The 54,734-nt window shown below is 62.1% G+C and carries 58 protein-coding genes and 1 pseudogene (1 of these 59 cut by a window edge); 21 read left to right on the plus strand and 38 right to left on the minus strand.

The genetic code is table 11. The features are described 5' to 3' along the window. Together ABK249_RS21860 and ABK249_RS21865 are read right to left on the minus strand one after the other, a co-directional pair. Nucleotides 1-914, minus strand: partial view of a DNA-packaging protein gene (locus tag ABK249_RS21860; RefSeq protein WP_348864057.1) — the 5' portion only. It extends 322 nt beyond the left edge of the window; only the first 914 of its 1,236 coding nucleotides appear in the window; its start codon is at nucleotides 912-914; the stop codon falls past the left edge of the window. A gap of 367 nt (nucleotides 915-1,281) precedes the next feature. Next, nucleotides 1,282-1,941 carry a hypothetical protein gene (locus ABK249_RS21865; protein WP_348863992.1) on the minus strand — a complete coding sequence of 220 codons (660 nt, stop codon included), beginning with the start codon at nucleotides 1,939-1,941 and terminating at the stop codon, nucleotides 1,282-1,284. 288 nt (nucleotides 1,942-2,229) lie between these two features. Here ABK249_RS21865 and ABK249_RS21870 point away from each other — a divergent pair. Further along, nucleotides 2,230-2,611, plus strand: a pseudogene (locus tag ABK249_RS21870) (transposase); the annotation flags it as partial. 60 nt (nucleotides 2,612-2,671) lie between these two features. Here the strand turns inward: ABK249_RS21870 and ABK249_RS21875 are convergent. Next, the gene (locus tag ABK249_RS21875; protein WP_348863993.1) at nucleotides 2,672-3,481 is read right to left on the minus strand and encodes a DUF3800 domain-containing protein; all 810 of its coding nucleotides are present in this window, start codon (nucleotides 3,479-3,481) and stop codon (nucleotides 2,672-2,674) included. Nucleotides 3,482-3,775: 294 nt separating this feature from the next. Between ABK249_RS21875 and ABK249_RS21880 the strand changes: the two genes are divergently transcribed. After that, nucleotides 3,776-4,387, plus strand: coding sequence for a class I SAM-dependent methyltransferase (locus ABK249_RS21880; RefSeq protein ID WP_348863995.1), 612 nt, complete (start codon nucleotides 3,776-3,778; stop codon nucleotides 4,385-4,387). Nucleotides 4,388-4,393: 6 nt separating this feature from the next. On the opposite strand, the gene ABK249_RS21885 is transcribed toward ABK249_RS21880, so the two are convergent. Next, nucleotides 4,394-5,854 (minus strand): protein adenylyltransferase SelO, encoded by a 1,461-nt coding sequence (locus ABK249_RS21885; RefSeq protein ID WP_348863996.1) that lies wholly within the window; start codon nucleotides 5,852-5,854, stop codon nucleotides 4,394-4,396. Nucleotides 5,855-5,958: 104 nt separating this feature from the next. Next, nucleotides 5,959-7,344: an MFS transporter gene (locus tag ABK249_RS21890; RefSeq protein ID WP_052183121.1), complete on the minus strand. Its 1,386-nt coding sequence runs from the start codon at nucleotides 7,342-7,344 to the stop codon at nucleotides 5,959-5,961. Nucleotides 7,345-7,548: 204 nt separating this feature from the next. Between ABK249_RS21890 and ABK249_RS21895 the strand changes: the two genes are divergently transcribed. Together ABK249_RS21895 and ABK249_RS21900 are read left to right on the plus strand one after the other, a co-directional pair. Beyond that, complete coding sequence (locus tag ABK249_RS21895; RefSeq protein ID WP_348863998.1) at nucleotides 7,549-8,184, plus strand: outer membrane protein; 636 nt, start codon at nucleotides 7,549-7,551, stop codon at nucleotides 8,182-8,184. A gap of 263 nt (nucleotides 8,185-8,447) precedes the next feature. After that, on the plus strand, nucleotides 8,448-8,612 hold the full coding sequence (locus ABK249_RS21900) for a hypothetical protein (protein WP_227702249.1): 165 nt from the start codon (nucleotides 8,448-8,450) through the stop codon (nucleotides 8,610-8,612). 222 nt (nucleotides 8,613-8,834) lie between these two features. Here ABK249_RS21900 and ABK249_RS21905 read toward each other — a convergent pair whose 3' ends face one another. Next, nucleotides 8,835-9,596: an SDR family NAD(P)-dependent oxidoreductase gene (locus ABK249_RS21905; RefSeq protein ID WP_348863999.1), complete on the minus strand. Its 762-nt coding sequence runs from the start codon at nucleotides 9,594-9,596 to the stop codon at nucleotides 8,835-8,837. A gap of 158 nt (nucleotides 9,597-9,754) precedes the next feature. Between ABK249_RS21905 and ABK249_RS21910 the strand changes: the two genes are divergently transcribed. From ABK249_RS21910 to ABK249_RS21920, 3 genes are all read left to right on the plus strand, one after another. Next, nucleotides 9,755-10,366: a TetR/AcrR family transcriptional regulator gene (locus tag ABK249_RS21910; protein ID WP_227702247.1), complete on the plus strand. Its 612-nt coding sequence runs from the start codon at nucleotides 9,755-9,757 to the stop codon at nucleotides 10,364-10,366. Between the two features lie 184 nt (nucleotides 10,367-10,550). Further along, nucleotides 10,551-10,847: a hypothetical protein gene (locus tag ABK249_RS21915; protein WP_348864001.1), complete on the plus strand. Its 297-nt coding sequence runs from the start codon at nucleotides 10,551-10,553 to the stop codon at nucleotides 10,845-10,847. Nucleotides 10,848-11,342: 495 nt separating this feature from the next. After that, on the plus strand, nucleotides 11,343-11,762 hold the full coding sequence (locus ABK249_RS21920) for a GNAT family N-acetyltransferase (RefSeq protein WP_415926471.1): 420 nt from the start codon (nucleotides 11,343-11,345) through the stop codon (nucleotides 11,760-11,762). Nucleotides 11,763-11,838: 76 nt separating this feature from the next. Here ABK249_RS21920 and ABK249_RS21925 read toward each other — a convergent pair whose 3' ends face one another. The 5 genes from ABK249_RS21925 to ABK249_RS21945 form a co-directional block, all read right to left on the minus strand. Further along, nucleotides 11,839-12,039, minus strand: coding sequence for a heavy-metal-associated domain-containing protein (locus ABK249_RS21925; RefSeq protein ID WP_037157581.1), 201 nt, complete (start codon nucleotides 12,037-12,039; stop codon nucleotides 11,839-11,841). A gap of 57 nt (nucleotides 12,040-12,096) precedes the next feature. Further along, nucleotides 12,097-12,528, minus strand: coding sequence for a Cu(I)-responsive transcriptional regulator (gene cueR, locus ABK249_RS21930; RefSeq protein ID WP_037157584.1), 432 nt, complete (start codon nucleotides 12,526-12,528; stop codon nucleotides 12,097-12,099). Next, nucleotides 12,525-14,942 (minus strand): heavy metal translocating P-type ATPase, encoded by a 2,418-nt coding sequence (locus tag ABK249_RS21935; protein WP_348864003.1) that lies wholly within the window; start codon nucleotides 14,940-14,942, stop codon nucleotides 12,525-12,527. Before ABK249_RS21935 ends, cueR begins: the two co-directional genes overlap by 4 nt. A 191-nt stretch (nucleotides 14,943-15,133) precedes the next feature. After that, nucleotides 15,134-16,237, minus strand: a complete 1,104-nt coding sequence (locus ABK249_RS21940; RefSeq protein ID WP_348864004.1) for a helix-turn-helix transcriptional regulator — start codon at nucleotides 16,235-16,237, stop codon at nucleotides 15,134-15,136. A 174-nt stretch (nucleotides 16,238-16,411) separates the two neighbouring features. After that, nucleotides 16,412-16,873 carry a YcgN family cysteine cluster protein gene (locus ABK249_RS21945; protein ID WP_348864005.1) on the minus strand — a complete coding sequence of 154 codons (462 nt, stop codon included), beginning with the start codon at nucleotides 16,871-16,873 and terminating at the stop codon, nucleotides 16,412-16,414. 179 nt (nucleotides 16,874-17,052) lie between these two features. Between ABK249_RS21945 and ABK249_RS21950 the strand changes: the two genes are divergently transcribed. The 3 genes from ABK249_RS21950 (at nucleotide 17,053) to ABK249_RS21960 (ending at nucleotide 20,786) form a co-directional block, all read left to right on the plus strand. Beyond that, nucleotides 17,053-19,290, plus strand: a complete 2,238-nt coding sequence (locus ABK249_RS21950) for a transglycosylase domain-containing protein (RefSeq protein WP_415926468.1) — start codon at nucleotides 17,053-17,055, stop codon at nucleotides 19,288-19,290. Nucleotides 19,291-19,615: 325 nt separating this feature from the next. Next, nucleotides 19,616-20,203 carry a DUF1214 domain-containing protein gene (locus ABK249_RS21955; RefSeq protein ID WP_348864006.1) on the plus strand — a complete coding sequence of 196 codons (588 nt, stop codon included), beginning with the start codon at nucleotides 19,616-19,618 and terminating at the stop codon, nucleotides 20,201-20,203. Continuing rightward, entirely contained in the window at nucleotides 20,196-20,786 is a 591-nt protein-coding gene (locus ABK249_RS21960) for a DUF1254 domain-containing protein (protein ID WP_037157599.1), read from the plus strand. The genes ABK249_RS21955 and ABK249_RS21960 overlap by 8 nt, the downstream gene beginning before the upstream one ends. 210 nt (nucleotides 20,787-20,996) lie before the next feature. On the opposite strand, the gene ABK249_RS21965 is transcribed toward ABK249_RS21960, so the two are convergent. Continuing rightward, on the minus strand, nucleotides 20,997-21,173 hold the full coding sequence (locus ABK249_RS21965; RefSeq protein ID WP_200884009.1) for a hypothetical protein: 177 nt from the start codon (nucleotides 21,171-21,173) through the stop codon (nucleotides 20,997-20,999). Between the two features lie 685 nt (nucleotides 21,174-21,858). Between ABK249_RS21965 and ABK249_RS21970 the strand changes: the two genes are divergently transcribed. Further along, nucleotides 21,859-22,905 (plus strand): DUF2336 domain-containing protein, encoded by a 1,047-nt coding sequence (locus ABK249_RS21970; RefSeq protein WP_348864007.1) that lies wholly within the window; start codon nucleotides 21,859-21,861, stop codon nucleotides 22,903-22,905. A gap of 10 nt (nucleotides 22,906-22,915) precedes the next feature. Here the strand turns inward: ABK249_RS21970 and ABK249_RS21975 are convergent, their stop codons facing one another. The 5 genes from ABK249_RS21975 to ABK249_RS21995 all read right to left on the minus strand — a co-directional run bounded on the left by ABK249_RS21975 (nucleotide 22,916) and on the right by ABK249_RS21995 (nucleotide 26,574). After that, on the minus strand, nucleotides 22,916-23,260 hold the full coding sequence (locus tag ABK249_RS21975; RefSeq protein ID WP_227702238.1) for a DUF1491 family protein: 345 nt from the start codon (nucleotides 23,258-23,260) through the stop codon (nucleotides 22,916-22,918). Nucleotides 23,261-23,377: 117 nt separating this feature from the next. Continuing rightward, nucleotides 23,378-23,737 (minus strand): HepT-like ribonuclease domain-containing protein, encoded by a 360-nt coding sequence (locus ABK249_RS21980; RefSeq protein WP_348864008.1) that lies wholly within the window; start codon nucleotides 23,735-23,737, stop codon nucleotides 23,378-23,380. Then, complete coding sequence (locus tag ABK249_RS21985; protein ID WP_037157607.1) at nucleotides 23,737-24,033, minus strand: nucleotidyltransferase family protein; 297 nt, start codon at nucleotides 24,031-24,033, stop codon at nucleotides 23,737-23,739. Before ABK249_RS21985 ends, ABK249_RS21980 begins: the two co-directional genes overlap by 1 nt. Nucleotides 24,034-24,149: 116 nt before the next feature. Next, nucleotides 24,150-25,085: a peptidoglycan-binding domain-containing protein gene (locus tag ABK249_RS21990; RefSeq protein WP_037157610.1), complete on the minus strand. Its 936-nt coding sequence runs from the start codon at nucleotides 25,083-25,085 to the stop codon at nucleotides 24,150-24,152. After that, nucleotides 25,057-26,574, minus strand: a complete 1,518-nt coding sequence (locus ABK249_RS21995; protein WP_265105765.1) for a sensor histidine kinase — start codon at nucleotides 26,572-26,574, stop codon at nucleotides 25,057-25,059. The genes ABK249_RS21990 and ABK249_RS21995 overlap by 29 nt, the downstream gene beginning before the upstream one ends. Before the next feature lie 500 nt (nucleotides 26,575-27,074). Between ABK249_RS21995 and ABK249_RS22000 the strand changes: the two genes are divergently transcribed. Continuing rightward, nucleotides 27,075-27,533: a DUF5330 domain-containing protein gene (locus tag ABK249_RS22000; protein WP_415926469.1), complete on the plus strand. Its 459-nt coding sequence runs from the start codon at nucleotides 27,075-27,077 to the stop codon at nucleotides 27,531-27,533. Nucleotides 27,534-27,721: 188 nt separating this feature from the next. Next, nucleotides 27,722-28,144, plus strand: a complete 423-nt coding sequence (locus ABK249_RS22005) for a SufE family protein (RefSeq protein WP_210051435.1) — start codon at nucleotides 27,722-27,724, stop codon at nucleotides 28,142-28,144. A gap of 173 nt (nucleotides 28,145-28,317) precedes the next feature. Here the strand turns inward: ABK249_RS22005 and ABK249_RS22010 are convergent, their stop codons facing one another. From ABK249_RS22010 to ABK249_RS22055, 10 genes are all read right to left on the minus strand, one after another. After that, the gene (locus tag ABK249_RS22010) at nucleotides 28,318-29,115 is read right to left on the minus strand and encodes a DUF6456 domain-containing protein (protein ID WP_348864009.1); all 798 of its coding nucleotides are present in this window, start codon (nucleotides 29,113-29,115) and stop codon (nucleotides 28,318-28,320) included. After that, nucleotides 29,108-29,530 (minus strand): helix-turn-helix domain-containing protein, encoded by a 423-nt coding sequence (locus ABK249_RS22015; RefSeq protein WP_348864010.1) that lies wholly within the window; start codon nucleotides 29,528-29,530, stop codon nucleotides 29,108-29,110. Before ABK249_RS22015 ends, ABK249_RS22010 begins: the two co-directional genes overlap by 8 nt. Before the next feature lie 308 nt (nucleotides 29,531-29,838). Further along, complete coding sequence (locus tag ABK249_RS22020) at nucleotides 29,839-30,273, minus strand: Ros/MucR family transcriptional regulator (RefSeq protein ID WP_037157632.1); 435 nt, start codon at nucleotides 30,271-30,273, stop codon at nucleotides 29,839-29,841. A gap of 436 nt (nucleotides 30,274-30,709) precedes the next feature. Beyond that, nucleotides 30,710-31,048 (minus strand): monovalent cation/H(+) antiporter subunit G, encoded by a 339-nt coding sequence (mnhG, locus tag ABK249_RS22025; protein ID WP_037157634.1) that lies wholly within the window; start codon nucleotides 31,046-31,048, stop codon nucleotides 30,710-30,712. Then, nucleotides 31,045-31,449: a cation:proton antiporter gene (locus tag ABK249_RS22030; protein ID WP_348864011.1), complete on the minus strand. Its 405-nt coding sequence runs from the start codon at nucleotides 31,447-31,449 to the stop codon at nucleotides 31,045-31,047. The genes mnhG and ABK249_RS22030 overlap by 4 nt, the downstream gene beginning before the upstream one ends. Then, on the minus strand, nucleotides 31,446-31,919 hold the full coding sequence (locus ABK249_RS22035; protein WP_037157638.1) for a Na+/H+ antiporter subunit E: 474 nt from the start codon (nucleotides 31,917-31,919) through the stop codon (nucleotides 31,446-31,448). Before ABK249_RS22035 ends, ABK249_RS22030 begins: the two co-directional genes overlap by 4 nt. Continuing rightward, entirely contained in the window at nucleotides 31,916-33,505 is a 1,590-nt protein-coding gene (locus ABK249_RS22040) for a Na+/H+ antiporter subunit D (RefSeq protein WP_037157641.1), read from the minus strand. Before ABK249_RS22040 ends, ABK249_RS22035 begins: the two co-directional genes overlap by 4 nt. Nucleotides 33,506-33,753: 248 nt before the next feature. Next, the gene (locus ABK249_RS22045; RefSeq protein ID WP_037157644.1) at nucleotides 33,754-34,131 is read right to left on the minus strand and encodes a Na+/H+ antiporter subunit C; all 378 of its coding nucleotides are present in this window, start codon (nucleotides 34,129-34,131) and stop codon (nucleotides 33,754-33,756) included. Next, complete coding sequence (locus ABK249_RS22050) at nucleotides 34,131-34,571, minus strand: Na+/H+ antiporter subunit B (protein WP_037157647.1); 441 nt, start codon at nucleotides 34,569-34,571, stop codon at nucleotides 34,131-34,133. The genes ABK249_RS22045 and ABK249_RS22050 overlap by 1 nt, the downstream gene beginning before the upstream one ends. A gap of 58 nt (nucleotides 34,572-34,629) precedes the next feature. Further along, nucleotides 34,630-36,978 (minus strand): putative monovalent cation/H+ antiporter subunit A, encoded by a 2,349-nt coding sequence (locus ABK249_RS22055; RefSeq protein ID WP_348864012.1) that lies wholly within the window; start codon nucleotides 36,976-36,978, stop codon nucleotides 34,630-34,632. 169 nt (nucleotides 36,979-37,147) lie between these two features. Here ABK249_RS22055 and msrB point away from each other — a divergent pair, with 169 nt between their 5' ends. Together msrB and ABK249_RS22065 are read left to right on the plus strand one after the other, a co-directional pair. Beyond that, nucleotides 37,148-37,558 (plus strand): peptide-methionine (R)-S-oxide reductase MsrB, encoded by a 411-nt coding sequence (gene msrB, locus ABK249_RS22060; protein ID WP_037157654.1) that lies wholly within the window; start codon nucleotides 37,148-37,150, stop codon nucleotides 37,556-37,558. A 116-nt stretch (nucleotides 37,559-37,674) separates the two neighbouring features. Next, a complete protein-coding gene (locus ABK249_RS22065) occupies nucleotides 37,675-38,139 on the plus strand; it encodes a cupin domain-containing protein (RefSeq protein ID WP_227702227.1) in 465 nt (154 codons plus the stop codon). 10 nt (nucleotides 38,140-38,149) lie between these two features. Here the strand turns inward: ABK249_RS22065 and ABK249_RS22070 are convergent, their stop codons facing one another. From ABK249_RS22070 to ABK249_RS22085, 4 genes are all read right to left on the minus strand, one after another. Beyond that, nucleotides 38,150-38,959: a class I SAM-dependent methyltransferase gene (locus tag ABK249_RS22070; RefSeq protein ID WP_348864013.1), complete on the minus strand. Its 810-nt coding sequence runs from the start codon at nucleotides 38,957-38,959 to the stop codon at nucleotides 38,150-38,152. A 112-nt stretch (nucleotides 38,960-39,071) separates the two neighbouring features. Beyond that, on the minus strand, nucleotides 39,072-40,910 hold the full coding sequence (locus ABK249_RS22075; protein ID WP_348864014.1) for an ABC transporter ATP-binding protein: 1,839 nt from the start codon (nucleotides 40,908-40,910) through the stop codon (nucleotides 39,072-39,074). A 191-nt stretch (nucleotides 40,911-41,101) separates the two neighbouring features. Beyond that, complete coding sequence (locus tag ABK249_RS22080; RefSeq protein ID WP_348864015.1) at nucleotides 41,102-41,974, minus strand: aldose 1-epimerase family protein; 873 nt, start codon at nucleotides 41,972-41,974, stop codon at nucleotides 41,102-41,104. A gap of 91 nt (nucleotides 41,975-42,065) precedes the next feature. Beyond that, nucleotides 42,066-43,223, minus strand: coding sequence for an endonuclease/exonuclease/phosphatase family protein (locus ABK249_RS22085; protein ID WP_037157672.1), 1,158 nt, complete (start codon nucleotides 43,221-43,223; stop codon nucleotides 42,066-42,068). A gap of 241 nt (nucleotides 43,224-43,464) precedes the next feature. Here ABK249_RS22085 and ABK249_RS22090 point away from each other — a divergent pair, with 241 nt between their 5' ends. Further along, on the plus strand, nucleotides 43,465-45,081 hold the full coding sequence (locus ABK249_RS22090; protein WP_348864016.1) for a B12-binding domain-containing radical SAM protein: 1,617 nt from the start codon (nucleotides 43,465-43,467) through the stop codon (nucleotides 45,079-45,081). Between the two features lie 383 nt (nucleotides 45,082-45,464). On the opposite strand, the gene ABK249_RS22095 is transcribed toward ABK249_RS22090, so the two are convergent. Further along, the gene (locus ABK249_RS22095) at nucleotides 45,465-45,875 is read right to left on the minus strand and encodes a (R)-mandelonitrile lyase (RefSeq protein WP_348864017.1); all 411 of its coding nucleotides are present in this window, start codon (nucleotides 45,873-45,875) and stop codon (nucleotides 45,465-45,467) included. A gap of 397 nt (nucleotides 45,876-46,272) precedes the next feature. Here ABK249_RS22095 and ABK249_RS22100 point away from each other — a divergent pair, with 397 nt between their 5' ends. Then, nucleotides 46,273-46,899, plus strand: coding sequence for a DUF1062 domain-containing protein (locus ABK249_RS22100; protein WP_348864018.1), 627 nt, complete (start codon nucleotides 46,273-46,275; stop codon nucleotides 46,897-46,899). A 71-nt stretch (nucleotides 46,900-46,970) separates the two neighbouring features. Here the strand turns inward: ABK249_RS22100 and ABK249_RS22105 are convergent, their stop codons facing one another. After that, entirely contained in the window at nucleotides 46,971-47,921 is a 951-nt protein-coding gene (locus ABK249_RS22105; protein ID WP_348864019.1) for a DMT family transporter, read from the minus strand. 93 nt (nucleotides 47,922-48,014) lie between these two features. Between ABK249_RS22105 and ABK249_RS22110 the strand changes: the two genes are divergently transcribed. Further along, the gene (locus ABK249_RS22110; RefSeq protein WP_227702220.1) at nucleotides 48,015-48,554 is read left to right on the plus strand and encodes a MarR family winged helix-turn-helix transcriptional regulator; all 540 of its coding nucleotides are present in this window, start codon (nucleotides 48,015-48,017) and stop codon (nucleotides 48,552-48,554) included. Nucleotides 48,555-48,600: 46 nt separating this feature from the next. On the opposite strand, the gene bla is transcribed toward ABK249_RS22110, so the two are convergent. Together bla and ABK249_RS22120 are read right to left on the minus strand one after the other, a co-directional pair. Next, entirely contained in the window at nucleotides 48,601-49,557 is a 957-nt protein-coding gene (gene bla, locus ABK249_RS22115; RefSeq protein ID WP_037157686.1) for a subclass B3 metallo-beta-lactamase, read from the minus strand. 210 nt (nucleotides 49,558-49,767) lie between these two features. After that, nucleotides 49,768-50,277: a GNAT family N-acetyltransferase gene (locus tag ABK249_RS22120; RefSeq protein WP_052183126.1), complete on the minus strand. Its 510-nt coding sequence runs from the start codon at nucleotides 50,275-50,277 to the stop codon at nucleotides 49,768-49,770. 117 nt (nucleotides 50,278-50,394) lie between these two features. On the opposite strand from ABK249_RS22120, the gene ABK249_RS22125 reads away from it, so the two are divergent. Next, the gene (locus tag ABK249_RS22125) at nucleotides 50,395-50,871 is read left to right on the plus strand and encodes a hypothetical protein (RefSeq protein ID WP_348864020.1); all 477 of its coding nucleotides are present in this window, start codon (nucleotides 50,395-50,397) and stop codon (nucleotides 50,869-50,871) included. A gap of 20 nt (nucleotides 50,872-50,891) precedes the next feature. Here the strand turns inward: ABK249_RS22125 and trhA are convergent, their stop codons facing one another. The 3 genes from trhA to ABK249_RS22140 form a co-directional block, all read right to left on the minus strand. Further along, nucleotides 50,892-51,554 (minus strand): PAQR family membrane homeostasis protein TrhA, encoded by a 663-nt coding sequence (gene trhA, locus ABK249_RS22130; protein WP_227702217.1) that lies wholly within the window; start codon nucleotides 51,552-51,554, stop codon nucleotides 50,892-50,894. Between the two features lie 95 nt (nucleotides 51,555-51,649). Next, on the minus strand, nucleotides 51,650-51,970 hold the full coding sequence (locus ABK249_RS22135; RefSeq protein WP_348864021.1) for a TraR/DksA family transcriptional regulator: 321 nt from the start codon (nucleotides 51,968-51,970) through the stop codon (nucleotides 51,650-51,652). Between the two features lie 14 nt (nucleotides 51,971-51,984). Continuing rightward, nucleotides 51,985-52,395 (minus strand): universal stress protein, encoded by a 411-nt coding sequence (locus ABK249_RS22140; protein WP_037157700.1) that lies wholly within the window; start codon nucleotides 52,393-52,395, stop codon nucleotides 51,985-51,987. A 209-nt stretch (nucleotides 52,396-52,604) separates the two neighbouring features. Here ABK249_RS22140 and ABK249_RS22145 point away from each other — a divergent pair, with 209 nt between their 5' ends. Next, entirely contained in the window at nucleotides 52,605-53,468 is an 864-nt protein-coding gene (locus tag ABK249_RS22145) for a VOC family protein (protein ID WP_348864023.1), read from the plus strand. Between the two features lie 100 nt (nucleotides 53,469-53,568). Next, nucleotides 53,569-54,729 carry an AI-2E family transporter gene (locus ABK249_RS22150; RefSeq protein WP_227702215.1) on the plus strand — a complete coding sequence of 387 codons (1,161 nt, stop codon included), beginning with the start codon at nucleotides 53,569-53,571 and terminating at the stop codon, nucleotides 54,727-54,729. Nucleotides 54,730-54,734: the final 5 nt, after the last annotated feature.

Consider the following 54,734-nt stretch of genomic DNA (forward strand, 5'->3'; position numbering starts at 1 on the left):
TGGAAGCGCGAGAAGGCCTTCGCCACCGCATGCGCCCAGCCGGCCGGGCTTGCGCCCTCCACCGAGCAGTCGGCAAGCACCACGGCCCTTCCGCTCGTCTCCAGCCCCGCCACGACGATGCCGCAGCAGGAACCTGCGCCTGAACCGGAGGGTGGATCGACCGCCACGACGATGCGCCTGAGCGCGCCGGCGAAGCGTCCCCCCTGAAAACCGATCCGGCAGGCTTCGATGTCGGCGCGTTTCCACAGCGCGTCCTCGCGGTCCTCGATCAGCTCGCCGGCGATCTCCTGCCGCCCGAGCCGAGTGCCGCCATAGCGCGCCTCCAGCACCTCCAGAAAACCCGGCGCCAGATTTTTAGCATTCGCCTCGGTCGAGATCCTGATCAGACTGGTCCCCGGGTCGGCGATCAGCCGTTTCAGCACCGGCACCGGCCGTGGCGTGGTGGTCACGAGCTGGCGCGGATCCGCCCCGAGCCGAAGCCCGAACTGCAGCATGTCGAACGTCTCTTCGGCATGTTTCCATTTGGCGAGTTCATCGCACCAGGCGAAGTGGAATTGCGGCCCGCGCAGCGCCTCCGGGTCTTCGGAGGAGAAGATCTGCGCCACAGCACCGTTCGGCCAGACGAGCCTGCGGCGGGAAATCTCGAAATCCGGCCGCTTCGCCCTCGCGACCCGGCAGATGCCGGAAACGCCGTCGATCATCACCTCGCGGGCATCGCCCAGCGTTTCCGCCACCAGCGCGATCCTGAGATTGGACCGTTGTTCCGCGGAGGCCAGCGCATGCACCCATTCGGCGCCGGCGCGTGTCTTTCCCGACCCTCGCCCGCCCATGATCAGCCATGTCCGCCAGTCGCCGGCGGGAGGATGCTGCTCGCGGCGGCCATTCAGGAGCCACTCCCGCTCATGACCGGGCATGAAGTCATCAAAGGCATCACCAACTTGCTCCTCCGAAGTCGGAGGACGAATGTTCATGGGAGAGGAGCAGTGCGGCAGACCGATCTCTCCCCTTGTGGGGGGTGAGGCGTGATCCGGCGAAGCCGGAGCGATCGATCCAGTGAATCGATCGCAGCGCCGAACGCCCGGCAGGACAGAGGGGGGTGCCGCCTCAACCTCTTCGTCAATGATCAGCTTCTCGGCACGGTCGCCACCCCCCTCTGTCACCTCTGGTGACATCTCCCCCACAAGGGGGGAGATCGGCGGAAGTTCGCCGCGATGCCTCGCGCTGTCATCCGCGATCGCTTTGGCCAGCTTCCTGCTTTCCCCAGATGCTGCGACGTTTTCCTCACGCGCGGCCGTGATCGTCTGCATGCCTCGATTCAATTGCTTCGAAACCACCAATGCCTTGCTCGCCATCTTCTCGTCCGCCAACCGTTGTGTCCGGAGGCTCGGCGGCTTTGCGTTCAAGTAGCTCGGTGACCCACGGCGGCGGACCATCCCGTTTCCATGCTTCAAAAAGGCGGGCGGCATATTCATTGGCGCGCTCCTCGATCAGTTTCATGAAGCGGGCTTTCGCCTCCTCATACCCACCCTCATCGGCCACGCGTTCGGCTTCCAGCTCCCTGTCACGGGCAAGCTGGCGCTGCAGGCTGTCGACCTTTTCGAGGGTGCGCACGATCAGCGACATGGCGTCGGTTGCCGCCTTCACGTCGGCGCGCGCCAGTTTCTGGGCCGCCTCGTCGCCGTCTTCCAGCGCCTTTTCCGCCGACCTTCGCATGTCGCGGAATGTTTCGAACTGCGCACGCATCTCGCCGGTCATATCATTGAGCAGCCGGCGCAGTTCCTCGGTCGGCTGGATCGCGCTTTCAGCCGACTTAATTTCCAGCAGCACGCCGCGCGCCCTGTCGGCCAATATCTCGTCGTCCATGACGATCCCGTCACCATAGGCAGGCCGTTCTGCCCAGAGCCCGAAGAGCGCCGGATCGAAATTTTCGAATTCATCCATGGCCGATTCCCCGATGCGCTTTCGCGCATACCGCGTCGCCTGGCGCCCGTTCCCGGCCCCAGCGCTCCCGCTATCGATTGTCGTGATAAAAAAGACCCGGCATGAAGACCGGGCCGATGACCGAAAGCCTTGCCACCGACAACCTCAAAGGCTCCGCGCCGGCGCAATTCTTCGACTGTAACCAAACCCTATCAAACCACCGTCACGCCGTCAAGGATTATTTTCCTAGCATTTTAATTTACGTACGAAAACTCCTGCTTTATAAAACAAATTCAATTAGTTAATGCTATGTCCATTCTTTCTGACTGCCATTTTCACGATGAAGCCGCCGCTTATCGCTTTGTTGAGTAGCGCGCTTGGCCGAATGGCCCTGTATGCCCGCACTGCGGCGCCTTCGAGCGTATCAGTACCATGAAGGGGGGAAGACTCGGATCGGCACCTACAAGTGCTACCAATGCCGCAAGCCTTTCACCGTGAGGGCTGGAATCAACTTCGAATGCAGCCACGTCAAAATGCACCTTTGGCTACAGGCTATTTTCCTGATCGCCTCTTCCAAGAAGGGCATCAGCGCCAATCAGCTTCACCGCACCCTTGGTGTCACCCTCAAACCGCATGGTTCATGGCCCATCGCATTCGCGGAGCAATGCGCGAAGGTGGCCTTGGCCCTATCGTGGCGAAGGCACTCGTATGCTTCATACTGACGAGACAGGCAAAGACTTTGATGCAGCGGCTAGAGCGCCCCTGAAACCGAAAAGTTCTTGAGATCAATTACAGCGCAGTCTTGGTGCGCTTCGCGCAAAACTCCCAACAAATTATTGGTCAAATGGTCTTCATCAGCCCAAAGACGGAGTCGCGGGAATTTTGCGCCCTTAATCTTAACCCGCCCAAAATCTAAGACAGAATCTTCTGGGTTGATCCTATCGGCATGCCATTTGCGTATCCACCAAGCCCAGAAGTCTGCCGCTTGAAGCGGCAAGAAATCTTCATCGTCTTCGAATTTCGGGAGAGAACCATAAAGACGTCTTACCGCTGCTGGCCTGGTATTCATGTATTCGTCCCACCCAGCTATAACCTGCCTCTTTTCACTTTGCTCATCAAAGATGAAGTCAATTTTTTCGCCAGACGCGATTATCCCCTTAAGATCATGCTCTCGACCATTATGAAACAGATCCATAAGATGCTTGAAGGCAAGCATATATTGATTGTCCATAAAGCCCCAATTGATCGGGCGTCCATCAGAAAGTCTGATCCTTTGTTTTGCGCGGACCAAGTCTTCCTTCCTGTAAACAAAAGATATGGCGCACAAAACATGACTGGAGATGATATTGAAGAAAGCTGGAACTCGCTCCATTCTTTCATCCAAGTACGCCATTTCGGCCATCTTGAACCTCTTGGAACCGCTATTCCCAAGCACTCCCCATCCCAATGCATTTTCCCATTCTTTTGAAAATTTTGCCCACGCTTCCGCAGACGAGATAAAGCCTGCCAAAGCGAATACGTCATCGTCTCCGCTATCGTCTATATAGGCCTGCAAAACCATGAATAGGCGCTTCCCAGATCGGCGAGGAGCGATACCGCTCACCAATGACCACATTCTATCGGCTACTTTGGATGCCCCATGAATGGGAAAGTATGGGGGTAGCAACTTCAGTCATCGTCTTATCACCATATGGTTCGGTACGTAAGCATAAATCTGGGATTATTTTCCTATGTTGCAACAAATTTTATAACCTTGGCAGGCGTCCGGCCAATTTGTCAGGGACCGCATCCGCACAGAGACGCCGCTTGCCACAGGTGAGAACCTGCGGGACAATCGACGCGGGAGGAACCGACCATGGGTGTCTACAACGATGTCATCCTGCCAAAACTCTGCGATCTTGCGATGCGGAACGAGCGGCTGCGGCCGTATCGCGAGCGGGTGATCGGCGCCGCCGAGGGGCGGGTATTGGAGATCGGCAGCGGTTCCGGGCTCAACCTGCCCTTCTACGGCGCGAGGGTCCGCGAAATTCTGGCGCTTGAGCCTTCCCCAAATCTTCTGGCGCTCGCCCGCAGCGCCCCGCAGTCGGCAATGCCCGTCCGGTTCATCGAGGCCTCAGCGGAAGCAATCCCGCTGGATGACGGCAGCGTCGATACGGTCGTGACGACCTGGACGCTCTGCACGATCCCGGGGGCGGCCGCGGCACTTTCGGAAATGCGCCGCGTGCTGAAACCCGGCGGCAAACTGCTGTTCGTCGAACACGGGCGGTCGCCCGACCGCGGCGTGCGCTGGTTTCAGGATGGCCTCACCCCCGTCTGGCGGCGCATCAGCGGCGGCTGCCATCTCAATCGCCCGATCCGGTCGATGATCGAGGACGGCGGATTTCGGATCGACCGGGTCGAGACCGGCTACATGCCGGGGCCGAAACCGATGACGTTCATGTACGAAGGCAGCGCCCACCCAGCGTGATGCGCCTCACGTGCCGCAGAACGTCTGCGTCACCCGTTCCTCCGGCTTCGGCGGCGCCATCAGGTCGGCGAATTCCGGCCGCTCGTCGTAAGGGTTTTCCAGTGCCTCCAGCAGCCGTTCGAAGAAGCTGAAATCGCCGTAATTGGCGGCGGCAATCGCCTCCTCCACCCGATGGTTGCGGGGAATCACCGCCGGATTGACGGCGCGCATCGCAGCCGCCCGTTCCCCGCCCGACCGGTCTTCACCCGCCAGCCGCTCCCGCCATGCCGTCAGCCAATCCTGCGCCTTGGCGGGGTCGGCAAATGAGGCGAGAAATGCCTCGTCCCGGCCCTCGGCCGCATCGGCCAGACGCCGGAACGCAAGGGTGAAATCCGCCTCGCCTTCATGCATGGCGGCCAGCAGCGACTGGATCAGCTCGCCGTCGCCATCCGCTCCGGAAAACAGCCCGATCTTCTTCCGGAAGACCGTGAGCCACTCGCTCTGGAACCGTTCGCCGAATTCTGTCAGCACGGCATTCGCCGCATTCACCGCCTTTTCCTCGTCGCTGTCCAGAAGCGGCAGCAGGCATTCGGCCAGCCGCGCGATGTTCCACTGGCCGATGCCCGGCTGGTTGCGATAGGCGTAGCGGCCCATCTGGTCGATCGAGGAGAACACTTTCATAGGATTATATTCATCGAGAAAGGCGCAGGGGCCGAAATCGATCGTCTCGCCGGAAATCGTCATGTTGTCGGTGTTCATCACGCCGTGGATGAAGCCGACGCCCAACCAGCGGGCGATCAGGTCGGCCTGTTTCAGAGCCACGGCCCTCAAGAGCGCAAGATACCGGTTTTCTTCGTCTTTCAGCTCCGGGTAATGCCGTTCGATCACGTAGTCGGCGAGGAGCTTCACGCCGTCATTGTCACCGCGGGCGGCGAAAAACTGGAAGGTTCCCACCCTCACATGGCTTGCCGCGACCCGCACGAAGACGGCGCCCTGCTCGACCGTCTCGCGATAGACCGGCTCGCCGGTCGCAACCGCCGCCAGCGCCCTTGTCGCCGGAATGCCGAGTGCGGCAAACGCCTCGGAGACGATATATTCGCGCAGCACCGGTCCCAGCGCGGCGCGGCCGTCGCCGCGGCGGGAAAACGGCGTCGGTCCGGCACCCTTCAGCTGAATGTCGCGGCGCAGCCCGTGCCGGTCCACGACCTCGCCCAGCAGGATCGCGCGGCCGTCGCCGAGCTGCGGCACGAAATTGCCGAACTGGTGGCCGGCATAGGCCATGGCGATCGGCGCAGCGCCGGGCGGCACGACATTGCCGGCGAGGATCGCTGCCAGCCGCGCCGGATCGGAAAAATCCGCCTCGACACCCAGTTCCTCGGCAAGTTCCTGGTTGAACTTGATCAGCTTCGGCCCCTCGACCGGCTCGGGATAAACGGAGGCGAAAAACCGGTTCGGCAAGCGGGCATAGGAATTATCGAACTGGAACACGGGAAACTCCTTCGGCGCGGCAGGCTTCTTCCGCCGCGCGGGCTCTTCCCCAATATGGGGAATCTCCCCTGTCGAACAAGCGAAATGCGCTTTTGTTGCGCGCTTCAGGCACTCTTCAGCCGTATGCCGAAACCGAACAGGAAGGTGAGCGCAGCACCCGCCGCCGCCGTACCGTAGAGCCACAGCGAGGCGCTCGCATCGCCGTTTTCCAGGCCCGCGACGAGCCCGGTCGCGGTGGCGATCATGCCGGCGATCCCCGCGCCGATCGCGTAGCCCGTCGTCGAGATGGTCGGCAAAAGCGCGCTCGCCAGATCCCGCTCGGCACTCTCGGCCGCTTCCATCGCCGCCTGGTTGATGCTTGCCCAGGCAACCCCGAAGCCGGTGCCGATCGCCATCTGGCCGACAAGCAGCGGCATCACGGAGCCCATCGCGAAGGCTGTGCCGAGCGCCAGGAAGCCGAGGAGCTGAAACAGCGCGCCGCTCAGCATCCATCTCTCCCGCGAACCGACGGCCGCCACCCGGCTCACCAGCACCGCGACCGCGCTCCAGGTGAGCGCCATGATCACGACGATGGAGCCCACCACCGACGGCCGGAAATCGAAGACGGCGCCGATCATCATTGCCAGGTAGACGCTGCCGACCGAATGGCTGGCGGACATGATGAGCAGAACCCAGAACCCGTGCCCCAGCACCGAGCCGAGCCGGAAAGCGCCCGCCGGAAACAGTTTCGGGCCGATCTTCCCGTCGAGCTTCAGCGCCGGCAGGAAAAGTGCGGCACCTGCGGCGATCGTCATGGCCTGCATGCCGCCTCCACTCATCACCGATGACAGCGACAGGACGAAGGCGGCTGCAAGGCAAAGGGCAATCGTTGCGACGGAAAGCGGGACGGGCGCCGCCTCCGTCATCCGGGGCTTTGCGGCAAGCGCGAAGAAAGGCAGAAGCAGGACGAAAGGCGCAACCGCCAGAAACGACGCACGCCAGGAATAGGCTTCCGTCAGCAGCCCGCCGGCCAGCGGTCCGGCGATCGCCGCAACGGCCCAGACGATCGCCTCGACGGCAAAAACCCTGGCGATCAGCGCGGACGGGAAATTGGCCGGGATGAGGCTGTAGCAGATCGCCACGATCAGCCCGTCGGCAATGCCCTGGAACAGCCGCCCGGCCATGATCCAGGAAAAGCTCGGCGCCGACAGCGCCAGAAGGCCGCCGAATGCAAAGACCAGTGTCGAGACGACAAGGCTTGTGCGCGGGCCAAACCGGTCGCGCATGGCCGCCGCCCCCGTGCCGCCTGCTATCGAGCCCAGGAAGTAGAGCGTATAGGCCCAGCTGAAATAGGCCGTGCCGCCGATCTCCGCGGCCGCCGGCGGCAGGGCCGCCACGATCGCGAACTGGTTGAAGGCGTGCAGGCCGACGCCCGCCGAAATCAGCCCGAGCATCGCCCCGTCGCGGCCCTTCAAAAGCCTCGACCAACCCACATTCACGTCCTGCAACACGCCCTTACCCTTCCCTTTGTCACGGTCGCCGGGACGCTACAACCTCAAGCACAGTTGAGGTCAAGGGATAGGATGAAAATAAAATTCCTTCTGTTTCAGCCCCTTATGGGGGCTCTTCGGTTTTCGCATCCTGTTGTATTTTAGCTACAGCTTTTCAAGTTATCCGCCATACATCATAATCATCTTCAATCGGAGGGAATATCCATGAAGGCTCTTTTCATTCTTGCAGCATCGGCCGCCATGACCGCTTCTTCCGTTGTTTTCGCAGCAGATGCGGTCGAACAGATCCCCGCCGCGCCGGAAGTGGTGGAAACGCCATCCTTCACGTGGTCCGGCCCTTATCTTGGTCTCCATGGCGGCTATGCCTGGGGTGAAGGTGACGCGACGGCAGCCGGCGGCGGCGGTGACGACAATTTCGACGGCGGGCGGTTCGGCGGTTTCGTCGGTTACAACTGGCAGTTCTCCAACGGTTTCGTGGCCGGTGTCGAAGGCGACCTGAACTACGACTGGAACGAGAACAGCTATGCGGGCGGTTTCGACATGGACACCGGCTTCTCCGGTGGATTGCGCGGCCGCGTCGGTTATGCTTTCGACCGCGCATTGCTTTATGCGGCCGGCGGCTGGACGATGACCAATATCAGCGTCGAAGGGCCGGGCGTGGATGACGACGACACCCTGCATGGCTGGACGGTCGGCGCCGGTCTGGACTATGCCTTCACGGACAATTTCTTCGGCCGGGTGGAATATCGCTACAACGACTATGGCGACGGGGATCTCGGTGGCTTCGACACCGATTTCAACCAGCACATCATCAATGTCGGCATCGGCGTGAAGTTCTGAGGCCCTGGAGAACCAGCCCTCTGTCTGATTGTCATCACGAGAAAGCCGCCTGAAGGAAACTTCCGGCGGTTTATCCGGTCGGCTGAGTTTGCCGAAGCGGAAAGGGGCGCGGGCATCGGGACCGCGAACGCAGATCGTCCCGGAAGCGAAGGTCCGCCTCATCATGCCGCAGCCCTTCGCATGAATTGACGTTTGTCAAAATTTTGAAAGGCGACTACTCTACAAGCTCAGGTAGTTCATATCTGCCGTGGCGGGGCGACATCGTGCAGGAATTCATCGCGAAGAAAAACATCGAACGCTTTCGCTCGATGTTGGAAGCGGAAGTGGATGAGGGCCGGAGGCGCATGCTCGAGAAGCTGATCGAGGAAGAAGAACGCGTGCTCGACGCCATCAAATCGGCGACGCAATCTGACGGCGACCAGGACTGAGAGATTGCCTTCCTCTGTCCCGCAGATGTGGACGTTTGGTTAAAATGGCGGCACCCTGCGGTCTCACCCCGGCAGATCACGAAACCGCCCCGGTTGCCGATCCAGCATCAAAGCATAAATCCCCGCTCCGACGGCCGAAGATGTGATCCCGAACTTCATTTGAAGCTCAGGATCACACGGGTGCTCTGCCGGGTTATGTTTCGGAGTTCTCTTCCAAGATGCCTAGACTCCAATACCACCGGCTATGTTCACGGTCTCGCCGGTAATGTAGCCCGCATGTGGTCCGGCGAGGAAGCAGACGGTTTCCGCCACCTCTTCGAGGGTTGCAATGCGACGGATCGGATGCATATCAAGGATGGCGTCACGGTTCGGAAGCTCACCAGCCACATCAGCGGCCATGTCCGTGGGCATGATGCCCGGCTGGACAACGTTGACGGTGATATTGCGGGGGCCAAGATCGCGCGCAATGCCCTTGGCGTAGCCTGCGAGCGCCCACTTTGTTCCGGCATAGTCGGCGACACCCGAGAAAGGCACGACTGAGCCAAGGCGAGAGCCGATGAAGATGATCCGGCCGCCATCGGTCAATTTCGGCGCTGCCGCGCGCGTGTTGGCGATCGTACCCATAACATTGACCTGCCACTGGCGGTTGTATTTCTCACCGTCGAGTTCCGGATCGTCGACAGTCTGGCCCTGGATCGCAATGCCGGCATTGTTCACAAGGATATCGAGCCTGCCGAACTCGGCAAGCACCCTGTCGATCAAAGGCCTGGCGGAGGCAAGGTCAGCCTGGTCGCTCTTTACCGCAATCGCGCGAACACCTTTTCCTCTGAGCTTCTCCACGACAGCTTCCGCCTTGTCTACCGAGGCCGCGTAGCTGATCGCAACGTCTGCTCCGTGGTCGGCAAGCGCTTCCGCGGTCGTAGCGCCAAGGCCGCGGGAGCCGCCGGTTACGAGAGCGACCTTTCCCTTCAGTATGTTCGACATGGGTACCCTTTCTAGGTTTGGTCAGGGCGCCGCCCGGTTGTGGCGAGCGATGCCGTCACTTTTAGTAATGTGCGTTACGATAATGACCGGTATGAAATTTGACGGCCGCGGTCAAGGGGTTTAATAATGATCATTATGAAACAGGCCGGCTTGAACTGATGGGACGCCATCGCGAATTCGACGTGGACAAAGCGCTCGACGCCGTTTTGTGCGTCTTCTGGCGCAAGGGCTATGAGGGGGCATCCTACGCCGACCTGACCGCAGCCGCCGGTGTCGAGAGACCTGCCCTCTATTCGGCATTCGGCAACAAGGAAGCCCTCTTCCGCAAAGCCCTGGTGCGCTATTACGAGCGATACCTGCACTATATCCCGGCGGCTCTGGCGCTTCCGACGGCGCGAGAGGTCGCAGCGCACATTCTCTACAATGCAATCGACCTCAACACCCGTTATCCCGACCATACGGGATGTCTGGTCATCAACGGTGTCCTGGCAGGATCGGATGACGCGGAGCCTGTCCGGCAGGTGTTGATAGAGGCTCGCGTGGTCGCCGAGGCGCAGCTTCGCGAACGCTTCGAACAGGCAAAGGCCGAAGGCGACCTGCCGGAGACGGCCAGACCCGATGCCCTTGCCGCATTTCTCATGGCCGTGCTTCACGGCATGGCGGTGCAGGCCAAAGCCGGTTTCAGTCGTGAAGCGCTTGAGGCCGTCGCCGAGCAGGCGCTGTCCACGTGGCCTGCGGGCCGCTCTGCGCTATCCGGAAAGTCATCCTGAACGCCAGGCGAGATGCCGGTCGCCGCTTGCAAAGATCTGTGCGCCTGCCGATCCAGCAAAGCCGGGGTTGTTCATCCCGATACTGGAGCGATCGCCAGGATCTTCGTTGTGTTTGCTTTCCAGCAAAGACCCTATGGAAAAAGTCGATACCGTTTCTTCTTCCGAGTAAAACGGGTAACAGACCATGAATGGCCAAGGATCAAAGCAGGACAGCGGCGCGCTCGACGCCTCCTCCGCGGATGAGAACCTGATCGTATGTACCGACTTCGCCATCAGGAAGACGGATGGCCGGGGCTTTGAAGTGAGGGTCATGACCCAACGCGGGTATTATTGGGTTTCAGCCAATCACGCGGATCGTTACGATGGCGAGACACAAACGTTCGTCCTCAGCCTGATCGAAACCAACAATTTCCTGCAGCAGGTGCGAAAGGTCGGCCTGCGAACCCGATATCACGGGCCGACCCATATCGATCTTCTTTGACGCTCGTCGTGATGCCGGATGTGTCAACGGACGGCTTTGATATCGGACAATGTGGTCCGTCCGTTTTCAAGCAAGATGAATACCGGTTCCAAAGAAACCGAGTTGAGGAGCTGGAGCATGAAAAGCATTATCGCATTGACCGCCATTTGCATCGCTCTTGCCGGATGTACCCAGACGAGCCGCTATACCAGCGTGCCCGGATACGCCCATAGAACCGATCCCACCTGCAAAAGAACCCAACCACCCTCGAAATACGACCCGAAATGCGATTGCCCGGATGTAGGTTACGAGGGCTTTTCGCCTCCTGTCGCATGCGGATCCAGATAGGTGCCGGCTCCAGACGGAACGGCTCCGTCTCCTCCAATTTCTGTCTGACCATCGGGTCCTGCGAAAACCGCTTCACACTTTCCAGCCGATGCTTCTGAAGCCGGAACAGCTTGCCGCTAGGTTGACCCGATTGCGGCAAGCCCGGCATAAGAGGATATGGCAGCAAGGATTACCAGATCGACTAAGCATAGCGGCGTACGGTTCGAGTGGCGCGGAACATTCGCCAACACGGAACTCAATGAACTTCATTCCGAGTGTTTCCAGCACCCTTTGACCGACGACGATTGGTGGAGCCGGCTCAATACCTTCAGTCTTGGCTGGATTTGCATGCGCATGTCGAAGCGGCTTGTCGGCTTCGTCAACGTCGCATGGGACGGTGGCGTCCATGCATTTTTGCTCGACACGATGATCACAACGGATCTGAGGCGCCGCGGCTATGCCACTGCACTCGTCGAAGAGGCAGTGAAGCACGCAAGAGCTTTACGCTGCGAATGGCTCCACGTGGACTTCGAGCCGCATCTGCGCGACTTCTATTACGGCGCCTGCAAGTTCAAGGCGACCGATGCGGGCCTTATTCGTCTTCGGTAGTTCATCTCCGGCGATCGATGTCGCTGCTGCCATGGCAGATCACCGCCCTCGCACAAGGACGGTGAAGACCGGCCGGTCACGCCGCCACGGGTTGAGGCGTATAGCCCGCTTCGCGGATCGCTTCCTCGGCCCTTGCCGCATCGCCCTCGACTGTGACTCTATGGACCGAGAGATCGATCGTCACCGCAGCATCCGGCAGGGCTTCGCCCAGCGCGCCGCGCACGGTCTTTTCGCAATGGCCGCAGGTCATGTCCGGTACGATGAAAGTCGCAATCATTTTCAAGATTCTCCTTGTTGAGATAAACGCCTTCTGCACCTTCCCACAACGGGAAGGTCAAGCGGGCTGTTTCGTCTTTTTCGACCCCGAGGATGCAGGCACGTCGCCGGCAAGGTCGTCGAGGATCGGGCAGTTGGGACGGTGGTCGCCGCCGCAGCAATGGGCCAGGTGCTTCAGCGTTTTCACCATGCCCTGCATTTCGGCGATGCGTCGTTCGAGATCGGCGATATGAGCCGTGGCGACTTCCTTGACCGCCGCGCTTTCGCGGCTCTTGTCCTGCCAGAGTTTCAGGAGCGTCTCGGTCTCTTCCAGCGAAAAGCCGAGCGAGCGCGCCCGCTTGATGAAGCGCAGGATGTGCACCTCGTCCTCGCCATAGACCCGATAATTGTTGCCGGTGCGGCCCATGGGGCGGATCAGCCCGATCTCCTCGTAATAGCGGATCATCTTGGCCGTCACGCCGGAGGCGTCGGAAGCCTGTCCGATATTCATCTCGTCTCTCCTATCTTTACCGCTTTCAGTCTCAGCGCATTGCCGAGCACGAAGACGCTCGACAGCGCCATGGCGCCGGCCGCAATCATCGGCGACAGCGTGAGCCCGAAGGTGGGATAAAGCACGCCGGCCGCGACCGGGATCAGCGCCACATTGTAGCCGAACGCCCAGAACAGGTTCTGCTTGATGTTCACCATGGTCGCGCGGCTCATGGCGATCGCCGAGACGGCGCCGGAAAGCTCGCCGCCGACCAGCACGACGTCGGCGCTTTCGATCGCCACATCCGTGCCGGTGCCGATCGCGATGCCGATATCGGCTTCCGCCAATGCCGGCGCGTCGTTGATGCCGTCACCGACGAAGGCGATCTTCCGGCCGCTTTGGCTTCGCTGGGCGCGCATCTCGTGGACCGCAGCGACCTTGCCTTCCGGCAGGACCTCGGCCACGACCCTGGTGATCCCGACCTGGCGGGCGATGGCTTCCGCCGTCCGGCGGTTGTCGCCGGTCACCATGGCCACTTCGACACCCATTTCCCGCAGCGCCCTGATCGCAGCCCGGCTTGCGGGCTTCAGGGGATCGGCAACGGCGATTACCGCGGCAAGCTTGCCGTCCACCGCGACATAGAGCGGAGTCTTGCCCTCGTCTGCAAGGCGGCTGGCCGCTTCGGCAAATTCTTCCACCGAAAGCCCGAGCTTCTCCATGAAGCGGTCGGCGCCCACGGCGACCTTGCGGCTGTCGACCACCGCCTGAATGCCGTAGCCGGTGACGGATTCGAATTTTTCGGCCTTCGGCACGGCAATGCCCTTTGCTTCCGCCGCCTTGACAATGGCTTCCGCGATCGGGTGTTCGGACTGCGCCTCGACACTTGCCACCAGTTTCAGAACCTCGTCCCCGGCAAGGCCTTCGGTCGTGACGAGATCGGTCAGCTCCGGCCGGCCCTTGGTCACCGTGCCGGTCTTGTCGAGCACGACGAGGCTTACATTGCGCAGTTCCTGCAGCGCCTCGCCCTTGCGGAAGAGCACGCCGAGTTCAGCCGCCCGGCCGCCGCCGACGACGATCGAGGTCGGCACAGCAAGCCCCATGGCGCAGGGGCAGGCGATGATCAGCACGGCAACCGCATTGATGAGCGCGTGGGTCAGCGCCGGGCTCGGACCGTAGAAGGCCCAGACGGCAAAGGTGAGGACCGCGAACGCGATCACCACGGGCACGAACCAGGCGGTGATCTCGTCGACCAGGGTCTGGATCGGCAGCTTCGCCCCTTGCGCCTGCTCCACCATGCGGATGATCTGGGCCAGCATCGTGTCGCGGCCGACCTTGTCGGCGCGGAAGCGGAAGGAGCCCGTCTTGTTGATGGTGCCGCCGACCACGGTCGCGCCGGCCGCCTTTTCCACCGGCAGCGGCTCGCCGGAAATCATCGATTCATCGACATTGGAAGTGCCGTCGATCACCGTGCCATCGACTGGAATGCGCTCGCCGGGGCGGATGACGACGATATCGCCCGCCACCACCTCGCCGGCCGCGATATCGACCGTCTTTCCATTACGCTCGACGCGGGCGGTCTTGGCCTGCAGACCGGCGAGCTTCTTGATCGCCTCGCCGGTGCGGCCGGCGGCGCGAGCCTCCAGGAGCCGGCCGAACAGGATGAGCGTGACGATCACCGTTGCCGCCTCGTAATAGACGAAGCGGGCGCTTTCGGGCAGCAGGTCCGGCGCAAAGGTCGTCACCAACGAATAACCATAGGCTGCAAGCACGCCGACGGCGACCAGCGAGTTCATCTCCGGCGCACCGCGCAGGAGCGCCGGAAGCCCGAGCCTGAGGAAGCGGAAGCCCGGCCAGAAGATCACCGCCGTCGCAGCCAGGAAATAGAGGTAGTAGAGATTCTGCGTGTCGATGATGCCCATCAGCCAGTGATGGAACGGATCGTAGAAATGGCTTCCCATCTCCAGCACGAAAAGCGGCAGCGTCAGCACGAAGGCGATCGCAAGGTCGCGCTTCAGCTTCCCCTCCTCGCCCTGGTGCATGTGCGCATGGTCGTGTCCGCCGGCATGGGCGGCATGATCCGCATGGTCCCGGCCCGAAGGGTCAGGGCCCGCGTGGTCAAGATGATGACCATGCCCGGCATGCCCCGCGGGTATTGCAGCCGGCAGCATTCCGGCCTCGCGGAGCGCATGATCCATGGCGCCCGGCGGGATTTCGTACCCGACCTTTTTGATCGCTTTTTCAAGCTCTTCGGGCAAAAAGCCGTCCGCCGATTCCACCGTCAGCTTCTTCGTCGCGAAGTTGACCGCGCTCTTGTCGATACCCGGCACCTTGGCGGCCGCATTTTCCACCCGGCGCACGCATGACGCGCAGGTCATACCCTCGACCGGGATGGTGAAGGGTTCGCGAAGACGGTTCGGGTTTACGGTCTGGTTCATCACTGGATCCCTGGGAGCGGTTTCTCTCATTCCCGCCCTATGTGGAGCTTCCCATCATGGGAAGGTCAAGGGGTGATGATGCGGATTTTTTGGCCTCGTCAGAGCAGGAATTCGTCACCGTTTCCGTGGCCGGCCGCCAGACGCGGACGGATGCCTGGGGGACCGTTGCTAGAGAGAGAGAGAGAGAGACGTTATTCGTCCTGGTCGCCGCGCGCTCCGATGCCGAAGACCGGCGCGCTCAATCCCGCGAGCAAGAGCACCAGTTCCGCCTGTCTTGTGGTGCCGGTCTTGCTCATGATCCGCTTCAGGTGCGAGCGAACGGTTTCGAGCGAAACGCCGAGCGAGGCGGCCACCGTTTCCGGCGTCTGGGCCATCGCAATGCCGCGCGCCACGCGGGCTTCGGCCGGCGTCAGGTCGAAGAGGCCGCAGAGAACCCGCATATCCGGTGAGCCGACCTTTCCCACCTCGGTCACCGCCAGAACCGCCATGGAACGGGAGAAGATGTCGCGCGCCGCGCGGCGGATCGGCAGGAGATGCAGGATCAGCGCCGGCGCCCCGTCGCGCGCCATCATCGGCAGCGACTGCACCGTCGGCACGGCTTGAGCCCTGTAGCGCTTTATCGCATCGTCCAGCAGCGCATTGGCGCCTGCCCCCTCCAGGATCAGCCGGTCGGCGGCGCCGGTGCGGATGCGGGGAGCGAGCGCCTCCATCTCGGGATTCATGGCGATCGCCCGGCCTTCATCGCCAATCACCGTTGCCGGCAGGCCGAGCATGGAAAGCGTCTCGGTCATCGAACGGGCTGCGTTGAAGGAAAGGCGGGACGAAAGATAGGCGGCCCGGGCGATATCCGGCTTCAGAAGATTGAGCCGGGCAAGCTCCTCATCGGCAAAATGCTCGCGTCCATGGCCGCGCATGAGGATGATGGCGATCGTATGCCCGGTCGGCTCCTGAAATACGCAGCCGGCTTCCCATTTCACGCCGTGAGGTTCGAGAAAGGTGGGACGGATGAGATCCTCCTCGTATTCCTCCTTCGTCAGGATGTCGATATCACGGCCGAAGGAGAAGGGAGAGCGCTCCAGTGCCCTGGCCGCCCTGGTATTGTTCAACCGGTGTTCGCTCCTGGCGAACTCGGCATAGATTTCCGCGACATTGGGCGTCGTGACGAAGCGATGGCTGCCCTGGCCGTCTACGGTGAAAATGGAGGAACTGTCCGCCGCAACCGCCGAGGCCAGATGTTCACAGGCCTCCGTCCAAAGCTCAGGAACGAGGGCTGCCTCATAGAGGCGGTCTGCCAATGTACCTTCTGCCTTCATCAAACTGCCATCGAATGGTTGAACTGACGGGCATCAGGTTTAATCTCCGCGGGCGGGAAGGTACATTCGCAAAATTACGTAAGTAAGAACTCGCCTTTTGAATATATTTCGAATTTTACCTACCCGGCCGGCAGATAATTCTCGACGACGTGGTTCTCAGCCGTTTCCACCCACCGTCAGCGGCCAGTCGACCAGATAGTCCTCGAAGTCGTCGACATCGACATCCTCCTCGCTGACCGTTCGGCCGCGGGCGGATATGCCGGCGAGATGCACGGTCTCCGGATCGCCGGAGACGAGCGGGTGCCACCAGTAGAGGTCCTCGCCGTCACGCACCAGCCGGTAACCGCAGGTGGGCGGCAGCCAGGCGATATCATCGACCGTCTCGGGCGTCAGCCGGATGCAATCCGGCACCGTCGCCTGCCGGTTGTCGTAGTCCTTGCAGCGACAGCTCGTCCCGTCGAGCAGGCGGCATGCCACCGAGGTGAAGACCACTTCCCCTGTATCCCAGTCCTCGAGCTTGTTGAGACAACAGAGCCCGCAGCCGTCGCAGAGGCTTTCCCATTCCTCCCCGCTCAGCTCGTCGAGCCGCTTCGTCTTCCAGAAAGGTTCTTCCGTCATATCACTTTCGCGGCAGCATGGAACAAATCGCCCATCCTGCCCTTTACCTGTTGCGATTTGGCTATCGCGCTTAAACCATTTGTCAGCTATTGCTGAATAACGGTGAGAGCTCATGCCTTTGATCCCTTCATGGGGCGGCGTCAAGCACATCTCATTGAAAACGGGCGGGGGAATCCACGGTGCAGGACGAACTGCAGGACGAGCCAAAGTCACCCGACGACAGGCCGCGCAGAAAGCGCCACTTCCTGCTGCGCATCGATTCCTGGATCGATTCCACCGTCTGGAATCTCGGTTTCACGCTCGGTGAAATCTGGGAAGAGATCACCATCTTCTCCCGCAAATTCCGCGTCCGCGGCTGCAAACGCATCGGCTTCGAGCTTGCCGGCGAGGCGATGACGCTCGGCACCGCCGGTTTTGTCGTTCTTCTGGCACTGGCGCAACCCGCATTCGAGGAAACCAAGGAAGATTGGCGAAATCGCGGCGATTTCGCCGTCACCTTCCTCGACCGCTACGGCAATACCATCGGCCACCGCGGCATCATCCATGAGGATTCCGTCCCGATCGACGAGCTGCCCGACCATCTCATCAAGGCCGTGCTCGCAACCGAGGACCGCCGCTTCTTCGACCATTTCGGCATCGATTTCATCGGGCTCACCCGCGCGCTCAGCGAAAACGCCAAGGCCGGCGGCGTCGTGCAGGGCGGTTCGACCATCACCCAGCAGCTCGCAAAGAACCTCTTCCTCACCAACGAGCGCTCCATCGAGCGCAAGATCAAGGAAGCCTTCCTGGCGCTCTGGCTGGAGGCGAACCTGTCCAAGAAGGAAATCCTGTCGCTCTATCTCGACCGGGCCTATATGGGCGGCGGCACGTTCGGAGCGGCAGCGGCGGCGCAATTCTATTTCGGCAAGAACATCACGGAAGTGAACCTCGCCGAATCCGCCATGCTCGCCGGCCTCTTCAAGGCACCGGCGAAATATGCGCCGCATGTCAATCTGCCGGCCGCCCGCGGTCGCGCCAACGAGGTGCTCTCCAATCTCGTTCAGAGCGGGCTGATGAGCGAGGGCCAGGTAATCGCCGCGCGGCGCAACCCGGCCACTGTGGTCGACCGGGCGGACGTCAAGGCGCCCGATTATTTCCTCGACTGGGCCTTCGACGAGGTGCAGCGGCTCGCGAAGGATGGCAAGTTCCGCGAGCATTCCGTTATCGTGCGCACGACGATCGACACCGGCCTGCAGCAGGCGGCGGAATCCGCCATGGAAACCAGCCTGCGCGAATATGGCGAGAGCTATAAGGCGAAGCAGGGCGCTCTGGTGATGATCGAGAACGGCGGGGCCGTGCGCGCCATGGTCGGCGGCCGCGACTATGGCGAAAGCCAGTTCAACCGCGCCACCCGGGCACTTCGCCAGCCGGGCTCCTCCTTCAAGCTCTATACCTATTCCACCGCCATGGAGAACGGCTTCACGCCGGAATCGGTCATCTCGGATGCGCCGATCACCTGGCGCGGCTGGTCGCCCCAGAACTACGGCCGGTCCTACAAGGGCAAGGTGACGCTGCTCACCGCCATGGCCCAGTCGTACAACACCGTGCCGGTCCGGCTCGCCAAGGATTATCTCGGCACGGAAGCGATCGTTGCGACCGCCAAGAAGATGGGCATCGAGACCCCGCTCAGAACCGACAAGACCATCCCGCTCGGCACGTCGGAAGTCACCGTGCTCGACCAGGCGACGGCCTATGCGGTGATGCCGGCAGGGGGCATGCAATCGCGCCGCCACGGCATCGGGCAAGTGCTCGGCTATGACGGCGACGTGCTATACGATTTCAACCGCGACGAACCGCCGGCCAGCCGCGTGCTTTCGGAACAGGCGACCTCGTCCATGAACCGCATCCTGACGCAGATCCCGGTGATCGGCACGGCCCGCCGGGCGGCCCTTGACGGCGGCATCGTGACCGGCGGCAAGACCGGCACCTCGCAGAGCTACCGCGATGCCTGGTTCATCGGCTTCACCGGCAATTACACGACCGCCGTCTGGTACGGAAACGACGATTTCACGCCGATGCACAACATGACGGGCGGCTCGCTGCCGGCCATGACCTTCAAGACGCTGATGGACTATGCCCATCAGGGCATCGAACTCCGGGCCATACCCGGCATCGAAAACCCGCTGCCGACCGGCGGCCACAAGGGTACGGAAGTGGCAAAGAAAGATGGCGAGCCCGGCCTTGTGCTCGTGCGGCCACGCTCGCTCTCGGCCGAATCCACCCGCATCCTGAGGCAGATCGGCGAAAACCTGAAGAAGGCCGGCCCGCTCGCACCGGCGGGCACCAAGATGGCCGATGCCGGGGGCACGGTCAGTGAAACGGAACCGGCAAAGGGCGCGCCGGTCATAACGCCGGTCAGCGGAGAGCTGCGGCGGTAGATTCAGGCGGCGTTTCTGGAGAGGAATATCCCCTCACTTGCAATTTCTAACACTTAGCTTTCAGCTAAGATGTTGAAATCGCTTTCTCTCCCACAGGGGGAGAGATAGAGATGCCGCGCTGCCGCGGGCTTACCTCTCCCTTAGTGGGAGAGGTTACAAAATCAGCATCTTAGCGAAGCTAAGTGCTAGATTTTGTTGGTGAGGGAGTTTCAAGAGAGGCAATCATGGCAATTGCGCTCACTAAACTGCCTCCCCCGCCCATTCCTTCCCGCCAGAATCAATGCTAACCCTCTGATGCAGCTATTCCGAGGGCCAAAGCAAACCCGTGTTCCGTGTTCCCTTCCTCATCGCGATCGCACTTGCCATCGCCTTCGGCGGCGGGATCTGGTCCACTCTCATGGCGCTTGACGCGACCGTCGGCTTCGGCGCCATCAAGCTCGGGCCCTGGGAAGCCTTTCCGGAGGTGCAGACCGCCAAGGCGGACCCCTACGCGAAATCACACCGGGCGAATGCCGGCAAGCTCATCTATGCCAGCGCCGAAGGCCTCGTCTTCACCGCCGCCACAGACGAGACGGGCGCCCGGCTTTCCGGGAACTGCTCCTACCGTCTGACCGGCCATACGCCGCCGGCGCGTTTCTGGACGCTGTTTGCCAGCGCACCCGGCGCCGCCCCGCCGTCCGCCCGTTCCGACCTGCCGAGGGCGCTCAATTCCCGCATCGTGCTGCGCGACGAGGACGGCAGCTTCGATATCGCCATTTCCTCGACGGCCAGGCCGGGAAACTGGCTCGCCGTGCCGGCTCCCGGCTCGTTCCGGCTGACGCTGACGCTCTTCGATACGCCGACGGCCGGCAGTTCCGGCCTCATCGACCTGACCATGCCGCGGGTCGAAAAGATCGGGTGTGGCAATGCTTAGACCTCGGTCGCGATTTGCGCTGCAGATCCTTTTCGCCGTCGTGACCGGCCTCATCGGCGCAGCACTCCTGCATCTCGTCATCGTGCTACTGCTGCCGGAATTCAGCGAGCGGGACGCCTATACCCGCATTCTGGCGGAAGGCGATATCCACCGCTTTCACCGCCTCGGCGAACGACCGGACCGGGCGGGGCTTTCCAAGGACGATCCATTCGTGGAAGCTGCCGTGTGCGCTTTCGATGTCGGGAGCGGCCCCGTGCGGCTGACGGCTCAAAATGGCGGCGTGCCCTTCTGGTCGCTTGCCGTCTACGACCAGTCGTCCAACGAGGTCTTCAGCATCAACGACCGAACATCGGCCGGCGGCATGCTGGACGTGGTGATCGCCACGCCGGTGCAGATCACCACGCTGCGCAAATCGCTGCCGCAGGCGGTCTCGCAGTCGATCCTGGTGGAAACCCAGCAGGCGGAAGGTTATGTCATTCTCAGAAGCCTCGCGCCGCAGGCAAGCTTTGCGGATATCGCCTCGCAATTTCTGACCCAGGCAACCTGCGCGCCCTTCGAGTGGCGTTCCAGAAGCCGGTTCTGACGGTATTGAGTGAAAGGTAAGGACTTGAGCTGCTGGCAAAGAGCGGCAACATCCCCTTCGTCATGCTCGGGCCTGTCCCGAGCATCTAACCACGGCTACGATTTTAAATCTAATCAACAGATTGGTTAGGTGAGCAGATCCTCGGCACAAGGCCGAGGATGACGCCGCGTATGCCGGAAGGTTTGTCGTCAAATAAACCGGGAACTCGATCTATTCGGCATGAACGGCGTGGTTTTCGGCCTTGCGGTCTCCCCGGTCATCGAAGCGCTCATAACGCACCCCGGTGAACAGCAAGAGCCGGCCGGCATCATCTTCCTCGCCGATCCTGATCTGTGGTCGGCGGATATTCTCGCTCCGCCATCTGTTCAGCACTACGATCTCTGCCATGCTCGTCTCCGTTTTCAGGAATTCGAGACGGATGAAGACGGACCGATCTCACCCTGCCCTCCTTGAGGGCTGGTGCTCCCCGAGGGGTAACCCGCGGGCATACCGCACCTTTCTCCTTGCAGCACCTTTTCAAACAAGGCGCAACGATATTCCCGTACTGGCAGCCGGTTCCGCCTCAGCCGGTCGCCTGACGGATGGCCTCCAGGGTCGAGCCCTGCAACGCGAGGCCATCCGGAACCTGAAATCCCGGCAATACACGCCGGTTACTTCGCAAATTCAGCCAGAGCAGCGTTAATAGTGAGTTAATGCTAAAATAGCATTTGCTACCGGTGCATGTCTGGTGTCGGCAATGGAAACGCACGATCGGCCGATTGGTTCACACATCGATCTGACTCGCTGCGCATGGCGATGATGAACCAACAGGAACTCCAAAAAATCACAGACGTATCAAAACGATCCGTTTTCACTGACCGTTAACCCTCAGAGAGTTAGCATCTGGTTAAACCGGGGCGCTCCCTTTCCCATGGATGTTTTCACAGCTGCGTGAGAGCGGCTCGGCGCCACAGGGAGAGTTCCGATTTGAGGACTTAAGCAAGGTACGATGAAAGCGTCAGGCGGGCCTTGAGGCGGGCCTGGATGCTTCGTGGCACCTCCGGATTTGTATTGCGTTGACGTGAGTTTGCCCGTGACGAACGAGTTTCGCGACCTTGAGAGGCCCCCGGCCATGCGTAAGAAGGATGTGGTGCTGATGGCCACCGTGACGAGCTTCGAAAGTCTGCCGCATCCGTCGCGGTCGGAACTTCGACAGTTCGCCGAACTCTTCGCCCCGCTCTTTACCGCTTCCTCCGAAGAGGCCCGTCGCGAGGCGGTCGCAGCGCTTTCACAATGCAGGACCGTGCCGCCGGCCGTCGCCTTTTTCATCGCCTGTCAGCCGATCACGATCGCGGCTCCCTTCCTCATCTCGTCCGCCTGCCTTACCGACGACGCGCTGATCACCATTGCCCGCACGCAAGGAGAAGCGCATGCCCGCGCGATCGTCAGCCGCGAAGCACTGTCGCCGACCGTCATCGATGCGCTCGTCGGTCTGCGCTACGATCACGCGAAGCGCCTGAGCGCCAATGGCGGAGGTACCGAGGAGGTGCGGGCCGTGCGACCGATGCCGGGCGCGACGGACGATGCCGAGCGGCTGGCGCGCGAGGAGCATTTGCGCCGGCACATCAAGGCGCTCGCCGGACATGTCAACCGGCCGGCCGCGGACCGGCTCGGGCTTCGCACCCTTTCGCCGATCCAGGAAGCGCTGCTCGTGCGCTTCGCCCGCAACCGTGAGGCCGGCCTGTTCGCCAGCGTGCTCGCCGACACGCTTTCCGCCAGCCGATGGCTCGCGGAGCGCATCATGCTCGATATCTCCGGCCAGCAGCTCGCCACCACACTAAAGGGCGTGGCCATGGAGACCGACGATGCAGTCTTCATCCTGGAGCGGCTCTACGACCATCTCTCGGCCCCGCAGAACGGCATGCCCCGGGCACAGGCGCTCTGGGAGGCGCTTGACGAGGACGAATGCGGCAGGCGTGTCGAAGCCTGGCGCCGCGCCGACCGCTACACCTACGCCGAACCGCAGCGGCCGGTCGCTTCCGACGCGCGTGATGGCGAAGGACACGAGGCCCTGCCGCAGGTGATCCGCACCACGGCGAGCGCCCGCAGGCCGGTGCACGGCCTGCGCCGGGTTCGATAAAGCGCTGTCTTCAACCGGCGGGCTTGATGACCTCGAAAAGACCGGCAACATCGTCGGTCTCCAATTCCAGCAGCCAGAGATCCGGATCGAAGCGGAGTTCGCGCGACAGCATCTCGCGGACGGCATCGGGTTCTGCCCTTTCCGCCCTCGTCTCGAACTTGCGCCCCGCATCCTCCTCGCCGAAGAAGTTCTGCGGCGCCGGCGCGTAAAGCGTCTCCAGTCCGTCGCGGAACCGCTGGCGGATAAAGATCGCCCCCGCCTCCTCCGCCCCCTTCTTCTCGACGGCGGCGAAACCGCCGAGTGCGAAGACGCGGCGTATCAGGGCGGAAACAAAGATATCGGACTTCAGGCGCATGGCCCGTCTTACGGCGGTTCGCCGCGAAGGGCAAATGGCTGAACGAGCGGCCTTATGTCCAGATGGCCACCCCGAGGCATGTCGAGATCGCGAGGCGACCTGTCCCAAAGGCTTCCATTACGGTTGCTTCTTGTCGCCAATCGATTTCTGGATGGCTTTGACGGCCGCTTTAAGCGGCGAGATGTTTTCACTCACAACGACCCAGATCACGTCGTCTGCAATCTTGTGATACTCGTGGCGCAGGATATTGCCGATACCGCGAATCTTCTTCCAGGGAATATCGGGAGCAAGGTTTAACAGCTCATCAGGTATGTGACGGGAGGCTTCCGATATGATTTCCAGCGCTCGTTGCGTGCCGTGGCGCAGCAACCAATCGTGTTCAAACTCGGCCAGGGACTTTCCGGCGGTATGGGTTTCAATGCCTTCGATCGCTTCCAGAATTTCAGCTAGAACCGGCTCGACCTTGCGCTTGACCATCAGAAAATACGGACGGCGGATTGTTCTATATCGGTCCGCAGCATCGGATGCAGGCTGCTGCGGGTCGTAACGTCAACCTCAACGGAAAGCTCTTCCTCTAGAAACTGCTTGATCCCGACGAGGTCGAGGAGCGAGAACCGCTTGGCCGGGTCATAGTCGATGAACAGGTCGATGTCGCTCAATGCCCGTGCTTCATTGCGGGCCGTCGATCCGAAAAGGTAAAGAGCCGTGGCGCCCATGCCTTTCACGGTATCGGCGTGTTGCTGGAGTTTCTTGATGGCGTCGGCTCTGTTCATGACGATAGCCTATATCATTTCGCGCAAGGCATCCATCTTCATCGCCTGACGGGCCGGCAAAGCTCCATTCCCCGGGATTTGCCGATATCCGGCAATCATCGCCGCCACCTAAAGCGTCAAAGCGCGCCGATCGACTTGAGCTTCTTCAGCACCATCTCGTTGGGCTCGCCGGTTTCCGGCAGGCGGTAGTGCTTCTGGAAACGGCGGATGGCGGCCTTGGTCTGCTCGCCGGCAACGCCGTCCACCGCGACATCCGCATAGGCGATGTTCGACAGACCGCGCTGGATCTGCAGGACGAGATCCGCCGAGGATGAAGATGCCGCCGGCTTTTGGGCGACAGGTGTTGCCCGGGGCCTGGCATTCGTCCGGGGAGTCGATCCGGTGCTGGGAATCTCGGCAGGCGGCCTCATCACCGGGCGGCGCTCGGCCGAGCGGATCGCCGCCGCCACGGGGTCCTCGTTGCGCGCAGCAGCAACCTTTTCCGGCGGACGGCTTACGGGGATCGCCTTCGACGAGGAGGCCGGCTGGGCAGGCTTTGCCGGGGCTGCCTTCGCGGTTTCAACCGGAGCCGGCCTTTGCGGGACGGGTTGCGGCGCGGCCTCCCGGGCCTCTCTCTGGATTGTTTCCGGGCGCGGTGCGGGAACGGCGACCGGCAGCGGATCGGATACGGGAGCGGAGACCGGCCCGGCTACCGATTCGGTCGCAGGTGCCGTTGTGGCGGGCGACGATGGGGGCGCATCCGGATCGGCGCGCTCGATGCGGAAGGTCGTCACTTCCTCGGGCGCTGCGCGGCGCACGGGCCGATAGCCGGCGATGGCATTCGGGTCGCTGGCGTCGCGGGTGGCAAGGAATGGCGCGGGATGGCCCCCCGGCTGGTACCAGAGCGCATTGGCAGCGACGAACGAGAAGACGACGATGAAGGCCGCAGCGCCGATGACGGGCCTGGGATGGCGCGCAGCGGCGCGTCCCGCTGCCGAGAGGAGGCTCGACAGAAGGCCCGGCTGCCGGACAGGCTTTCTCCTGTCAGGCGATTTTCGCTTCCGCGCGGCCATCGATAAAATCCTGTTCGTCCATCATGAACGTTTTCTGCGGCGTTAGCCGGGCTTTGCTGAGCCGCGGCGGGAATTCGACTTTCTCCTCCCGGGTTTGGTCCCGTTTGCTTCCGATCCCCGACCCATCGGCCGGCAGCGAGACCGTCACCACGGTCCCTTCGCCCGCACGGCTGGCGATCGAAAAACGGCCGCCATGCAGCGCCACCAGACCCTTGACCAGCGAAAGGCCGAGACCGGTTCCTTCGTAGCTTCGAGTATAGGCATTTTCAACCTGCATGAAAGGCTGGCCGATGAACTCCAGCTTCTCGGCCGCAATGCCGATGCCGGTGTCGCTCACGGAAATCACCACGTCGTCACCGGCGAGCACCGCGTCGATCGAAACGGCGCCGCCGGCCTCGGTGAACTTGATGGCATTGCTTGCGAGATTGATGAGGATCTGCTGCACCGCGCGGCGGTCGGCGATGACTTCGCCAAGGCCCCGGGAGGCGCGGCTTGCCAGCGTGACGCCCTTTTCACGCGCGGACAGGTCGAGCATGGCGCGGCAGGCCTCCATGGCCTCGGCGAGCGCGAAGGGTTCGGCGATCAGTTCGTAGCGGCCGGCCTCGATCTTCGACATGTCGAGCATGGTGTTGACGACAGAGAGCAGATGCGCGCCCGACTGGCGGATCAGCCCGACATATTCGCGCTGGCGGTCGTTCTCGAGCCTGCCGAAATATTCGCCGGCGAGCACGTCCGAAAAACCGAGGATCGCATTGAGCGGCGTGCGCAGTTCATGGCTGACGGCAGCGAGGAAGCGTGACTTCGCCTCATGGGCGGAGCGCGCCTCGGCGACACGGGCGACCGCCTCAGCGCGCAGGTCTTCCTCTTCCGACATGTCCCGCGCCTGCGCGAAGGCATGCACGAACTGCCCCTCGCCGTCGCGAATTGCGGTCATGTCGAGCCGGACGGGCAGGAACTGGCGGCCGGCGGCCGAGAGAGGCCGTTCGATCCGGATGTCGACAACCGCGCTTGCCGCCCCCTGGCGCAGCACATCGAGCGCCTGGACGAGGCCGATCCGGTCCGACACATGCACGCATTCGGCAAGCGGCAGGCCCGAAGCCTCGCTGAGGCCGACGGGAAAGGCGTCACGGTCGCGTCCACCCGTCTTCATGACCTGACCCTGCGGGTCGAGGATGAGCGACAGGCCCGGGCAGGCCTCGAAAGCAATCTCCTCCGGCTGCGGGACGACGGCGGAGACGACCGCATGGCGCGGCAGCGCAAAGAGGGCCGCGACGGCCAGCAGGAAGAAAGAGATGACCAGTGCGGCGCCGACCGGCAGCGCCAGCGCGGGGGTGAAGACGAGCGTGAGCGCGGACGGCACGACAACCAGCGTTGCGAGGCAGGCAAAGACCAGGCGGCGGAAGAGCGCAATCTCCTCAGCGCGAGCCACTTCGCCTTCGCTAAGGCGAGTGAGCCAGCGGTTCACGGTCTCATCGACCAGAAGAACCATCCTGTCGGCAATGTTACTCAATACGCGCACGCCATACCCTGAAGAGACTCGTTTTTTCACGGGGGACAATAGGCCCCCGCGGCTTAAGGAAAGGATAAAAGATAGGGTGCCGAACGCCCATCCGAAGCCCGAAATCCGACTTTGGCACATCTTCGCCAAGCCTTCTCCGCTTGTGGTTAACACGACGTAAGCGACGGATTTGGTTTGATTTTTCCTGCGACGTTAACTTTTGTGGCAATCGAGCGGGCGCAAAGCCCAGAGCTTTTCGGGCGTCTGCCGCAATTATGCTTAACATCATCCGCTAAAATTCGAGACAAGCTCGCCAGAAGTGTCATGCAGCGGAACCGATAGATCGAATTTTAGATAAATTTGCCGAAAAACCGAGCGGTTGCGTCAAAGCCATATTTGCTTCCGGGCGGTACAACCATGTTCAAGACCGGCACAGACCCGGCGGCCCTGCACCATCCAGGAATCACTCCGGAAGCCGGCAGGGAAAACAGGTGGACAGGACGATGTGGTTTCTCATCAAGGGAACATTCTGGTTCGCAGCCGTGCTGGTGGTGCTCTCCTACTTCAGCAGCCGGCCTGTGACCGTGACCGAGGGTGTCTCGGCGATTGAGGTCGGCGACGCTTTTCACGCCGCGACCGAAGCCTATCAGTATGTGAGCGCCATCTGCCTGGAAAAGCCGGATGTCTGCGAAAAGGGCGCCGAAACCTTCTCGGTACTCGGGGTCAGGGCCAAGGAAGGCGCCCGCGTCGCCTTCGAACTGCTCGACAAGCAATTTGGAAATGGGCAGCCCGGCGTGAAGGAACCGGAAACCGCAGTGCTCGCCGATCCGGACCCGACACCCTTTCCGTCCGAGGCCGCCGAAACCGCTCCCGCCCCTGCCGACACGATCTCCACCGGCACCATCCTGACCGGTTCGGTGCCGGTACCGCAGAAACGCCCGGTTCACTGAACGGGATCGTCCTTACGAATTTCAAAGCTTGCGCCGGGCCTGATTGCCTCGGTTCCCGGCGCCGGACCTGCCTGCCCTGCTATTCGGCATTTTGCTGACGCCGTGAGGAATGAACGCCTCACGGCGCATTTTTTTCTTTTATCCCGCATTGCAATGCCTATATGAAACGCAGATAAACCGGAGCGCTCATGGCCAGTATCGACCAGATCATCGACGATTTCGCCTTCCTCGACGAGTGGGAAGACCGCTATCGTTATGTGATCGAGCTCGGCAAGGAACTGCCTGATCTTCCCGACGACAAGAAGACGTCCGAGTACAAGGTGCAGGGCTGCGCGAGCCAGGTCTGGCTGGTCAGCCATATCGAAGACGGCAGCTCCGATCCGGTGATGACATTCAAAGGCGATTCGGACGCCCATATCGTGCGTGGCCTCGTCGCCATCGTCCTCGCCGTCTACTCGGGAAAGCGAGCCTCCGAGATCGTCGCGACCGACGCGATCGAAATCTTCGACCGCATCGGGCTCGTCGAACACCTCTCCTCGCAGCGCGCCAACGGATTGCGCTCCATGGTCAAGCGGATCAGGGAAGAGGCAAGGATGAAGGCAGCGGCGTAAAAGTCCACGCTCCCGAAATGCCCCTCATCCGCCCTGCCGGGCACCTTCTCCCCGCAAGCGGGGCGAAGGAGACATGCCGTACCCTTTGTCCCCCTCTCCAACAGTGCTTGAGGCAAGTCCCCTCGCCCCGTTTACGGGGAGAGGGTCAGGGTGAGGGGCATTCAAACCATGAATCATAGAACGGGCCGGTAATCCTCCGTGCCCCAATGGTGGCTGCGGCGGCTTGCGGGCGGCGGCGCGTAATGACGGGCGAGCGCCAGAAGTGCGGCGCGCAGCATCAGCTTTGCCGAGCGCGCCGGCCACTGGCGTTCGCGCTCCACCGTCTCCAGCCCCTTGGAAAAGCAGCAGACGTCCACCGCCACGCCGGAAAGTTCCGGTCCCATGGCATCCATTGCCCTGGAGAATCTCAGCCTTGCGGCCATGGCGCTGTCGGCGATCTCCGCCTGACCGCCCGCATGCCCTTTCGCCCGGCTTGCAAGACGCGGCTCCCAGGAGGCGGTGACGCGCGGCTGCAACTGCCCGCGGGTGAAATCGGCAAGCAGCCGTTCGCCCGCCTCGATCGCGTCTGCCGGCAGGAAGGGCTTGCCCTCTCGATCCTTCATCCGCGCCACCGCGCCGAGCGGCGATTCCAGAAGATTGCGCCGGACCGGCTGGCGGGCACCTTCCACCTCGGTGGTGGCGGCAACCATCTCGCCATGCTGCTCGATGAACGCCTCTCCGCCCGTGACCAGGGCCCGGCGCAGGAAGGCCGATGCCTCGGCAGTTGCCGTAAGCCGGCCGCCTGAAAGCTGCGCCAGCCCGAGCGACCGGGCTTTGGCAATCACGGCTTGCGAATAAAGCCGCTCCCCGCCACCGGTTACCCGCATCTCGCCGCCTTCCGCCGTCTCGACCGCGCATTCGCCGCGGGCGAGCTGGCGGATCAATCTGAGGAGCTGCTTTCCAAACGATGGATCGGGCTTCCTCTCATTCATGGGCCGGTACCTCCGACATGCCGAAGACGACCGTGACGATCCGCTCCACCGCCGAGACGAAATCGTCGAAGGCGGGATCGTCGCGGCGATCCTCGACCACATGGCAGGCATGGCCGACGGTCGTGCGATCGCGGCCGAAGGCCTCTCCGATATCGCTCATCGAGATCCGCAGCGCCACGTGGCAGACATACATGGCGATCTGCCGCACATGGCATGAAAGCCGCCGCCGGTCCCGGCGCAACATCACCCGGTCACCGAAAAGCGGCACAAGTTCGCCGACCATCTGGCGGACGATCCGGCACACATTCCTGAGCGGCAGGCTGGCGGGAAGCCCAGGCGGATGGCTAGCGGCACAGGCAGCGATCAAGCGGCCGGGCGGCGGGACGAAAGGCTCGAAATGTTTCTCCAAAGGCATGACAAATTCCCTCATGAATAGGAATTAATTCATACACCTTAGAGCAAAAGCGAGGATGCAAGAAACTGTCCGTCTACAACTTATCGCTGAAATTATTGATATTTTTGACAAGAGCCAGAGAGAAAATGGGATTTTTTTCCTCTAACCATCCCCGTCCTGCCTCCCGCAAGGAAAAACCGGGCGTGGAAGCCCGGTCTTCATCGCATTCGCATTTTCGGGTACAAAATCCCATCCCCGGTCGCGTTACGATCGGTCTCCACCGGAGGGATTGGCTTTTTCCCAATTGGCCAGCCAGCGTATGTCCCGGCTCAGGCGGCCTTGCTGCGCTTGCGGCGCTGCCCAAGACCCATTTCCTTGGCGAGCCTGGAGCGCGCTTCCGCGTAAGCCGGGGCTACCATCGGATAATCGGCCGGCAGACCCCATTTCTCGCGGTATTCTTCCGGAGTCATGTTGTAATGGGTCATGAGGTGCCGTTTCAGCGACTTGAACTTCTGACCATCCTCGAGGCAGATCAGATAGTCGTCTTCGATGGACTTCTTGATCGGAACGGGCGGCTTCGGCTTTTCGACGGCTGTCGCAACCGGAGCCGGCGAGGAGGTGTTGCTCAGCGCCGAATGCACGTCGGCGATCAGGTTCGAAAGATCGCTGACGGGGACCACGTGGTTACTCACATAGGCAGCCACGATATCTGCTGTCAGTTCAACCAGCAGGTCCTGGCCTTTGCCCAATGCGATGTCTGTCATTTCCTGTCTCCTGTTGTAAGTGACCGGCAGGCCCGCGACCTCCGCGGCACCCGACCGTTCGCAGAGTCTCCCGAAGAAAACCCAAAACCCCCGCATCGTCCTTGGACCGAAGCCTACCCCTAAGCTTCATGCGGAAGAAAAGCGATTTTCGCCGGATATTGCTTTCGACTGAAATCAGCCTCGTCATCGACCTACCTGTTTTTCAGTCTGAAAAACTTGCCGGCTCTATCGAATTAACGAGGTGACGCCTAATCTAGAACAACATCTGCACTCTACTATTCATGAAGTAGCACTGCTTCGCTAAATGTCCAAGTGCGTTTTTACCAGCAACCGGCCTTTCTGCCGGTTATAGAAGGCAAAAAGCAGCTTTACTGCCAGATACACGAGTGTTCTCTCAATTATGACAGGCTTATAACTCGTTTCTGACAGACTATATTCATTCTCGATAATCATTCATTTCGTCTCGTACAGACAACTCGGAGAGCTTGTAGCCTACTTTGTGCGCTGCCATGGCGAGCAAATGCGCCGAAACCGGGGCCGTCAGGACGAAGAAGAAGAAGCCCGCGATCGCACGTGCAAACGTCGCAAGATCGCCGGCATGCAGACCGACCGCCAGAAGCATGAGACCGGAGCCGACCGTACCGGCCTTGGAGGCGGCATGCATGCGGGTATAGAGGTCCGGCAGGCGGTTGATGCCAATCGCCGCAACCAGGACGAAGCCGGCCCCGACGAGGACGATGAGAGCGGTGAGTATGGCAACGAGCGAACCGATCATTTTCCTGCCTTTCTCCGCACGGCCGGCCCGGCACCGTCCTTGCGCTTGCCCGCCGGCTTTCGCCTGCGCGCGGATGGAGCCGCGATCAGCCTCATGTGCGGTCCTTCCGATGTTTCCTCCCGCCGGACGCGCGACAGGATGAAGCGGGCAAATGCAACGGTCGCCAGGAAACCGACAAGGCCGAGCGAGATCGCGATATCGATATAGAGCGTGAAGCCGGTGCGGATGGCGATCAGCGCGATGAAGCCGATGACGATGCCGACCAGCATGTCGAGCGCCAGAACCCGGTCGGGAAGCGTCGGCCCCTTGATCACCCGCCAGACGGTCAGGAGGAAGGAGAGGCCGAGTATCAGGAGCGCCGCCCACAATACCCAGGAAAGGATCGCTTCTGCCGCCGTCACCGGAACGCCTCCATGATCTTCCTCTCGAAACCGCCGGCGATATCCCTCACCGTCGCATCGGTATCCGAACAGTCGATCGCATGCACGAAGAGCGTCTTGCGATCTTCGGAGACATCGACCGACAACGTGCCCGGGGTGAGCGTGATGAGATTGGCAAGCAGCGTGATCTCGAAATCCCGGTCGACCGTCAGCGGGAAGGCGAATATGCCGGGCTTCAGGTCCATGCGCGGACTGACGACCAGGACCGCCACTTTCCAGGCCGAAAGCGCCAGTTCCTTGAAGAACAGCAGAAGAAGCGACAGGATGCGCCCGAGCCGCCGCCAATAGCCGCGGGCACTCATCTGGTCACGCACGACCCAGAGCGACAGCGTCGAAAGCGCAAAACCGAAGATCAGGTTGTGCAGCGTCGCGCTGCCGGTAATGGCGGCCCAGATGATGGCCAGGACAAGCGACAGGATGAAGATGATCACGGCAGGGCACCCCGCTCTATCGCGGATTGGGGAAAGACGGACAATATATAGGCCGCCGGATCGGCGAGATTCGTCGCCGCCTTCTGGGTAAGATCCAGCAGCGGTTCCGGCAGCAGGCCGAACAGGACGACGAGGAAGGTCAGGGCGCCGAGCGGCAGGACAATGCGCCAGTCGCCGGGGGGCGCACCCTCGCCGGGCATTTCGGGCGCCGGTGCGGAAAGCGGCCGCCAATAGGCGAGCAGGAAGACGCGGCCGAGCGCCAGGGTGATGACAAAGGCGGAGACGAGGATCGACGCCGCCAGCCACCAAGCGCCGATGTCGAGCGAGGCCTTGAGCAGCACCACCTTGGGCCACATGCCGGCAAGCGGCGGCAGGCCGGCGGCGGCCAGGAAGAAGGCAAACGAAGCGGCCGAAAACCATGGCGCCCGGCGATAAAGCCCGCCGAGCCCCGAAAGCGACCAGGCACCGGCAAGCCGGGCGGCCTCGCCCGCCACCAGATAAAGCGCGGTCATCGTCGCCACGGAATTCAGGGCATAGAGGATCGCGCCGCTGACAGCCGCCGGCGTGCCGATCGCGACACCTGCCATCATGTTGCCGATGCCCGCGATCACCAGATAACCGACCAGCTTGCGGATATCGTTCTGGGCAAGCGCGCCGAGCGCCCCGATCAGCATGGTCAGCGCTGCGGAAACCGCGATCATCAGGCTCAGTTCCTCCCGTTCGACGGGAAGCAGCATGACGGTGACGCGGATCAGTGCATAGATGCCGATCTTGGTGAGCAGGCCGCCGAACAGGGCCGACACGACGATGCGCGGCGTGTGATAGGAGGCCGGCAGCCAGAAATTCACCGGAAAGGCGGCCGCCTTCATCGCGAAGGCGAAGATGAACAGCGCCGTCAGCGTCGTCAGCGGCGCCGTCTCGCGCAAGGTCCCCGCCTTCCTGGCGATATCGGCCATGTTGAGCGTGCCGAAGATCGCATAGAGATATCCGACCGCGATCAGGAACAGCGTCGTGCCGATCAGGTTGAGGATGGCATATTTCAGCGCGCCGTCGATCTGCTCGGGTTCGGACCCCAGGATCAGCAGGCCGAAGGAGGCGATCAGCAGCACCTCGAACCAGACGTAGAGGTTGAAGATGTCGCCGGTCAGGAACGCGCCCGTCACGCCGGCCATCAGCAGCATCAGGAAGGGAAAGAAGCCGTAGCGGCGGCCGCTCGCATCGATGTCGGTGAGCGCGAAGATGCCGGCGGCGAGCGCCACGACGGCCGATACGAGCGCCATGACGGCACCGAAGAGATCAGCGGTGAAGGCAATGCCGAACGGCGGCAGCCAGCGGCCCATCACCATGGTGACGGGACCGTGAACCAGGACGCGCCAGAGCAGCCCCGCATCCAGAAGGACGAGCAGCGCGAGGCCGGCGATCGCGATCGTGCCCTGCAGGCGAACGGATTTGCGGACCATCATCAGGAGCGCGCCGAACGCGATCATCGATGCCACGGGCAGGACCACCAGCCAATCGGCAAGCGGCACGGGTGCAAGGACAAGTGCTGCGGAAAGGTCGACGGGAACGGTGGAGGGAGTTGCCATGGCTATGGGTTATCCCCTCTTCTCATCCTAGAGGCAAAAATACCCCCCTCTGGCCTGCCGGCCATCTCCCCCTCAAGGGGGGAGATCGGCAAGACGCGCCAGCTTCCCAAACCATCAACCGTTTCGGATTTAACCACGGCAGTCTCGAACCTGTGTTCAGCGCGGGAGTTCACCGCTATCCGATCTCCCCCCTTGAGGGGGAGATGGCCGGCAGGCCGGAGGGGGGTATCTGTCGCAAACTGCATCACTCAATACCCCATCGGCGGGCGTTCTTCGTCCCGCGGTTCGGCGAGGCGCATCTCGTCCGTATTGTCGGTGCCGAGTTCCTGGTAGGCGCGATAGGTCAGCACCAGGAGGAAGGCGAAGAAGGAGAAGGAGATCACGATCGCCGTCAGGATGAGCGCCTGCGGCAGCGGGTTTGCAGTGCCGGCCGGAAGCTGGTCCATGCCCGTCGGGATGATCGGCGGGACTTCGCGCGTCAGCCGGCCGGTGGTGAAAAGAAGGAGGTTCACCGCATTGCCGAGCAAAACGATGCCGAGCAGCATGCGCACTGTATGCTTCGACAACAGAAGATAGACTGCGGCGGCGAAGAACAGCCCGATCAGGATGGCAAAAAGCGCTTCCATCAGCCTTCCTCCCCGCCTGTTTCCGGCCCCGGTTCCTGTTCGAGCGCAAGCGCGATCGAGGTAATGGCGCCCAGCACGACAAGATAGACGCCGAGGTCGAAGGACATGACGGTCGCCAGCGGCACTTCGACGTCGAAGAACACGGGATAGATCCAGAGGCCGGTCATGAAGGGCACGCCGAAGAAAATCGAGACGAGGCCGGAGAGAGTGGAGAGGAAAAGCCCGGCGCCCGCAATCGCCATCGGATGGAAGCGGATGGCGCGGCGCACCGCGCCGACCCCGAAGGCGATGCCGTAGATCGCCAGCGCCGAGGCGGCGATCAGCCCGCCGATGAAGCCGCCGCCGGGCTCGTTATGGCCGCGCAACAGCACGAAGATCGAAAACAAAAGCATCAGGGCGGTGAGTACGGGGGCGACCGTGCGCAGGATGAGCGTGTTCATGCTGCACACCCTTTCGCTATCAGATGAAGATTTACCAGAGGGGGATAAAAGACTGCCGTCACTGACCCACCTCCTCATCAGTCACCTTTTTCGCCGCCCGCACCCGGATCAGCGCCAGGACCGCAAGGCCGGTCACCATCACCACGGCGATTTCACCCAGCGTATCCGTGCCGCGGAAATCGACGATGATGACGTTCACGACGTTGGCGCCATGGGCGATCACCTTGGAATAGGCATTGAAGAAATCGGTCAGCAGATTATCGAAGGGCGCCTCGACAGACTTCAAGAGCAGGAGCCCGAAGCCGAGCCCACAGGCGACCGCAACGCATGCATCGAAGAGCAATTGCCTGCGCGGCCGATGATCGGCAGGCGAAAGCCGAAGCCGCGTCATGACCAGCGCCAGGATGACGACCGACAACGTCTCCACCATGAACTGCGTGAAGGAAAGGTCCGGCGCGCCGAACAGCAGGAAGATCACCGCGACGGCAAAGCCCTGGATGCCGAGCGAGACGATCGCCGTCAGCCGGTCCTTCGCCCTCAGCACCGCGACAATGCCGATCAGCGCGATCAGAAGGAAGGCCCCTTCCTGCACGAGGATGTTTTCCGGCCAGGCCGGCATGCCCGGCAATTCGTCAAAGACGACGGGGGGAACCAGCAGCGTCAGCGCCAGCAGGATGAACGTGGCGGTGATATAGACCTCCAGCCTTCCGGGCTGCACGAAGCGGGTGATGGCGACCGAAAGCCGGACAAGCCCGGAGACGAAATGATCGAAACCGAGATCCGGTCCGGGTCCCAGATTTTCCAGCACACGGACCATCAGTGCGCGGGCACCGTCCAGCCGCCAGAAGACGAACACGCCAAGCCCTATGGTGATGACCGAGAGAACGAGCGGCATCCCGATATGCGGCACGGTGGTGATATCGATCATCACCTTCTCGCCGGAGACCGCGCTTGCCATGGGCGAGGAAACATAGCGATGCGCAAGACCGGAAAACAGCGCTCCGAACAGCCCCAGCACGGCCAGGACGGCCGGCCCCAGCCAGAGGGCGACAGGCCCCTCGTGAGCCGATTTCGGATTCGCGCTGGGCGGCCCGAAAAAGGGCCTGATGGCGATGGCGAAGGCCACCGCAAACATCAAGGCATTGCCGATCACCGCAAGACCGGTAAAGAAGACGGCACGCGGATTGCCGGCCGCAAGGGCGGCATAGATTTCCTCCTTGGCGAGAAAGCCGAAGAAGAGCGGCAGGCCGCCCATCGAAAGGGCACAGAGCATTGCCGCCGCGAAGGTGATCGGCATGGCGGATCTGAGCCCGCGAAGCTGAGTCACGTTGCGGTCTCCCGCTTCGTGGTCCACGGTCCCCACCACCATGAAGAAGCCGCCCTTGAACAACGAATGCGCGACGAGATAAAGCACCGCCGCCTCAACCGCATGCGGCGCCCCGAACCCCGTCAGCATGACGAGCAGGCCGAGCGAGGCCATGGTCGTATAGGCCAGCATCAATTTCATATCCACCTGACGGACGGCGAGGAAGGTGCCGGCAATCAGCGTGATACCGCCGAAGAAGGGCAGCAGGATTTCCCAGGCCGGCGTCGCGCCCATGACCGGATTGAGCCGCATCAGAAGATAGACGCCGGCCTTCACCATGGTGGCCGAATGAAGATAGGCCGAGACCGGCGTCGGCGCCTCCATGGCGTTCGGCAGCCAGAAATGAAAGGGAAACTGCGCGGATTTGGTGAAGGCGCCGCCGAGGACCAGAAGAAGCGTCGCGAGATAGAACGGGCTTTCGCGCAGGCCGTCTTCCGTGTGGACGAGCAGCGAAAGCTGGGTCACGCCGGTGATGTTCCAGAGGAAGACAAGGCCGGCGAGCAGGCAGAGCCCTCCCCCGCCGGTGACCACCAGTGCCTGCAGCGCGGCGCGGCGCGCCTTCTCCCGCCCGTGATCGAAGCCGATCAGCAGGAAGGAGGTGATGGAGGTCAGTTCCCAATAGACGAAGAGCATCAGGAAACTGTCGGACACGACGAGGCCGAGCATCGCCCCCATGAACAGGAGGATGAAGGACAGGAAACGGCCCTGATCCGGATGGCCCTTCATATAGCCGCCGGAATAGATCACGATCAGGGTTCCAATGCCGGTGATCAGCAGAGCAAAGGTCAGCGACAGGCCATCAAGGAACCAGGAAAAGGATAGGTTGAAGCTCGGCGCCCAGGCATAACCGCCCGTCACGACTTCGCCTGCGGCGACTTCGGACAGGAAGCCGCAGAAGTGCAGAAAGGCGAGAAACGGCGCCAGAGCCAGCAGCCAGGCCGCCTTGTCACCGAACCGGCGGGTGAGAACAGGAGCGAAAACGGCGCCCATAAAGGGGAGGAACAGGACAACGAATGTCAATGCCGGCACATTGGCAGCCATGCCATCTCCTTTTGAAACCGCGAGAACCGACCAACCGCCGGGAGGAAATGGCTTTCTAGGGTAAAGAATCCCCCATCTCAAGCATAACCGGACGGAACACACAGAAACGCGACTTTCCGTCAACGCCTCGGATGCCTATCTAAAGGAAAAACGAAAGGAATCTTAAGCGATGTCCGATGTGACCACTCCGAAAATCCAAAAGAGCGATGTGGAATGGCGCGAACAGCTTTCGCCCGAGCAGTACCGCATCCTGAGGCAGGCCGGCACCGAACGGGCCTTTACCGGTCCTTTCTGGAACGCGAAGGAAAAAGGCCTCTATCGCTGTGCCGGCTGTGGCGAGGAACTGTTCATCTCCGACACGAAATTCGATTCGGGTTGCGGCTGGCCGAGCTATTTCGAGCCGGTGAAGCCCGGGGCGGTGACCGAGCACCGCGACATATCGCACGGCATGGTCCGTACCGAAGTGCGCTGCGCCAATTGCGGCGGGCATCTCGGCCACGTCTTTCCGGACGGTCCGCCGCCGACGGGACTGCGCTACTGCATCAACGGCCACGCGATGACCTTCGAGCCGCTGAAGTAAACCGTAGAACTGCGGATGCTTCCCCGGCCAGCAGACCGGGGAAGTCATGACGAACATGGCCTCTCCTCAAGGGTTATGATAGGTAATTCTGCACCGACCGCAGGAAGATGTCCGTCATGCCCAAGATCGATATCGCCACCGTTCCCAAATATAAAAGCTCGGGCTATCCGCCGCCATTCGATGCCCCCTGTGCCGGACGCGTACGGCAGCGTCTCGGCGATGCCGGCGGGCTCACCGATTTCGGCATCAATCTCATGCGCCTGCCTCCCGGCAACTGGTCGAGCCAGCGCCACTGGCACTCGCACGAGGACGAATTCGTCTATGTGCTCGAAGGCGAACTGACGCTGATCGAGGACGACGGCGAGACGATATTGCGCGCCGGCGATTGCGCGGCCTTTCCGAAAGGCTCCGGCAACGGCCATCACATGATCAACAGATCAGGTGCGATGGCGGTCTATCTCGAAATCGGCTCGCGCCAGCCCGCCGACATCACCACCTGCTCCGACATAGACATGATGAGCGCCAATGCCGACGGCCGGTTCGTGCACAAGGACGGCACGCCCTATTCTGGGCCCGGCTGAACCGGCGCTGTCATTCCACCGCCCGGCCGCGCACGGCCCATGCCCTTGCCTTGAACGGAATGGAGCCGTCGTCGGCATAGGGCAGGTTTGCCTTCAGCTTTTCCCTGAGCTTCCGCCGTCTGTCGGCGGGAAGGTTGGCGCAATATGCGGGCGCAGGCCCCGTTCCCAATGTGAATGGTCGCCAGAAATCGTCGAAGTTCTCAAAGCGCGTCGCAATCTCGATCTCTTCGTCTTCCACCTCCGCCAGGCCCGATTGCCTTGCGAGATGGGCGAGATTGTCGCGCGTACAGAAGGGAAACCGGCGGTTCTCGGTCAGATCCTGCGCAGCGGGATCGAGGTCGACGGCAATCGTCCAGAAGGCACGCATGAACTCCACGCCGCCGCCCGGGTAATCCCAGACATAGAACGCGACCCTGCCGCCCGGGCGCGCCACGCGGGCCATTTCGCGCAGCGCCTCCTCCCTCCTCGGAACGAAGTTGAGCATCAGGCCGGACACGACGACGTCCGCGGCCTGCGACGGCATCGCGAGCATCTGCGCGTCGCCCACCCGGAATTCGACGCGGGGATCGGGAACGTTCAAGCGCGCCTTTTCCAGAAACCCTTCCGAAGGATCGAGGCCAATCAGGCTTTTCGGATCGTAGCCGGCAACAATTGCCGCGGAAAGCGCTCCGGTGCCGCAGCCGACATCCACCCAGTCCAACCCCCTGGCCGGATGCAGCCAGTCGAGGAAGCGGGGAGCGACCTGCCGGCTCCATCGACCCATATAACGGTCGTAGTTGTCGCCCGCCTGCCAGGCATCGTGCTGCGAAGCCCTGGCCATGATGTCCTCCGATAGACCAAGGCCGCATGATACGCCTCCCGTTCGGTGCGGCAAACAGCATCTTAAGGCTGCATTGCTACGCTCCTTCTCACCAATAAGGTGGAGCCGGCGTTCAGATGCTCGTCTGCACGCGGTGCAGGCCGGCGTAGACGCCGTTCCTCGCCATGAGGCGGTCATGGCTGCCCTCCTCGACGATGCCGTCGCCGGTCAGGACCAGGATGCGGTCGGCATGGCGCACGGTGGAGAGGCGATGGGCGATGACCAGCGTGGTGCGGCCTTCCGCCAGGCTGAGCAGCGCCTGCTGGACCGCCCGTTCGCTTTCGTTGTCGAGAGCGCTGGTCGCCTCGTCGAAGATCAGGATCGCCGGGTTCTTGAGGAACGCGCGGGCAATGGTGAGGCGCTGGCGCTGGCCGCCCGAGAGCTTGACGCCGCGCTGGCCGATATCGGTATCGTAACCGTTGGGCAGAGCCATGATGAAGTCGTGCGCGTTGGCCGCCCGCGCCGCGGCCTCCACTTCGGCATCGGTTGCACCGGGCCGGCCATAGCGGAGATTTTCCGCCACGGTTCCCGCGAAGAGATAGACCTCCTGCTGCACCACGCCGACATGGCGCCTGAGCGACGCCAGCGTCACGTCGCGGATATCGGTGCCGTCGATCAGGATCGCCCCGGCTTCCACATCATAGAAGCGCGGGATGAGCGCGCACAGCGTGCTCTTGCCCACTCCGGAAGGCCCGACAAGCGCCACGAACTCGCCCGGCGCAATCGTCAGCGAAAGCCGGTTCAGGACCCTGGGGCCATCGGCCTCATAACCGAACGTGACGTCCGAGAACCGGATTTCGCCCTTCGGTTCCGGCATGGGGCGGGCCTCCGGCCGCTCGGCGATGTCCGGGGCGACGTCGAGAATCTCCATGGAGCGGACGAAGCCCGTATAGCCCTCCTGCCAGAGGCGCACGAAATTGGCGAGCCGCTTGACCGGATCGACCAGCACGGCCACGCAGAGCAGAAAGGTGAGGAGGTCGGCGACGGTCAGTTCCGACATGAGGATGCGCAGGCCGCCCACCACGATCACCATTATGGTGACGAGTTGCGCGAAGGTTTCGGTGCCGGCCGAAAACCACGCCTCGCTGCGATAGCCATCGGCACGGCTTTGCAGGAACCGCCGGTTCTGCTCGGCGAAACGTTCCCGCTCCAGCGCCTCGTTGGCAAAGGACTGGACGACGCGAATGCCCGCCAGCGCATCCTCGACACGCTCGTTGACGGCGGCGATCTGACGCTTGCTGGCGTCGAGCGCGCGGTTCATGCGGCGGTTGAAATAGAGCGCGTAAACGACAGCCACCGGGGTGAGCAGCAGGATGAGGCCGGCGAGCGGCGGATCGATGAAGAACAGCACCAGCATCGCGCCGCCATATTTGAGCACGGCGATGAAGAGATCTTCGGGGCCGTGGTGGAAAAGCTCGCCAAGCCACAGGGAATCGCTGGTGATGCGGCTCATCAACTGCCCGGTGCGCTGCCGGTCGTAGAAGCTGAACGAGAGCTTCTGGCAATGATCGAAAAGCTCCTGCCGGACATCCGCCTCGATGCGCGCGCCCATCATGTGCCCACGATAATCGACGAAGAAGATGGCGACGGTCTGGATCGCCAGGATGGCCAGCATGACGCTGCCGACGGCCAGCACCTCGCCGTAAGCGTTCGGCACCTCGGACAGGGCGAGAAGGCGGCTGGTGACGAGATTGGCGCAGAGCGGCAGGGCTACCGCCGTGCCGGCTACGAGGATCGCGCAAAAGAGATCCGCCAGAAGCAGCGGCAGGTGCGGGCGGTAATAGGACAGGAACTTGCGCAGGCGCGAACGGCGGCGCTCGCGGTCAGCGGTGCCGGAAGGGTCGCGGAAATACTGGAGGAAGGGCTTATGGCGCGGCGGGCTTTTCCTCGCGCGCGGGAACAGCGTGTGCATGATGCGAAATGTCCTTGTGGGCGATGTTTCCTTTCTGGTTGGACAGGATCGCTTTCATGTCAGTCTCCCAAAGCTCGGAGGAAATGAGCAACAATCATCGCAGACAACCGCCGCGATCTCAATGCAGCCCCGGAAAAACCAACGGGGTGTCATCCGCGAGCAACAGGCGGATGCCTGTCGCAGCAAGGCTTCTATGATGCCGGAAGTTCGACCGTAAAGGCAAAGCGCGCCTTGCCGCCGGGCTGCAGGATCACGCCGTAGGGGCGCTTTGCCAGATCGTCCGGGCCGCCGATTTCGGCGGCCGTGCCGTGCCAGGGCTCGATGCAGACATAGGGCGCGCCGGCCTTCTGCCAGAGCGCCAGGTTGGGCAGGTTCTCGAAGGAGAATTTCAGCGCCGGCCCGCCCTCGGCCGCATAGGTGAGGCCGTCGCCCGCCCCTTCCGGGAAGATCATCGCGTCCTCCTCGAACATCGCATGATCGAGGGTGAGCCTGCCCGCCCTGAAGGGCGACGGCAGCCTTTCCGGCTTCACCAGCCCGCCTTCCAGCCTGACGAGCGCGGGCTCGGCGCCGTTGTCGAGCGTGACGGCATGGGCACGACCCTCCCCGCCCGGCAGCGGCCAGAGGAAAGCCGGGTGGAAACCGAGGCCGAAAGGCATCGGCCGCGTATCGCGATTTTCGACTTCCGCCGAGACTGTCAGCTTCGGACCATCGACGGCATGGGTCACCGCCAGCAGGAATTCGAACGGGTAGACGGCGCGCGTCGCATCCGAGGCGACAAGCTCGTGGCGGCACATGGTGCCGGTCGACGCGGCAAGTGAGAATTCGCTTCTGCGAGCAAAGCCGTGCTGCCCCATCTCGTAGGACTTGCCCTCGACGCTGACCCGGTTTTCCCGCGCCTTGCCGACCATGGGAAAGAGAATCGGCGAGCGGCCGCTCCAGAAGGCGGCATCGCCGTTCCAGAGCCATGAGCGGCCATCCGCCGTGGTGAGCGACTGCATCTCCGCACCCAGCGGGGAGACCTCGACGGCAAGATGCTGGTTTTCGATACGGACGGTGTCGGACATGCTCTTTCCTCTCGGCGGCTGATTCACCTGACAGCCTGGCGGGGAAAAGTTGCCATTCGATGACCGCGCCCGCCGGTGGCGGCGGCCACCGTCATTTGCCGTCGACGATGTTCTTCAGGTAGCTTTCGGCAAAGTCCGTCTGGATCTCGATCCACAGCGGAGAATGATCCGACATCTGCCAGGTGCGCCATTTCTCGTAGAGCTTCTGCGGCGTCGTGGCCCGGAACTTCTCGTTCTTCTCCGGATCCTTCTTCGGGACGAATTTCTCGTACAGTTCCATATCCTCCGGCATGGAGCGAAAGACATCGGCATACATATCAACAATGCCGCCGCCCAGGACCTTGAAATTCTCGTCCTTCACGCGCACCGCGATCTGGTCGTAGAAGTGCTCGCGGTTCGGCATATGTGTGCCGTCGATCTCCTCCGGCACCTCGAACCCTTTGGCCGCCAGCGCCTGCATGGTCTCGTGCTCGGGGCTGACGACGTTGAAATCGCCGAGCAGGATATAGTTCTCCGCCTCGCGGCCGCGGTCGAGCGGTTTCATGCCCTTGCCGGTGAGCTTGCTCTCCTTGTCCTGCCGCTTGGCGAAGAAATCCACCAGCCGCTCGATCTCGGCGACGCGGCGCTTCAGTTTCTCGCCGGAATCGTCGCCGAAATAGATGTGCACCGTGCAGAGGCTGAAGCGGAACCAGCCGGACTGGAAGGCGACGAGGAAGGGCGTGCGGGCGAACTGCTGCTTCATCTCCTCGATCTTCGGCTCGATATCCGGCTGGTCCTTCGGCGCCTTCATCTTCTTGCGCGAGACGACGAGCTGGCCGTCCGGCAGGACGATCTCGCCGGCGATCTTGCGGAACCAGACCTTTTCGGTGTTGTAGACGAAGGCCATGCGCTCGCCGTTGCCGCTCGTGCCTTCCGTCACGTCGGTGGCGATATAGTCCCATTCGCGGCCGAGGATGCGCATCACCTTCTGCAGCGCGGAAAGATCGCGGTTGACCTCCTGAACCGCCACGAGATCGAAGCAGGAGATCATCTCGGCGATGTAGTAGAAGGTCTCCGGCAGGCGCGGGCCGAAACCGAAATCGTTGGAATCGAAATCGCGGATGTTCCAGGTCGCCAGAAGCAGCGAGCTGTCCTTCTTGCGCGCCCTGAACGGCGCGAGCGTCTTGCGCATCGCGACCAGTCGCTCGGCGCAGCGCTTGGCCGCTCCCGGCTCCTTGAAGTCGAAACGCAGGCCACCATAGTTCACCATCGTCCCCTCCCCGATCCGCCATGCGTGATCACGGCATGGCACCGACAGTTGCAGCCGGAGGACCATAAACCGGTTTCGCTACACTTTTAAGTCGCTCCTTTCATAATCTTACATCCCGCCCTCGGCCGCACTTCGAGGAAAAGTCCGCGCTTGCCCCCCGGCTTCGAAACGATATAGTGCGGCTTCAGCAGCGACTGATCGAAGTGCCTACACATCTTTTCCTCATCCGGGAGACAAGAGAATGCGGCGACAAGCGAGGGTCTTGCTCGTATATCCGAGGTTCACCGGCGCGTCCTTCTGGAATTTCCGGGAAGCCTGCACGCTTATCGGCGCGCGCTATCCGGCACCGCCGCTCGGCCTGATCACCATTGCGGCGATGCTGCCGCAGGATTGGGAACTGAGGCTCATCGACCGCAATGTGGAGGAACTCTCCGACGGCGACATCGACTGGGCCGACCTTGTGCTGACGGGCGGCATGCTGCCCCAGCAGGTCGACGTCCTCCACATCATCGAGCTGGCGCATGCGGCCGGCAAGCCGGTCGCGATCGGCGGCCCGGACGCAACCTCGAGCCCGGAGCTTTATGCGAGCGCCGATTTCCGTGTCCTCGGGGAGGCGGAAGACGTCATCGACGCCTTCGTGGCCGCCTGGAGCGGGGGGGAAAAGAAGGGCGACTTCCTGGCGCCGAAATTCAAGGCGGACGTCACGCGGACGCCGGTTCCGCGCTTCGATCTCCTCAAGTTTTCGAACTATACCTTCATCGGGGTCCAGTTTTCCCGCGGCTGTCCGTTCACCTGCGAATTCTGCGACATCATCGAACTCTACGGGCGCGTTCCTCGCACCAAGACGGCCACACAGATCCTCGCCGAGCTCGATGCGCTCTATACGCTCGGCTATCGCGGCCATGTCGACTTCGTGGACGACAACCTGATCGGCAACAAGAAGGCCGTGAAGGCATTCCTGCCCACGCTCATCGAATGGCAGAGAGCGCGGCACTATCCGTTCGAATTCTCGACCGAGGCCTCGCTCAACCTCGCCGACGACAAGGCACTGCTCGACCTTCTGGCCGAAGCGGGTTTCTTCACGGTGTTCATTGGCATCGAAAGCCCCGACGAGGAGGTCCTCAGGGCAACGCAGAAAAAGCAGAACACGCGGCGCGACATCGTCGCCAGCATCGACAAGATCTACGCCGCCGGCATTGTCGTGATCGCCGGGTTCATCCTCGGCTTCGACGACGAAACGCCGGGCTCCGGCGGAAGAATGACCGCGCTGATCGAGGACGCGTCGATCCCCGTGAGCATGGTCGGCCTGCTTTATGCCCTGCCCAACACGCAGCTGACCACCCGGCTCGAGAAGGAAGGCCGGCTCCATTCCGGACATGCGGTCGACATGGACGACGGGAGCGCCGACCAATGCGTGTCCGGCCTCAATTTCGCGACGAAACGTCCGCGGATCGATATCCTGCGGGACTATCACCGGGTCGTTTCCGCCATCTATACGCCGCAGGCATTTTTCGGCCGGGTTTCGCGTGTCGGCCGGAAACTGCGCGTGAAACACATCAAGGGGGGCTTCAATTGGGGCCGCACCTGGGTGGACACCCGGCGGTTCCTGTATTTCACCGTGGCTGCCACGGTGAAGCGCCCGAAATTTGCCGGGCAGATGGCCCTGATGATCGCCAGGGGCCTGTTCTCCAATCCGGCAGCGCTTCCGCACATGTTCAAGATGGCGATACTCTACGCCCATCTCGGCCCCTTCAGCCAGTATATCGGCAGGGAAATCTCCTCGCAGATCGGTGCGATCGAGGAAGCCTCCCGGACGGTTCCCGACAATGCCTGGGAAGGCGAACTGCGACCGGCCTGAAACGCACGGCCCTTCAAAAGGGTCGGCAACGCACACCGGCTGCTCACCCCCTCCGTCCTCCTGAGCGTTTGCCGAAGGGCGAGCATCTTCCGTCAGAACGGCGGGGCAACCGCATATAGCCTTGCCCCTCATCCCCCTGCCGGGACCTTCTCCCCGTTATAACGGGGAGAAGGAGATATGCCGCGCCGTTGCCGTTCCCCCTCGCCCCGCTTGCGGGGAGAGGGTCGCCGAGCGAAGCGGAGGCGGGGTGAGGGGCAAAACCCACATACGCGCTTCCCCCGTCGCGGACGGCGAAGATGGCCGCGCTTCGGCAAACGCTCAGGAGACCAGAGGGGGGTAAAGGCACAGTGTCATCTACCGCTCGCGCTAATGGACGGCGTCCGTCAATCCGCGGCGATCGCGCCCGCATATTCCGCGTCGGCGACCGGCTCCAGCCAGTCGGCCGTCCTGCCGTCCAGCGCCTCCTGGATGGCGATATGGGTCATGGCGGTCGTGGGGGCCGCACCATGCCAGTGCTTTTCTCCGGGCGGGAACCAGACGACGTCGCCGGAGCGGATCACCCGGATCGTCTCGCCCCAGACCTGCACCAGACCGAAACCCGCCGTGACGATGAGCGTCTGGCCGAGCGGATGGGTATGCCAGTTGGTGCGGGCGCCGGGCTCGAAGGTGACCGAGGCGCAGACGGCCCGGGCCGGCGCCGCGGCCTCGTTCAGCGGATCGAGACGGACCGTACCGGTGAAATATTCCGCAGGCTGCCTTTTCGACGGCTGCGATCCGCCGCGCTTGATCTCCATGGTGCAAGTCCTCGCTGTTTCATTACTTCCCGCCTATATAGGGCGGACGGGCGCCTCACGGCAGCCCTTGCCTTTCGCTGATATCCTGTTATCCATTGCCCCCTACAAGCGTCGGCTTTTGAGGTCCAGTTTGCCTAAGTAATCCCCGGTCTCGACAGTTTCACCCTTCCATGCGGGTAGGCCGGCAAGGCTGCCGCATGCGAAAAGCTGTTCATCGGGGTGGCGGCTTGAGACCGGTTTGGCATTGATCTGCCAGTGCTGCTCTTGAAAAAGCCGCCCTGAAAATCCGACGCTTCGCTTTTCCCTCAAGTCCGGACCTTCGCCACACCGCGCCCGATCACGGGTCTCTCCAGTGCCGTTTCCCGCATGAACTTCCCGACCGGAAGATCAAGACGGCATGTCCACTATCCTTCATCTCGAATGGACCATAATCCCTAAACATCCGCCCCGACCAATTCTCGCCTGCAGCGGTTGCGGCGGCCCCAAACCCTTCCGCTCCAGCCGGCGCATCCGCCTCAACGCCAACGGCAAGCGGCTCGATGCCTGGCTCATCTACAAATGCACCACCTGCGACGCCACCTGGAACCGGCCGGTCTTCGAGCGGCAAAGCGTCCGCTCGCTCGACCCCACTCTCCTCGACGCCCTGCAGATGAGCGCGCCGGATTTCGTGGCGCGCCTCGAATTCGACGCCGACGCGCTGAGGACCAAAGCAATCCGCATCGAGGAAAGCGAGGAGTTCGAGGTGCGCAGGCAGGCGCTTTGCGACCTCGCGGGTTGGCGGAGAATTCGCATCGCGCTTGCGCTGCCCTTCCCCGCCGGCGTCAGGCTCGATCGCCTGCTTGCAGCGGAACTCGGCCTTTCGCGCAGCCGGCTGCAAAAACTCTTCGAAGCGGGCGAGATCATGGTCGAGCCGGTGCGGAAGGATGCCCTGAAACGCGGCATCCGCGACGGCACGACCATCATGCTCGACCTGCGCGACGAGGCCGAAAGAATTTCGGTCGGCGGCAGGGCGATGGGTGGCTGATCCTCCTTCCCGACATACTGTTTCGCCCCCGCGGAAAGGGGGCGGAATATCGGGCGGGCACGCTCTCTCTCTCAGCAGTTCCGGAGACGAGACATCGGCGCAAGCCGGCCCCAGACCTCCCGCAGGGTTTCCGTCTTCAGGGAAACGATCGCAACGCCCGACAGGACGATAAGGGTGGCGACCGCCTCGCGCAGGCTGATCGGCTCTCCAAGGATCACGAAGCCGAGGACGATCGTCCAGGGCGGCAGGAAATAGCCGTTCATGGAGCCGACGGTCGGCCCTGCCTTCTTCAGGATGTTCATGTAGAGCACGATCGGCAGCGCCGTTCCGAAGATGCCGAGCAGGAGCAGGACCGGTGCAGCGTCCAGCGCCGGTGCAAAGGCCGGGAAACCACCCAGCCAGATCACGGCGGCGAAGGTCGGCAGACCGGAAAAAACCTGCTGGCCGAGCGCCAGCCGGATCGGCTGCGCCTGCGGAATGCTGCGGACGTAGAGATTGCCGAGCGCGTAGCTCACCGCCACCGCCATCATGGCGCCGATACCGGAGAGGTTGACCTCGGCAGAACCGAGAGCCGCCGGGCCAATCAGCAGCACCATGCCGCCAAAGCCGATCAGGAGACCAATCATTCGTCTCCGCGTCAGTTGCTCGCTGGCAAACAGCGTCTGCGCCAGGACGGCGACGACAAGCGGAGTCGAGGCCTGGATCATCGAGGTCAGGCCGGCGGAAATCTGGGTCAGCGCATAGGCCGTCAGCGTGTTCGGCACCACGCCCTGCAAGAAGCCGAGGACGATCCAGTCGCGGTACTCGCGGCCGCGGGGCAGTATCTCGTGACCGGTCGCCGCCATGAAAGCGGCAATCAGAAGGCCGCCCATCAGCCCCCGCACGGCCGTCAGGGCCAGCGGCGAAAGCGAGGTGCCGGCGACCTTCAGAAGAATGAAGGCGCCCGCCCAGAAGAAGGAACAGAGAAGCATTTGCCCGATCAGTGGGGCCGCAGCGGCCTTCCTTGCGACGAGCAATAACATGACAGCCTCCCTATTTATCTTCACGTGAAGATATTTGCTCTCGATTTATCTTCATGTCAAGATAGTTTCAGACGCAAACGGGGAATCGAGGCGATGGACAAGCCGGAACAGCAGGATCACGTCGACCGGTTGAAAGCCCAATGGGCCAGGGAACTGCCCGACCTCGACACGAGCCCGATGGAGATATTGGGGCGCATCTATCGCCTGTCGCGGCTGGTGACGCCCACGATCGAGGCGACCTTTGCCTCACATGGGCTCGACCGCGGCGAGTTCGACGTCGTCGGCACGCTGCGCCGGTCCGGCCCGCCCTACCGGCTGACGCCGACGGAACTCTACCGCTCGCTGATGATCGCCTCCGGCAGCCTGACCCACCGGCTCGGGCGGTTGGAAAAGGCGGGCCTCATCAGGCGCGTGCCGTCCGAAAACGACGGCCGAAGCCTCGCCGTGCAGCTTACGGAGGAAGGCATTTACCGCGCCGAAGCGGCGTTCCGGCGGGACATGGCGAACGAAGCGGATGCGATCGCGTCATTCGATCCGGAAAAGAAACGCCAGCTTGCGGCCTTGCTTCGCGAATTGAACCTCGCCGTCGAGGCGAGGCTTGCGATGCCGGCGGGTGAAGCGACGGAGACCTGAGCGATGGCAACGCTTCGCGAAAGAGGACAAGGCCTGGCGCTGCCTGTCAGCGGGCACTCTTCGCAGCACCCATTTCCAGATCGACCTGATCCTCGAAGGCGCGCTTCCTGCCGGCGATGAAACGGCGATAGCCTTCCGGGTCTCTCCAGGCATTGACGCCTTCGGTCTGGGCCCGCTGCCGTTTGCCTTCGAGATCGTAATATTCATTGTGCTGCGCCAGCCAGATGTCAGGCTTCAGCATTTCGAGCATATGGTGGGTGCGCCGGTAATCCTCGGCGATACCGGGATAGGACGGATCCTTCGCCAGCCGATAGCCGGGGTTGAAGCCCGCCCCATCCGGGAACGCCACGACATAGGGCTTGCCGTCCAGGACGAGATTGGCGATCCAGGTCGTCGCCCCGCGGGTATGGCCGGGCGTCAGATAGGCCGTGAGCAGCACGTCGCCCATCCTGATCGTGTCGCCATCGCGCAGGATGCGGTCGACCTTGACCGGCGGATAGACAAAATCGTTCCCGTATTTGAAGTCCCCGGAATCGCCGCTCTCCATGGCCGGAACATCTTCCCGCATGACCGCAAGCTGCGCGCCGAACTGCTCCTTGAAAAAGGCAAGGGCGCCGGCGTGATCGATATGCGCGTGGCCGTTGATCATGATCCTGATGTCCTCGGGCCTGAAGCCGAGCTTGCGGATGGAATCGACGATCATCGGTCCCGACGACGGCATGCCGGTGTTCATCAGAATATGCCCTTCGGACGTGGTGAACAGGAAGACGCCAAGCCCCTTGGTGCCGACGAAATAGAGCGGGCCGATAATCTGGAGCGGTTCGTCCGGCTCCTCCCACTTGAGGGCCTTTCTGGCGATCGACATGAACAGGTTGTTGTCGTTCGCCAGTTGTTCCTGCGTCGGCATGTTTTCCGGCAGAGCCTGGGCGGCGGCCGGCAGCGCGGCGCCAAGAACAAGGGCCGACACGAGGACCGGACCCGCCACGTGTATCATTGCGTGCATGCCTGCCTCCTCCTCTTTCAAGGTCGAGGGCCAATGCTTGAGCGCGTGTCGCCTCCCCCGCGATCTGCCCTCAGGTCTCCTCCCGCAGGTGCGGCGATATTACTCCCGATTTCACCGGAGGGATATGGCAGGACGCAACAACCGTTAACGGCGGCTGACCGCAGCGCCAATCGGGAACACATTCAGCAACGGGAGAAAGGAATTCCGTTATCAACGTGCCCCGGGAACCTTGAGCTCCATGCAGGTGAGGTCCAGCCAGCGGCCGAACTTGGTGCCAACTTCGGAGAACTTGCCGGCGACGCGGAAGCCGAGTTTTTCATGCAGGCGGATGGAGGCAGCGTTTTCCGATTCGATCGCGGCGATCATCACATGCACGCCGTTCGAGGCAGCGCGTTCGATCAGTTCCTGCATCAGAAGCCGGCCGATGCCTGAGCCGCGAAAATCGCGGTGGACATAGACCGAATGCTCGACCGTATGGCGATAACCGTCGAAGGCGCGCCAGTCGCCATAGGAGGCATAACCGGCGACTTTCCCGCCGACCTCCGCGACCAGGACCGGGAAGCCCCGCGCCCTGCGGGCCGCAAACCATTCCTTGCGGTTGTCGAGATCGACCAGCACCTCGTTCCAGATCGCCGTGGTATTGGCGACTGCGTCGTTATAGATCTCCATGATCGTCGGAAGATCGGCTTCGGTTGCGTCGCGTACAAGGGTGCTGATCATGGCCATTTTCCATTATGATATAATTTCGTCCACTTTAGCAGACGATCGTCTGTTGTCCACAATTGTTAGCTTCTCGTTCTTCTGATAGCGTGAAGCCCTCGGGGATGGGAGGCGAAGATGCGGGTTCTGCTGACAGTTCTGGCCTGGCTGGCTGCCGTCCTCGTCGCGCATGCCGCCGAATGGCAGACCTATGCCAACGATCGCTACGGCTACACGATCGAACTGCCTCCGGGCTTTACCATGCAAAGAGCGCCCGACAACGGCGACGGCGGCACGTTCCTGGCGAAGAACGGCGATCGCATCCTCGTCTTCGGTACCTTCCTCGTCGACGTTTTCTTCGATGAGGAAGCAGCCAACCGCATCACACAGGCAAAGAAAGACGGCTGGAAGATTTCCTATTCCCGGGTCAAGCCGGAATGGGCGAGCTATTCCGGCACCAGGGGAGATCGCATCCTCTATGTCCGCGGCATATGGCTATGCGAAGACGCGGCGACCTTCCTGCAACTCGAATACCGAAAGCAGGATCTTAAGACCTACGACATGATCATCAAGCGGATGGTCGCGAGCCTCAAGCCTGTCGGCTGCCCGCAGTAAGGGCGATGTAAGGGCGATCGTCAGAGACCGGACAGGCTGAAACAGGTCATCACCGCGCCGTAATGCACGGCGGCGGCGGCCACCACGAAGCCATGCCAGATGGCGTTCTGGAAGCGCAGCCTTTCCCATACGTGGAAGATGACGCCGAGCGAATAGATGAGCCCGCCGATGACGATCAGCCAGACCGTGACGGCCGGCAGGTATTCCGAAACCTGTCCCATGACCATCGCGCCGCTCCAGCCCATGCCGAGATAGAGCAGAATCGCCAGCTTGTCGTAACGGCCCGGAAACAGGCATTTCAGCGTGATGCCGACCACCGCCGTCGCCCAGATCGCCAGCAGCATGGCGAGAATCCACGGATCCTCAGCGCCGCGCTGCAAAAACGGCGTGTAGGTCGCCGCAATCAGGATGAAGATCGCCGAATGATCGAGCCTTCTCAGAAACCATTTCGTGCGGGAATGCGGCCAGATATTGTAGGTAAACGAGATCGACAGACAGAGCACCAGACCCAGCCCGTAAATCCATGCAGCGGCGATCGCGCCGTAGCTCGACCAGACGGTTGCGTAAAAGATCAGCGCCGTCGCGCCGATCAGCGCAAAGACGATGCCGATGCCGTTGATGATCCCATCCGCGACGATTTCGTGAAAATCGTAACGCCGCCCGAAATTAAAAAACTCGTTCATCCCTACCTTCCGTCTCCCCACAGAATGGACATGGCGGCGGCGGAAGGCAAGAGATGAGCGATTCACTTTAGGTTTTAGGCATTAACCCTTCCGGCTTAAGCTTCTCCGGCGCAGGTCTGGCAGAGCGGCGCATGCGGCACGGCATCGAGCCGCTTTTCCGAGATCGGCTGGCCGCATCGTGCACAGGTGCCGAACGTGCCGCTCGCGATCCGCGCGAGAGCCGCCTCGATCGCGACGAGTTCCTTCTCGCCGACCTCGCCGAGTTCGTCGAGCACCTCATCATTGCTGCGTTCGATGGCGCGGTCGTCGTCGTCGGGATTGCGCGGCGACGTGAAATCCTGCTCGATGCGGCTCAGGCGGTTCTCCAGCTCGGCTTTCCTCGTCCGCAGGATGGTTTCGTATTTGGCGGTATCCATGGCCTTGTTCCTCCTTACCGGTCGATCAGCACCGAGCATTTTGCGTGGCGCACGACGCGATCCGCCGTGGCGCCGATGAAGTAGTTCGACAAATCCGGTATGTGCGAGGCGACGATGATCAGGTCTGCGCCCCGCTCCTCCGAAGCCGCCAGAATCTCCCGCGCCGGCGAGCCTTCGCGGATCTCGATCTCGGCAGCAATTCCCATCCTCCCCCTCAGATCGATCAGGGTCTCTTCGGCCCCCTGCCGCGCCTTGACCATCATGTCGACGGTGAGATCCGAGACGAGGTAGCCGGGGAGATTCTCGACCACATTCAGGAGCAGAAGCGTACCGCCTTCATCGAGCAACGTCGATGCCTTGCGCAATATCCGCTCTCCCTTTTCCAGTTGCGCTATGTCCACCGCAACGACAATCTTCCTATACATCGTGGCACTCTTATCCTTCCTGTCTTTTTTGCTGCCATCATCCTTTCTTCCGGCTTCCCGCCGCATTGATCAGAATCAACGACGCCGGATTGCCGTTTCCATTCTGGAGACGATCAATCGCCATTTTGTATTCTTTCGTGAACGACCGGAATGAACCATATGGGTTTGGAGAAGGAGCCAGCTGGCCCTACCAAACGAGGATTTCCAACGTGCCCGATGTCGTCCAACCCTTCGCACTGACGCGGCCCGCCCATGTCCGCGCCGCGCATCTCATCGTCAGCGACCTGACCGTCGTCTCCGACTTCTACCGGAAGATCATCGGCCTCCAGGTCATCGAAAAGACCCCAAGCGGCGAGGTGCTCGGCGTCGGCGGCCAGCCGCTTCTGACGCTCACGACCGGCACCAGCGTTTCCCGCGCACCGCGCAATGCCGCCGGCCTGTTCCACACCGCCTTCCTGGTGCCGGACCGGCAGGAGCTCGCCCACTGGCTTGCGCATGCGGCCCATAACAACGTGCAGCTCGACGGCGCCTCCGACCATCTGGTCAGCGAGGCGATCTACCTCTCCGATCCGGAGGGCAACGGCATCGAGGTCTATCGCGACCGTAAACCCGAAGAATGGACCTACCATCCGGACGGCACCGTCGCGATGGCGACCGAGAGGCTGAACCTCCAGGAACTTTACAACGGTGCGCCCAAGCAAAGCTGGGACGGCATGGCGGACGGAACGGCGATCGGCCATATCCACCTCCAGGTTGGCGACATCCCCGAGGCCGACGCCTTCTATCGCGACGTGCTGGGTCTGAAGATCATGGCGCGGTATCCGGGCGCGAGCTTCTTCGCCACCGGTGACTACCATCATCATATCGCCGCCAATATCTGGAACAGCCGCGGGGCCAAAGCGCGGGAAGGCAACATGACCGGCCTTTCGGACTATACCGTACGCTTCAATGACAAGGCCGCACTCGAGAGCGCGCTGGCTGCGCTTGACGCCCAGGAGATCGCCACGACGAAGACCGCTGAAGGCTTCTCGCTCAGGGACCCCTGGGGTATCGGCCTGACGCTTGCAGCCTGATCATCGCGGCCTATTCCCAGCCCTCCTCCCAGCGAAAGCGGCGTTCCGGAACCGGAGCGCCGCTTTCGCGTTGAAGGACATCACGGGGACCTATCGAGAAATGGCCATCACCAGCGCGCGCGGCGCAAGCAAGCCGAAAAGACATCCGGTCGACGTGAGAGGACTGGCGGGCGGGGACGCCGGCGGTGAGGATATCGACATCACCGAACATCACTACCCGCTCGGCCGCGAGGCGCTGGAAGTGGTGATGGCCTGGGCGGTGATCGGCATCTTCGCGATCGCCTTCTTCGCCATCCTTCATTATATGGCGCTGATCCTGATCCCGGTGACGCTCGCCATCGTCGTGGGGTTGATTCTCGGGCTTGCCGCCGACCGGCTCGGACAGGCGGGCGTGCCGCGCTTCGGCATCGCGCTCATTCTCTCCACGCTGGTCTTCGCGGTGCTTTTCCTGATCATCAACTTCCTGGCGGAGCCCGTTTCGACGCTGGTGCGCGAGGGGCCAAGCTTCATCGAGCGGACCGCCGACCGCATCATGCCCTTCCTGGAGAGACAACGCTGGCTGAACGTCTCGCCGGCGACCTTCGAGACGGGGCCGATGTCGATGCAGTCGCTGCTCGAGAATTCCAGCAATATTCTGGGCGTGGTGACCAGCAGCCTGACGCCCGCGATCATCCAGGGGCTGATCTTCTTCGCCGCGCTGCTGCTTTTCCTCTATGGCCGCGTCAGGCTCAGGCGTACCGTCATCCTCGCGTTCCCGACCAGACGGCAGCGGCTGATCGCGATCCGCGTGCTCAATGCGATCGATCAGGTGCTCGGATATTATTTCGCGACGGCGAGCATCCTCTATTTCGGGCTCGGGATCATCATGACGCTGATCGCCTATTTCAGCGGACTCGCCATGCCGGTGCTCTGGGGCCTGTTCGCCTTTCTCTCAAGCTTCGTCCCCTTTCTCGGCATCACGCTGATGACAATTTCGGTGGCGATCGCCGGCATCCTCACGCATGAAGCTCTCTTCATCGGGCTCATTCCGGCGGTCATCTTCTTCTCCGTGCATCTCGTGATGGAGAACCTGATCTTTCCGGCGATCATGGGCCGGCAATGGGAGATCAACCCCTTCATCGTCTTCCTCGCGATCCTGTTCTGGACATGGATGTGGGGAGCGGTCGGCGCCATGCTGGCACTGCCGCTTTCCCTCATCATGATGACGGTGCTTGCCGAGTTGTTTCCCGAACGGAAGACAACGCCGAACCTGCCGGGATGATGGCG

Source organism: Neorhizobium phenanthreniclasticum (genome assembly GCF_040066075.1).
Classification (GTDB): domain Bacteria; phylum Pseudomonadota; class Alphaproteobacteria; order Rhizobiales; family Rhizobiaceae; genus Neorhizobium; species Neorhizobium petrolearium.

Bases quoted from the DNA above. Each gene is read 5' to 3' on its own strand.
- ABK249_RS22010 (WP_348864009.1), bottom strand. From the start codon at position 29,115: ATGAATGAGAGGAAGCCCGATCCATCGTTTGGAAAGCAGCTCCTCAGA.
- ABK249_RS21980 (WP_348864008.1), bottom strand. From the start codon at position 23,737: ATGGTCAAGCGCAAGGTCGAGCCGGTTCTAGCTGAAATTCTGGAAGCG.
- ABK249_RS21945 (WP_348864005.1), bottom strand. From the start codon at position 16,873: ATGACGGAAGAACCTTTCTGGAAGACGAAGCGGCTCGACGAGCTGAGC.
- msrB (WP_037157654.1), top strand. From the start codon at position 37,148: ATGTCCGATGTGACCACTCCGAAAATCCAAAAGAGCGATGTGGAATGG.
- ABK249_RS21880 (WP_348863995.1), top strand. From the start codon at position 3,776: ATGGGTGTCTACAACGATGTCATCCTGCCAAAACTCTGCGATCTTGCG.
- ABK249_RS21915 (WP_348864001.1), top strand. From the start codon at position 10,551: ATGAATGGCCAAGGATCAAAGCAGGACAGCGGCGCGCTCGACGCCTCC.
- ABK249_RS22135 (WP_348864021.1), bottom strand. From the start codon at position 51,970: ATGGATACCGCCAAATACGAAACCATCCTGCGGACGAGGAAAGCCGAG.
- bla (WP_037157686.1), bottom strand. From the start codon at position 49,557: ATGCACGCAATGATACACGTGGCGGGTCCGGTCCTCGTGTCGGCCCTT.
- ABK249_RS22065 (WP_227702227.1), top strand. From the start codon at position 37,675: ATGCCCAAGATCGATATCGCCACCGTTCCCAAATATAAAAGCTCGGGC.
- ABK249_RS21975 (WP_227702238.1), bottom strand. From the start codon at position 23,260: ATGCGCCTGAAGTCCGATATCTTTGTTTCCGCCCTGATACGCCGCGTC.
- ABK249_RS22150 (WP_227702215.1), top strand. From the start codon at position 53,569: ATGGCCATCACCAGCGCGCGCGGCGCAAGCAAGCCGAAAAGACATCCG.
- ABK249_RS21990 (WP_037157610.1), bottom strand. From the start codon at position 25,085: ATGGCCGCGCGGAAGCGAAAATCGCCTGACAGGAGAAAGCCTGTCCGG.
- ABK249_RS22050 (WP_037157647.1), bottom strand. From the start codon at position 34,571: ATGAACACGCTCATCCTGCGCACGGTCGCCCCCGTACTCACCGCCCTG.
- ABK249_RS22015 (WP_348864010.1), bottom strand. From the start codon at position 29,530: ATGCCTTTGGAGAAACATTTCGAGCCTTTCGTCCCGCCGCCCGGCCGC.
- ABK249_RS22070 (WP_348864013.1), bottom strand. From the start codon at position 38,959: ATGGCCAGGGCTTCGCAGCACGATGCCTGGCAGGCGGGCGACAACTAC.
- ABK249_RS21995 (WP_265105765.1), bottom strand. From the start codon at position 26,574: ATGGTTCTTCTGGTCGATGAGACCGTGAACCGCTGGCTCACTCGCCTT.
- ABK249_RS22140 (WP_037157700.1), bottom strand. From the start codon at position 52,395: ATGTATAGGAAGATTGTCGTTGCGGTGGACATAGCGCAACTGGAAAAG.
- ABK249_RS22085 (WP_037157672.1), bottom strand. From the start codon at position 43,223: ATGGTGAACTATGGTGGCCTGCGTTTCGACTTCAAGGAGCCGGGAGCG.
- ABK249_RS22040 (WP_037157641.1), bottom strand. From the start codon at position 33,505: ATGGCAACTCCCTCCACCGTTCCCGTCGACCTTTCCGCAGCACTTGTC.
- trhA (WP_227702217.1), bottom strand. From the start codon at position 51,554: ATGAACGAGTTTTTTAATTTCGGGCGGCGTTACGATTTTCACGAAATC.
- ABK249_RS21935 (WP_348864003.1), bottom strand. From the start codon at position 14,942: ATGAACCAGACCGTAAACCCGAACCGTCTTCGCGAACCCTTCACCATC.
- ABK249_RS21895 (WP_348863998.1), top strand. From the start codon at position 7,549: ATGAAGGCTCTTTTCATTCTTGCAGCATCGGCCGCCATGACCGCTTCT.
- ABK249_RS22080 (WP_348864015.1), bottom strand. From the start codon at position 41,974: ATGTCCGACACCGTCCGTATCGAAAACCAGCATCTTGCCGTCGAGGTC.
- ABK249_RS22120 (WP_052183126.1), bottom strand. From the start codon at position 50,277: ATGATCAGCACCCTTGTACGCGACGCAACCGAAGCCGATCTTCCGACG.
- ABK249_RS22075 (WP_348864014.1), bottom strand. From the start codon at position 40,910: ATGCACACGCTGTTCCCGCGCGCGAGGAAAAGCCCGCCGCGCCATAAG.
- ABK249_RS22005 (WP_210051435.1), top strand. From the start codon at position 27,722: ATGGCCAGTATCGACCAGATCATCGACGATTTCGCCTTCCTCGACGAG.
- ABK249_RS21965 (WP_200884009.1), bottom strand. From the start codon at position 21,173: ATGGCAGAGATCGTAGTGCTGAACAGATGGCGGAGCGAGAATATCCGC.
- ABK249_RS22090 (WP_348864016.1), top strand. From the start codon at position 43,465: ATGCGGCGACAAGCGAGGGTCTTGCTCGTATATCCGAGGTTCACCGGC.
- ABK249_RS21905 (WP_348863999.1), bottom strand. From the start codon at position 9,596: ATGTCGAACATACTGAAGGGAAAGGTCGCTCTCGTAACCGGCGGCTCC.
- ABK249_RS22055 (WP_348864012.1), bottom strand. From the start codon at position 36,978: ATGGCTGCCAATGTGCCGGCATTGACATTCGTTGTCCTGTTCCTCCCC.
- ABK249_RS21925 (WP_037157581.1), bottom strand. From the start codon at position 12,039: ATGATTGCGACTTTCATCGTACCGGACATGACCTGCGGCCATTGCGAA.
- ABK249_RS22110 (WP_227702220.1), top strand. From the start codon at position 48,015: ATGGACAAGCCGGAACAGCAGGATCACGTCGACCGGTTGAAAGCCCAA.
- ABK249_RS22045 (WP_037157644.1), bottom strand. From the start codon at position 34,131: ATGGAAGCGCTTTTTGCCATCCTGATCGGGCTGTTCTTCGCCGCCGCA.
- ABK249_RS22125 (WP_348864020.1), top strand. From the start codon at position 50,395: ATGCGGGTTCTGCTGACAGTTCTGGCCTGGCTGGCTGCCGTCCTCGTC.
- ABK249_RS22100 (WP_348864018.1), top strand. From the start codon at position 46,273: ATGTCCACTATCCTTCATCTCGAATGGACCATAATCCCTAAACATCCG.
- ABK249_RS22020 (WP_037157632.1), bottom strand. From the start codon at position 30,273: ATGACAGACATCGCATTGGGCAAAGGCCAGGACCTGCTGGTTGAACTG.
- ABK249_RS22105 (WP_348864019.1), bottom strand. From the start codon at position 47,921: ATGTTATTGCTCGTCGCAAGGAAGGCCGCTGCGGCCCCACTGATCGGG.
- ABK249_RS21910 (WP_227702247.1), top strand. From the start codon at position 9,755: ATGGGACGCCATCGCGAATTCGACGTGGACAAAGCGCTCGACGCCGTT.
- mnhG (WP_037157634.1), bottom strand. From the start codon at position 31,048: ATGATCGGTTCGCTCGTTGCCATACTCACCGCTCTCATCGTCCTCGTC.
- ABK249_RS21865 (WP_348863992.1), bottom strand. From the start codon at position 1,941: ATGGATGAATTCGAAAATTTCGATCCGGCGCTCTTCGGGCTCTGGGCA.
- ABK249_RS22095 (WP_348864017.1), bottom strand. From the start codon at position 45,875: ATGGAGATCAAGCGCGGCGGATCGCAGCCGTCGAAAAGGCAGCCTGCG.
- ABK249_RS21985 (WP_037157607.1), bottom strand. From the start codon at position 24,033: ATGAACAGAGCCGACGCCATCAAGAAACTCCAGCAACACGCCGATACC.
- ABK249_RS21875 (WP_348863993.1), bottom strand. From the start codon at position 3,481: ATGGTTTTGCAGGCCTATATAGACGATAGCGGAGACGATGACGTATTC.
- cueR (WP_037157584.1), bottom strand. From the start codon at position 12,528: ATGAATATCGGACAGGCTTCCGACGCCTCCGGCGTGACGGCCAAGATG.
- ABK249_RS21960 (WP_037157599.1), top strand. From the start codon at position 20,196: ATGCTTAGACCTCGGTCGCGATTTGCGCTGCAGATCCTTTTCGCCGTC.